47 protein-coding genes and 3 pseudogenes (2 of these 50 cut by a window edge) are annotated in these 57,671 nt (G+C 36.4%); 27 read left to right on the forward strand and 23 right to left on the reverse strand.

Annotation, left to right across the window (positions count from 1 at the left end; genetic code table 11):
• Positions 1-811, forward strand: partial view of a DUF4153 domain-containing protein gene (locus BOQ62_RS00780; protein WP_228413506.1) — the 3' portion only. Its footprint begins 461 nt before the window's first position; only the last 811 of its 1,272 coding nucleotides appear in the window; its start codon lies off the left edge, out of view; it ends in the stop codon at positions 809-811.
• Positions 812-831: 20 nt separating this feature from the next.
• Positions 832-1,323, forward strand: a complete 492-nt coding sequence (locus tag BOQ62_RS22760; protein WP_228413508.1) for a hypothetical protein — start codon at positions 832-834, stop codon at positions 1,321-1,323.
• A 149-nt stretch (positions 1,324-1,472) separates the two neighbouring features.
• Here the strand turns inward: BOQ62_RS22760 and BOQ62_RS00785 are convergent, their stop codons facing one another.
• On the reverse strand, positions 1,473-1,835 hold the full coding sequence (locus tag BOQ62_RS00785) for an RNA recognition motif domain-containing protein (protein WP_040999136.1): 363 nt from the start codon (positions 1,833-1,835) through the stop codon (positions 1,473-1,475).
• Between the two features lie 367 nt (positions 1,836-2,202).
• Here BOQ62_RS00785 and BOQ62_RS00790 point away from each other — a divergent pair, with 367 nt between their 5' ends.
• From BOQ62_RS00790 to BOQ62_RS00830, 9 genes are all read left to right on the forward strand, one after another.
• Entirely contained in the window at positions 2,203-2,616 is a 414-nt protein-coding gene (locus BOQ62_RS00790) for a DUF6157 family protein (RefSeq protein ID WP_129036548.1), read from the forward strand.
• A 97-nt stretch (positions 2,617-2,713) separates the two neighbouring features.
• Entirely contained in the window at positions 2,714-3,109 is a 396-nt protein-coding gene (locus BOQ62_RS00795) for an acyl-CoA thioesterase (RefSeq protein WP_129036549.1), read from the forward strand.
• Entirely contained in the window at positions 3,106-3,666 is a 561-nt protein-coding gene (locus BOQ62_RS00800; protein ID WP_129036550.1) for a helix-turn-helix domain-containing protein, read from the forward strand. Before BOQ62_RS00795 ends, BOQ62_RS00800 begins: the two co-directional genes overlap by 4 nt.
• A 230-nt stretch (positions 3,667-3,896) precedes the next feature.
• On the forward strand, positions 3,897-6,734 hold the full coding sequence (locus tag BOQ62_RS00805; protein ID WP_228413510.1) for a copper-transporting P-type ATPase: 2,838 nt from the start codon (positions 3,897-3,899) through the stop codon (positions 6,732-6,734).
• A 5-nt stretch (positions 6,735-6,739) separates the two neighbouring features.
• On the forward strand, positions 6,740-7,468 hold the full coding sequence (locus BOQ62_RS00810; protein ID WP_129036551.1) for a DUF72 domain-containing protein: 729 nt from the start codon (positions 6,740-6,742) through the stop codon (positions 7,466-7,468).
• A gap of 283 nt (positions 7,469-7,751) precedes the next feature.
• Entirely contained in the window at positions 7,752-8,615 is an 864-nt protein-coding gene (locus BOQ62_RS00815) for a polysaccharide deacetylase family protein (RefSeq protein ID WP_129036552.1), read from the forward strand.
• Between the two features lie 74 nt (positions 8,616-8,689).
• Positions 8,690-9,349 (forward strand): YggS family pyridoxal phosphate-dependent enzyme, encoded by a 660-nt coding sequence (locus BOQ62_RS00820; RefSeq protein WP_129036553.1) that lies wholly within the window; start codon positions 8,690-8,692, stop codon positions 9,347-9,349.
• Between the two features lie 56 nt (positions 9,350-9,405).
• Positions 9,406-10,590 carry a sigma-54-dependent transcriptional regulator gene (locus BOQ62_RS00825; RefSeq protein WP_129036554.1) on the forward strand — a complete coding sequence of 395 codons (1,185 nt, stop codon included), beginning with the start codon at positions 9,406-9,408 and terminating at the stop codon, positions 10,588-10,590.
• A 98-nt stretch (positions 10,591-10,688) separates the two neighbouring features.
• On the forward strand, positions 10,689-12,050 hold the full coding sequence (locus tag BOQ62_RS00830; RefSeq protein WP_129036555.1) for an MATE family efflux transporter: 1,362 nt from the start codon (positions 10,689-10,691) through the stop codon (positions 12,048-12,050).
• A 175-nt stretch (positions 12,051-12,225) separates the two neighbouring features.
• Here the strand turns inward: BOQ62_RS00830 and BOQ62_RS00835 are convergent, their stop codons facing one another.
• Both BOQ62_RS00835 and BOQ62_RS00840 read right to left on the reverse strand, forming a co-directional pair.
• Positions 12,226-12,729 (reverse strand): GNAT family N-acetyltransferase, encoded by a 504-nt coding sequence (locus BOQ62_RS00835; protein ID WP_129036556.1) that lies wholly within the window; start codon positions 12,727-12,729, stop codon positions 12,226-12,228.
• A gap of 365 nt (positions 12,730-13,094) precedes the next feature.
• On the reverse strand, positions 13,095-13,658 hold the full coding sequence (locus tag BOQ62_RS00840) for a Crp/Fnr family transcriptional regulator (protein WP_129036557.1): 564 nt from the start codon (positions 13,656-13,658) through the stop codon (positions 13,095-13,097).
• A 76-nt stretch (positions 13,659-13,734) separates the two neighbouring features.
• On the opposite strand from BOQ62_RS00840, the gene BOQ62_RS00845 reads away from it, so the two are divergent.
• The gene (locus tag BOQ62_RS00845; RefSeq protein WP_129036558.1) at positions 13,735-14,424 is read left to right on the forward strand and encodes an HAD family hydrolase; all 690 of its coding nucleotides are present in this window, start codon (positions 13,735-13,737) and stop codon (positions 14,422-14,424) included.
• 136 nt (positions 14,425-14,560) lie between these two features.
• On the opposite strand, the pseudogene BOQ62_RS00850 reads toward BOQ62_RS00845, so the two are convergent.
• Positions 14,561-16,962, reverse strand: a pseudogene (locus tag BOQ62_RS00850) (prolyl oligopeptidase family serine peptidase).
• Between the two features lie 119 nt (positions 16,963-17,081).
• Here BOQ62_RS00850 and BOQ62_RS22280 point away from each other — a divergent pair.
• Positions 17,082-17,231 (forward strand): bacteriocin-like protein, encoded by a 150-nt coding sequence (locus tag BOQ62_RS22280; protein WP_164976648.1) that lies wholly within the window; start codon positions 17,082-17,084, stop codon positions 17,229-17,231.
• 65 nt (positions 17,232-17,296) lie between these two features.
• Here BOQ62_RS22280 and BOQ62_RS00855 read toward each other — a convergent pair whose 3' ends face one another.
• Together BOQ62_RS00855 and era are read right to left on the reverse strand one after the other, a co-directional pair.
• On the reverse strand, positions 17,297-17,725 hold the full coding sequence (locus tag BOQ62_RS00855) for a DoxX family protein (protein WP_129036559.1): 429 nt from the start codon (positions 17,723-17,725) through the stop codon (positions 17,297-17,299).
• 65 nt (positions 17,726-17,790) lie between these two features.
• Positions 17,791-18,666 (reverse strand): GTPase Era, encoded by an 876-nt coding sequence (era, locus tag BOQ62_RS00860; RefSeq protein ID WP_129036560.1) that lies wholly within the window; start codon positions 18,664-18,666, stop codon positions 17,791-17,793.
• Positions 18,667-18,987: 321 nt separating this feature from the next.
• On the opposite strand from era, the gene BOQ62_RS00865 reads away from it, so the two are divergent.
• The 3 genes from BOQ62_RS00865 (at position 18,988) to BOQ62_RS00875 (ending at position 20,962) form a co-directional block, all read left to right on the forward strand.
• A complete protein-coding gene (locus BOQ62_RS00865; RefSeq protein ID WP_129036561.1) occupies positions 18,988-19,551 on the forward strand; it encodes a Crp/Fnr family transcriptional regulator in 564 nt (187 codons plus the stop codon).
• 226 nt (positions 19,552-19,777) lie between these two features.
• Positions 19,778-20,110, forward strand: coding sequence for a DMT family transporter (locus tag BOQ62_RS00870; RefSeq protein WP_077414420.1), 333 nt, complete (start codon positions 19,778-19,780; stop codon positions 20,108-20,110).
• A 141-nt stretch (positions 20,111-20,251) separates the two neighbouring features.
• Positions 20,252-20,962: a T9SS type A sorting domain-containing protein gene (locus BOQ62_RS00875; RefSeq protein WP_129036562.1), complete on the forward strand. Its 711-nt coding sequence runs from the start codon at positions 20,252-20,254 to the stop codon at positions 20,960-20,962.
• 55 nt (positions 20,963-21,017) lie between these two features.
• Here the strand turns inward: BOQ62_RS00875 and BOQ62_RS00880 are convergent.
• The 5 genes and pseudogenes from BOQ62_RS00880 to gpmI form a co-directional block, all read right to left on the reverse strand.
• A pseudogene (locus tag BOQ62_RS00880) lies at positions 21,018-21,784 on the reverse strand (class I SAM-dependent methyltransferase).
• Positions 21,784-22,593: a type I methionyl aminopeptidase gene (gene map / locus BOQ62_RS00885; protein WP_129036563.1), complete on the reverse strand. Its 810-nt coding sequence runs from the start codon at positions 22,591-22,593 to the stop codon at positions 21,784-21,786. Before map ends, BOQ62_RS00880 begins: the two are co-directional and overlap by 1 nt.
• Before the next feature lie 154 nt (positions 22,594-22,747).
• The gene (locus BOQ62_RS00890) at positions 22,748-23,179 is read right to left on the reverse strand and encodes a BT0820 family HAD-type phosphatase (protein ID WP_129036564.1); all 432 of its coding nucleotides are present in this window, start codon (positions 23,177-23,179) and stop codon (positions 22,748-22,750) included.
• 100 nt (positions 23,180-23,279) lie between these two features.
• Positions 23,280-24,256: pseudogene (locus BOQ62_RS00895) on the reverse strand (acyl-ACP desaturase).
• Between the two features lie 150 nt (positions 24,257-24,406).
• Positions 24,407-25,948: a 2,3-bisphosphoglycerate-independent phosphoglycerate mutase gene (gpmI, locus tag BOQ62_RS00900; RefSeq protein WP_129036565.1), complete on the reverse strand. Its 1,542-nt coding sequence runs from the start codon at positions 25,946-25,948 to the stop codon at positions 24,407-24,409.
• A 206-nt stretch (positions 25,949-26,154) separates the two neighbouring features.
• Between gpmI and BOQ62_RS00905 the strand changes: the two genes are divergently transcribed.
• A complete protein-coding gene (locus tag BOQ62_RS00905; protein WP_129036566.1) occupies positions 26,155-26,478 on the forward strand; it encodes a translation initiation factor in 324 nt (107 codons plus the stop codon).
• Positions 26,479-26,480: 2 nt separating this feature from the next.
• Here the strand turns inward: BOQ62_RS00905 and BOQ62_RS00910 are convergent, their stop codons facing one another.
• From BOQ62_RS00910 to BOQ62_RS00920, 3 genes are all read right to left on the reverse strand, one after another.
• On the reverse strand, positions 26,481-27,380 hold the full coding sequence (locus tag BOQ62_RS00910; RefSeq protein ID WP_129036567.1) for a leucine-rich repeat domain-containing protein: 900 nt from the start codon (positions 27,378-27,380) through the stop codon (positions 26,481-26,483).
• Between the two features lie 57 nt (positions 27,381-27,437).
• Positions 27,438-29,591 (reverse strand): alkaline phosphatase PhoX, encoded by a 2,154-nt coding sequence (locus BOQ62_RS00915; protein ID WP_129036568.1) that lies wholly within the window; start codon positions 29,589-29,591, stop codon positions 27,438-27,440.
• Positions 29,592-30,108: 517 nt separating this feature from the next.
• Positions 30,109-31,938, reverse strand: a complete 1,830-nt coding sequence (locus tag BOQ62_RS00920) for a cytochrome-c peroxidase (RefSeq protein ID WP_129036569.1) — start codon at positions 31,936-31,938, stop codon at positions 30,109-30,111.
• A 229-nt stretch (positions 31,939-32,167) separates the two neighbouring features.
• Here BOQ62_RS00920 and BOQ62_RS00925 point away from each other — a divergent pair, with 229 nt between their 5' ends.
• Positions 32,168-32,653, forward strand: a complete 486-nt coding sequence (locus BOQ62_RS00925) for a hypothetical protein (protein WP_129036570.1) — start codon at positions 32,168-32,170, stop codon at positions 32,651-32,653.
• A 22-nt stretch (positions 32,654-32,675) separates the two neighbouring features.
• A complete protein-coding gene (locus BOQ62_RS00930; protein WP_129036571.1) occupies positions 32,676-33,530 on the forward strand; it encodes a nucleoside phosphorylase in 855 nt (284 codons plus the stop codon).
• A gap of 192 nt (positions 33,531-33,722) precedes the next feature.
• On the opposite strand, the gene BOQ62_RS00935 is transcribed toward BOQ62_RS00930, so the two are convergent.
• The 3 genes from BOQ62_RS00935 to BOQ62_RS00945 all read right to left on the reverse strand — a co-directional run bounded on the left by BOQ62_RS00935 (position 33,723) and on the right by BOQ62_RS00945 (position 36,760).
• On the reverse strand, positions 33,723-34,484 hold the full coding sequence (locus BOQ62_RS00935) for a hypothetical protein (protein WP_129036572.1): 762 nt from the start codon (positions 34,482-34,484) through the stop codon (positions 33,723-33,725).
• Between the two features lie 175 nt (positions 34,485-34,659).
• Positions 34,660-35,937 (reverse strand): hypothetical protein, encoded by a 1,278-nt coding sequence (locus BOQ62_RS00940; RefSeq protein ID WP_129036573.1) that lies wholly within the window; start codon positions 35,935-35,937, stop codon positions 34,660-34,662.
• 265 nt (positions 35,938-36,202) lie between these two features.
• On the reverse strand, positions 36,203-36,760 hold the full coding sequence (locus BOQ62_RS00945) for a DNA-3-methyladenine glycosylase I (RefSeq protein ID WP_129036574.1): 558 nt from the start codon (positions 36,758-36,760) through the stop codon (positions 36,203-36,205).
• Positions 36,761-36,899: 139 nt separating this feature from the next.
• Here BOQ62_RS00945 and BOQ62_RS00950 point away from each other — a divergent pair, with 139 nt between their 5' ends.
• From BOQ62_RS00950 to BOQ62_RS00960, 3 genes are all read left to right on the forward strand, one after another.
• Positions 36,900-37,199: a hypothetical protein gene (locus BOQ62_RS00950; RefSeq protein WP_034697596.1), complete on the forward strand. Its 300-nt coding sequence runs from the start codon at positions 36,900-36,902 to the stop codon at positions 37,197-37,199.
• Positions 37,200-37,320: 121 nt separating this feature from the next.
• Positions 37,321-38,130 (forward strand): enoyl-ACP reductase, encoded by an 810-nt coding sequence (locus BOQ62_RS00955; protein WP_047098383.1) that lies wholly within the window; start codon positions 37,321-37,323, stop codon positions 38,128-38,130.
• Positions 38,131-38,384: 254 nt separating this feature from the next.
• Complete coding sequence (locus BOQ62_RS00960; RefSeq protein WP_129036575.1) at positions 38,385-40,223, forward strand: DUF3472 domain-containing protein; 1,839 nt, start codon at positions 38,385-38,387, stop codon at positions 40,221-40,223.
• A gap of 88 nt (positions 40,224-40,311) precedes the next feature.
• On the opposite strand, the gene BOQ62_RS00965 is transcribed toward BOQ62_RS00960, so the two are convergent.
• The 6 genes from BOQ62_RS00965 to BOQ62_RS00990 form a co-directional block, all read right to left on the reverse strand.
• Entirely contained in the window at positions 40,312-41,751 is a 1,440-nt protein-coding gene (locus tag BOQ62_RS00965; RefSeq protein WP_129036576.1) for a glycoside hydrolase family 30 protein, read from the reverse strand.
• Positions 41,752-41,788: 37 nt separating this feature from the next.
• A complete protein-coding gene (locus BOQ62_RS00970; protein WP_129036577.1) occupies positions 41,789-42,598 on the reverse strand; it encodes a family 16 glycosylhydrolase in 810 nt (269 codons plus the stop codon).
• Positions 42,599-42,707: 109 nt separating this feature from the next.
• Complete coding sequence (bglX, locus tag BOQ62_RS00975; protein ID WP_129036578.1) at positions 42,708-44,930, reverse strand: beta-glucosidase BglX; 2,223 nt, start codon at positions 44,928-44,930, stop codon at positions 42,708-42,710.
• Positions 44,931-44,939: 9 nt separating this feature from the next.
• Positions 44,940-46,364 (reverse strand): glycoside hydrolase family 30 protein, encoded by a 1,425-nt coding sequence (locus BOQ62_RS00980; protein ID WP_129036579.1) that lies wholly within the window; start codon positions 46,362-46,364, stop codon positions 44,940-44,942.
• A 2-nt stretch (positions 46,365-46,366) separates the two neighbouring features.
• On the reverse strand, positions 46,367-47,917 hold the full coding sequence (locus tag BOQ62_RS00985) for a RagB/SusD family nutrient uptake outer membrane protein (RefSeq protein ID WP_129036580.1): 1,551 nt from the start codon (positions 47,915-47,917) through the stop codon (positions 46,367-46,369).
• 11 nt (positions 47,918-47,928) lie between these two features.
• Positions 47,929-50,850, reverse strand: a complete 2,922-nt coding sequence (locus BOQ62_RS00990; RefSeq protein WP_129036581.1) for a SusC/RagA family TonB-linked outer membrane protein — start codon at positions 50,848-50,850, stop codon at positions 47,929-47,931.
• Between the two features lie 174 nt (positions 50,851-51,024).
• Here BOQ62_RS00990 and BOQ62_RS00995 point away from each other — a divergent pair, with 174 nt between their 5' ends.
• The 5 genes from BOQ62_RS00995 to BOQ62_RS22765 form a co-directional block, all read left to right on the forward strand.
• Positions 51,025-52,209, forward strand: a complete 1,185-nt coding sequence (locus BOQ62_RS00995; protein WP_129036582.1) for an MFS transporter — start codon at positions 51,025-51,027, stop codon at positions 52,207-52,209.
• A gap of 16 nt (positions 52,210-52,225) precedes the next feature.
• Positions 52,226-53,014 (forward strand): NUDIX hydrolase, encoded by a 789-nt coding sequence (locus BOQ62_RS01000; protein ID WP_129036583.1) that lies wholly within the window; start codon positions 52,226-52,228, stop codon positions 53,012-53,014.
• 128 nt (positions 53,015-53,142) lie between these two features.
• The gene (locus BOQ62_RS01005) at positions 53,143-54,321 is read left to right on the forward strand and encodes an acyl-CoA dehydrogenase family protein (protein ID WP_129036584.1); all 1,179 of its coding nucleotides are present in this window, start codon (positions 53,143-53,145) and stop codon (positions 54,319-54,321) included.
• A 161-nt stretch (positions 54,322-54,482) separates the two neighbouring features.
• On the forward strand, positions 54,483-56,441 hold the full coding sequence (locus BOQ62_RS01010; RefSeq protein WP_129036585.1) for a T9SS type A sorting domain-containing protein: 1,959 nt from the start codon (positions 54,483-54,485) through the stop codon (positions 56,439-56,441).
• A gap of 442 nt (positions 56,442-56,883) precedes the next feature.
• A protein-coding gene (locus BOQ62_RS22765) for a TonB-dependent receptor plug domain-containing protein (RefSeq protein WP_262708280.1) crosses the window boundary here: on the forward strand, positions 56,884-57,671 show its 5' portion. It continues 154 nt past the right edge of the window; only the first 788 of its 942 coding nucleotides appear in the window; its start codon is at positions 56,884-56,886; its stop codon lies beyond the right edge, outside the window.

Raw genomic sequence — 57,671 nt, forward strand, 5'->3', positions numbered from 1 at the left:
AGGCGGTGTTGAATTAGCCATCTTAGCTATTGATAAACTTTTTGATTTTAACTTCCACGACAGAATTTACAGAGATACATTTTTTGTTCTTGCTATTTTGGGAAGCAGCTTTATTTTCCTTTTATTTAATGATAAGGGATTAAATAACCTTGAAAAAGATGGCACCTATCCTGTTGTTTTAAAATTTTTCACTCAGTTTATTTTAATTCCATTACTGCTTATCTATGTAACCATTCTTTATTTTTATTCTGTTAAAATAGTAATCAATTGGGAGCTTCCTAGAGGCTGGGTTTCTTACCTTGTTTTGGCTTACAGTGTTGTTGGTATTCTGGCATTACTTCTCGTACATCCGTTAAAAGAAGAAAATGCAAAATCCTGGGTTAAGGTATTTTCAAAGGCATTCTATTATACCATTGCTCCTTTGATCATTTTGCTTTTCACAGCTATTTTCACCAGAATTTTAGAATACGGCTATACAGAACCACGATATTTCGTTCTTCTGCTTGCGTTATGGCTTTTGAGCATTGTCATTTATTTTATTTTCAGTAAAAAGGCTACCATAAAGTTTATTCCGATCAGCTTATTTTTATTTGGAACTTTTGCTTTGATTTTTCCTTATTTAAATGCATTTAGTGTAGCTAAGAGAAGTCAGCAAAGGCAATTAGTCAAGATTTTAATGATAATCAGCTTATCAGTGCAGGTACAATTAATTTCAACAAAAAAATTACAGACACTATCCGTAATGAAATTGCTGATAAATTTGAGTTTCTGGCCGAAAGAAAACAGGGAGAGTTTCTATCAACTCTGTTAAATGAAAAAGACAAGGCTGAATTGACCAATCATATTGCCACTGGAGAGTTTTATAGTGTAAGATATGATATCCAGAACAAGTTCTCGGATGTGAATCTGACCATAAAAAACAGAGCATACGAAATGAACAGACTTGTTCTCGTTCCGGAAAAGCAGGTGGTAGAACTTGGAAATTATCAATATTTAATTTCTTTCCACCGTTACAGCAGAGATCCGCAAAAATTGAATGAAGATCAGTTTGAACTTACAGATGAACTGACTGATAATTCATCATTAAAATTAAGCTTAAACTCTACAGAAGAAGTAGATTTCGGACCACAGATCATTAAACTGTTTGAGGAAAATAAAAACAAAACCGGAAATGTAAAAATTCCTGAAATCACTATGGAATCTGATTTAGGCAAATATCATGTTAAACTTATTTTCAGTGAAATTACACGAGAAAAATATTCTGAACAAGATACTGCCAGTATTTATTACGAAAACGTTTATATTCTGATCAGATTAAAATAATTAATAAAAACAGGCTATCCGATGGATAGCCTGTTTTATTTTTATCTATTGTGAAAATCCTGTATTAAAAGGATTTCCATTATTTAGAAAAAATGATTTTCCTAAAATAAATTCCATAAAAAAAGCGGCTTAAAAGCCGCTTCATATTTTTACCAACGGTTTCCTCCGCCGTTACCTCCACGGTTGTTTCCACCACCGTATCCACCACCGTTTCCACGGTTGTTTCCGTAACCACCACCTCTGTTGTTGTCAAAGCTTCTTCTTGGCTTTTCTTCTCTAGGCTTAGCTTCAGATACGTTTAAAGTTTTTCCGTTAAATTCTTTTTGGTTAAGAGCTTCAATAGCTTGCTTTCCTTCTTCATCACCCATCTCTACAAAACCGAAACCTCTGGAACGACCAGTTTCTCTGTCTGTAACGATTTTAGCTGATGATACGTCACCAAATTCTGCGAATAGATCGTGCAACTCATACTCTTTAGTTGCGTAATTGATGTTTGAAACAAAAATGTTCATTTTAAAATAAATTAAAAAATTAATAAAAATTTGGTATATAAAAGAAAAACAACATAAATTAATGAACAAATATTGATTCCAAATATAAACGTATGCAAGATACAATTAAAAATTTCAAATCAAAGCTTTTTTTAAATATTTCTCACATTATGTTGAATCCAAATACCCAAATGGGAAACAAAAACAACAAAACACACTGATTATCAGCAAATTAAATACTAAAATATTTTATCATAAAATTAGTTAAAAATTAACAACAAAACCCAAGTCTAACCATTCACAATCAAGCCAATAAGATTGAAAATGTTATCATTACGATCTTGCTTACGCTCCTATTCTTTACTAAATATTAAATTCCATTCAAAGTATGAAACTGCACACCACAAATTATACCAACACACTCATTGAAATCGCCGAGGACTCTCCTGTTGCTCAGGCACAGATTCCTCCTGAAAAAAAAGAAAAAACACTGGCTAATCTTCAATATGAGAAACTTATAAAAAGTCCTTACACGTATTCTTCAGACGATATTGTTTTTGAGTGTTATGCTATTAAAAATGATATTTCAGAAAATGAAAAGCAGGAAGAAAGAGAAAAATTCTTTTCCAAAGGACAACCTTGCCTTCGCTGCTCTCCCTTAGCTAAGAAATACGGATTCGGAATTCATCATAATTCAGAAGGAAAAGTTGCTTTATTTCCTATGGAGAGCGAAGAATATCAGATGTTAATAAATGACAGTTCCATTACGAAAACCAAAGCAATGCGTTCTAAAAGAAAATGATTGAGAAAATGAATGATTCTTTTCAGATCAATAAATATGATTCTTTTGAAAACATCAGCTTTTAACACTAAATTTGTACTGCAAATTATTAAAAAATATGAACTACCATACCAGAAAATGGGTAAAACCCGAAGACTTAAATCCTAACCACTCACTTTTCGGAGGAAGACTCCTTCAATGGATAGATGAGGAAGCAGCACTCTATGCCATTATTCAGCTGGAAAATACAAAAGTGGTCACCAAATTTATCTCTGAAATTAATTTTGTCAGTTCCGCCAAACAGGGAGATATTATAGAAATAGGAATTGAGGCTTCTCATTTCGGATCCTCCTCTATTACGTTAAGATGTGATGTGAGAAACAAAATGACCCATCAAACTATTATTACGGTAGAAAAAATTGTCATGGTAAACCTTGATGCAGATGGTAATCCCGCTCCTCACGGCAAAACCCAGATTGAATTCGTAAAAGACAGGTTAAGCAACGGCCTATGAAAATCTTTATAAAGAACATGGTCTGCAACAGATGTATTGCTGCGGTAGAGAATATCTTCCGCAATGCAGATGTAGAAATAAGTACAGTCTCATTGGGTGAAATAGAAACTGAAACTGAAATTTCTCCAGAGAAAATGCAGATCATAGAAAAAGAACTGCTAAATACAGGCTTTGAAAGGATCATGGATTCTGCCCATCAGATTGTAGAAAAAATCAAAAACCTGATCATCCTAAAAATAAGCGATCTCGATATTTCAGAAGATTTTTTACTATCAGAATTTTTAAGTTCGAAAATTCATAAGGATTACAGCTCGCTTTCAAAAACATTTTCACAAAACGAAAACATTACATTAGAGCAATTCTTCATTCTTCAGAAAATTGAAAAAGTAAAAGAACTTCTTCTCTATAACGAATTCAACCTTACTGAAATTGCAGGAAAGCTTGGCTATAAAAGTGTACAGCATCTCTCTTCCCAATTCCGAAATGTAACCGGGTTCACTCCTACTGAATTCAAAAAGCTTAAAGAGCACAACCGAAAATCGCTCGATAATCTATAAGTTTGAGGGTTTGAGAGTAAAAGAGTTGAATATTCCTATTTCACTTACAAACGCTCAAACCCTACAACTCTCCCACTCTAACACTCTCCCACTCTCCAACCCTAAAACTCACACTAGCCTAATTTTATAACTATTATCCTTAAATTTATAACAACCTTAGTTTTCCATTTTGGAAATTTGTACTATAAATTTAAAATCATGGAACAACAGTATAAAATACTCGGAATGACGTGTTCCGGCTGCCAGAAAAAATATCCAACCAACTGAACAGTGTTGATGGTGTTAAAGCCGATGTAAATCTGGAAAACAATACCGCAACCATTTCTTCTGATCATGGAGTAAAGCTTTCAGTTTTAAATGATGCTTTGGCAGAAATAGGAACATACAGACTAGAAGATCCCAATGCTCCTGAGACAGCTTTTGTAAAACCTCAGGATCGTGTATCTCCATCTTCGGTATACTATTGTCCAATGGAATGTGAAGGAGATAAAGTATATTTCAAACAGGGAGAAAGATGCCCTGTCTGCAAAATGTACCTGGTTCCTATTGAAGAGAAACTTGCCAAAGACCCCAATCATAAACCTGTCTATTCATCAACCAATCTTCCTGAAAACTTTAAAGATAGTATCGGAAAACACTATTGTCCTATGTTTTGTGAGGGTGATAAAGTGTACGATCAAAAAGGGGAATGTCCGGTCTGCCATATGGATTTGGAACCGATCACTGAGGAACTTGCACAAAAAGCAGCTTCACACCAACATAATTCCCATTCTCACTCTCACCATCATCATGATCATGACCATCATAGCCACAATCATGAAGCTCCTAAAGTAACTGATGAAATGGCAGGCAGATATTATTGCCCCATGTATTGTGAAGGTGACAAAACCTACGATTCTAATGTAGGATGCCCTGTCTGTGGGATGGATCTTGTAAAATATCCGGAAAAGAAAACCGCAAAATACACCTGTCCGATGCACCCGGAAATCATTCGTGATGAACCTGGAGACTGCCCGATTTGTGGAATGGATCTCGTAAGAATGCCAGACAATAATGATGATGAAGAGGATGAAACCTACAACCTATTAAAAAGAAAATTCATTACTTCATTAGCATTTACGATTCCGGTTTTTATTCTTTCAATGGGTGGAATGTTTATCAATTTCCCTTTCTCACATCAGGTTCAGGGGTTTATTGAACTTGCTTTAACACTTCCGGTTCTATTTTATTCAGGCTGGTTTCTGTTAAAAAGAGGTTGGGTTTCCTTCAAAACATGGAATCTCAACATGTTCAGCCTTATTGCCTTGGGTGTAGCAGCAGCATTTATTTTCAGTATTGTGGCTTTAATTTTCCCAGACATTATTCCCCATGAAATTCGGGGTCATAATCATGAAATTCCGTTGTATTTTGAAGCGGTCTGTGTGATTTTAACCCTTGTTATTTTAGGCCAGCTGATGGAAGCTGCAGCTCATAAAAAAACAGGGAACGCCATCAAAGAGCTCATGAATCTTTCTCCGGATGAAGCCAATCTTATGGTAAACGGTGAAGAAAAGAAAGTTCTGCTTTCTCAGGTGAAAATAGGTGATTTATTGAAAGTAAAACCCGGCGAAAAAATTCCGGTAGACGGAAAAATCATTGAAGGTAATTCTATCGTTGATGAAAGTATGATCACGGGAGAACCCGTTCCTGTAGAAAAAAATATTGACGATAAGGTATCTTCCGGAACCATAAACGGCAACCAGGTATTCATCATGAAAGCTGAAAAAGTAGGTGATGAAACCCTGCTTTCACAGATTATCAAGATGGTGAATGAAGCCAGCCGCAGCAAAGCCCCTATCCAGAAGCTTACAGATAAAGTTTCAAAAGTTTTTGTTCCCGTGGTTATTCTTATCGCAGTACTTACTTTTATTCTGTGGCAGTTTTTCGGGCCGGAAGGAAAAAGAAGTTTATTTGCTTTCGTGAATGCTGTAGCAGTTTTAATTGTAGCTTGCCCATGTGCGCTTGGTCTTGCCACTCCTATGTCTTTAATGGTAGGAATAGGAAAAGGAGCTAAAAACGGTATCCTGATCAAAAACGCTGAAGCTCTTGAGCAAATGAATAAAGTAAATGTTCTGATCACTGATAAAACAGGAACTTTAACGGAAGGAAAACCTTCTGTTGAATATATTGAAACAGTAAATGGAGATCAGAATCAGATTTTAAAACTGGCTTTTTCTTTGAATCAAAACTCTGAACATCCGCTTTCCAATGCCGTTATAAAAAGAGCAAAGGAAGCGAATATAACGGCTGAAAAAGTAGATCAGTTTGAAAACATTTCAGGTAAAGGTGTGAAAGGAAATATCAACGGTAAGACAGCATACCTGGGAAATGAAAATCTTCTGACCTCACATCAGATTTCCATTCCGGAAAACCTGAAACAAAAAGCGGTAGAAGTACAATCAAAGGCGCACACCATTTCTTACATCGCACAGGATCAGCAAGTGCTTGGATTTATAAGCTTTACAGATAAAATCAAGGAAAGTTCTAAAAAAGCAGTGAAGCAGCTCATGAGCGAAGGAATTGATGTCATCATGATGACGGGAGACAATGAACATACCGCAAAAGCTGTCGCTGATGAATTAGGTATCAAACATTTCAAAGCCAACTGTCTTCCTGAAGATAAACTGAATGAAGTAAAAAAACTCCAACAACAGGGTAAAATCGTAGCAATGACCGGAGACGGCATCAATGACTCTCCTGCTCTTGCCCAGTCTGATGTGGGAATTGCCATGGGAACAGGAACCGATGTCGCCATTGAAAGCGCAGAGATCACTTTATTAAAAGGAGATATTCTAGGTGTTGCAAAAGCAAAACTTTTAAGTGAAAAACTTCTTAAAAACATTAAAGAAAACCTGTTCTTCGCATTCATTTATAATGTTTTAGGTGTTCCGGTAGCGGCAGGATTATTGTATCCATTCTTTGGAATTCTGTTATCTCCTATGATTGCAGCAGCAGCTATGAGCTTTAGCTCTCTTTCTGTGATTCTGAATTCATTGAGATTAAATTCCGTAGATCTGGATATAAAATAACTATCATGAAAAAAGAAAATCTTTACATAGGATGTTCAGGATTTTATAATAACGACTGGAAAGGGTCTTTATATCCCGAAGATGCTAAGAGTAAAGATTTTCTTTCTTTATATTCAAAAACATTCAACGCTGTAGAAATTAATTCTACTTTTTACAGGAAACCGACATCAAAGACATTATTAAAATGGTATGATGAAACTCCTGAATCATTCAGGTTTTTTATTAAAATCCCAAAATCCATTACCCATCAAAACAGACTTGAAAATTCCAAAGAAGAAATTTCAGTTTTTTGCAGCCATATTCAAAATAACTTGAAGGATAAGCTTTCCGGTTTTCTCTATCAGTTTCCTCCTTCTTTTAACAATACTCCGGAAAATACAGAGCGTATTGTTAATACTATAGATCGCAATTTTCTGAATGTCATCGAATTCCGTCACAACTCATGGTGGCAAAAAGAAATCTTTGACCTTTTAAAAGATCTTAATATGATCTTTTCAGGTGTAAGCTTTCCCGCTGATCTTCCTGAAGAGATAATTATCAACCATCCGAATATTCTTTATTACAGACTTCATGGCAAGCCCATTCTTTACAAATCTGAGTATAGCAAGGATTTTTTGGATGAACTTGCAGAAAAAATTAAAAACAGCGGGAAAACGACTTATATATTCTTCAATAATACCTGGGGAGCAGCTGCCATTAAAAATTCACTGTATTTAAAATGTCTTTTAACATAAAATCAGCTGATGTTGTTAAAATAAAATAATTCTCCATAATATGAAGAATATCGAAACTTTAACAAATATAGAAAAAGACTATCGTTTTACTATTTATAAATGTTAAAATAAAAATAAAACTAAATCATAAATTTACAATTCAATTGTTAATGGAAAAAACCCCTAAAATAAAGTTCTTAAAATAACCTTAAAAAGAAAAAACACTGCACAGCATGGCATGTAATTTGTTAATTTTCACATGTTATTTTTAACGATTTTTAACAATTTAAAATCCATTATCTTTATGAGAAAAATTTTTGCGGGAAAGTCAAAAAATAAGACTTTTCTCGGGATGTTTGCATTGGTGAGTGCATCTTCGGCTTTATTAAACAGCTGTAATTTCAAGAATGAAGTGAATGACCCCGTCGTCAGTTCACAACAACATCCTTCCGCAGAAATAGTCCCAAAAATGGACGATGAAAACGTAGACCCGGATAAAAGAGTGATCTACCTTACCTTCGATGACGGTCCCAACCAAGGAACCGAAAACCTTTTAAAAATTCTGGACAAAAGAAACGTTTGTGCAACCGCCTTTCTGGTAGGTAAACATGCTTATGGAAGCAAGAGACAAAAAGACGATCTTCTTCTTTTGAAGCAGAACCCTCTTGTGGAACTTGCTAATCACAGTTTCACCCATGCCCATAATAAATACACAGATTTTTATAGAAATGCTGAAGGCGTAGTCCACGATTTTGATATCGCCAAAGACAGCCTGAAGCTTTCTGATAAAATTGCCAGAACTCCGGGAAGAAATATCTGGAGACTCAATAATATTAATGTAACGGATATCAAAAGCTCAACTGCTGCTGCAGACGGTCTTAAAAAGGCTGGCTACAAAGTAATCGGTTGGGACCTTGAATGGAGACCTTCCCAAAAAATGACTTTAAAAGGAAGCCATGAAGCGATGATCAAGAAAGTGGACAGTATTTTCTTTAATGATCTTGAAAAAACATCAAGACACCTTGTTTTCCTGACTCATGATCAATATCTGAGAGATGCGGATTCTATCAACGAACTGGATCTTTTTATTGAAAAACTACAGAAGAGCAATAAGTTTGTGTTCAGAAAGATTTCTCAGTATCCTAAGATAAATGAAGTACTGAATTAATTTATTGTAAAAAGCACAATCTAAAATGTATTGACGGCTAGTAACTGTCAGAGAATTTTCGGAAATTTGCATCTATGAGTATTAAAGAAAATTATAACGCTATAAAAGACCAGCTGCCATCCCATGTTCAGCTGGTTGCTGTTTCCAAAACACATCCGGCTTCCGCAGTTCAGGAAGTGTATGATCTCGGACAAAAAGTTTTTGGCGAAAATAAGGTACAGGAACTGATGGAAAAAGCACCTCTTCTTCCTCAGGATATCCACTGGCACCTTATCGGTCACCTGCAAACCAATAAAGTAAAATATATTGCTCCTTTCATCGATACAATACAAAGTGTGGATTCTGAAAAATTATTAACAGAAATAAGCAAAGAAGCAGGAAAAAATAACAGAACGATTAAAGTTCTTCTTCAGGTAAAAATTGCTGCTGAAGAGACTAAATTCGGTCTTGAAATTTCGGAAGCCCAGGATCTGTTTCAGAAATATATTGAGGGTAAATTTCCTCATGTAGAAATCACCGGATTAATGGGGATGGCAACATTTACGGATGATGAGCAACAGGTTAGAAATGAGTTTTTAATCCTAAAGGGGCTTTTTGATGAATTAAATCAATTAAAAACAATAATTACCTTATCAATGGGGATGAGCGATGATTTTCCTATAGCCATTGAGTGCGGGGCTAATTCTGTGAGGGTTGGATCTGCCATTTTCGGCAGAAGAGACTATTCAAAATAGAATATTTAGGTATGGTTTTTGCTAATAATTGAAACAAAAAATTTAAATTTGCAACTATGCAAAAAATCCTTATCGTAGAAGACGAAAAAGCAATCTCGGGAGTACTTCACAGTATTCTTTCGGATGAACTCACCGATTATGAATTTGTTATCGCCGAAGACGGCCTTGAAGGTTACAAACAGGTAGAAAAAGAAGATTTCGCATTGGTGATTTCTGATATTAAGATGCCTAAGGTTTCAGGAACCGAACTTTTGAAGCAAAGTCTTGCACTAAAACCAGAAACTACTTTTATTATGATTTCAGGCCACGCAGACATTGATTCTGCTGTTTCCTGCCTGAAAGAAGGTGCATATGATTTTATCTCTAAGCCTATTGATATCAACAGATTGATCACAAGTGTTAAAAACGCTTTGGCAAAAGAGACATTGAAGAAAGAAAACAAAAATCTTCAGACTGAAAACAAAACTTTAAAGAGAAAAGTAAGCAAAAAATATCAGATGATTGGTGATTCTCCTGCTTTGCAGAAGATCCAGGATATGATAGAAAAAGTAGCAGCTTCTGATGCCAGAGTTCTTATTACAGGGCCTAACGGTGCCGGAAAAGAACTGGTAGCTCATGCTATTCACAACCAAAGTGACCGTGCAAGAGGTCCAATGATTGAAGTAAACTGTGCTGCCATTCCATCTGAACTTATTGAATCTGAACTTTTCGGACACGTAAAAGGATCTTTTACAGGTGCTATTAAAGATAAACAAGGGAAATTTGAGCAGGCTAACGGAGGTACAATCTTCCTTGATGAGATTGGAGATATGAGTCTTATTGCTCAGGCTAAAGTATTGAGAGCTCTTCAGGAAAGCAAAGTTTCTCCTGTGGGAAGTGATAAAGAAATTAAAGTAGACGTAAGAGTAATTGCGGCTACGAATAAAAATATGCAGAAAGAAATTGAAGAAGGGAAATTCAGAGAAGACCTTTACCACAGACTTTCTGTAATTGAAATCTATGTTCCGCCATTGGATGAAAGAAAAGGAGACATCAAATTGCTTGTTGAACATTTTTCTGGTATGATTGCTGATGAGCATGGTACAGCTGCGAAAAAGTTTGACGATAAAGCTATTGATGCTTTAAAAGCGCTTTCATGGACTGGAAATATCAGAGAATTAAGAAACGTTGTTGAGAGGTTAATCATTCTTGGTGGAAACACTGTTTCTGAAGGTGACGTTGCAAGTTTTGTAAGGAAATAATAAGCTATTATTTACCATATTATAAAAATTTGCAGTGTTACCGCTGCAAATTTTTTTTTGCCCTATTCAATTATAAACTATATGAATCTTAAAATATTATGAACTTTTTAAACAAAAACTATACAAAAGAATGCCTGACTTTGGCTCTGCCTGTGATGCTAACCCAGGTAGGGCAGGTTTCGGTAAACTTATTCGATAATATTATTGTCGGAAAACTATTGGGTGCTGATGCATTGGCATCTGTATCATTGGGAAATGCTGTGTTTTTCTCCATATTTGTATTAGCTTTGGGCTTTTCATTTGCCATTCCGCCTTTGGTTTCGGAAGCGCATTCCAGAGAGGACCATGCTACAATCAATTCGGTATTCAGTCATGGTTTTATTATCAATATGTCTGTTGGGATTATCCTGATGGTCATATTACTGATGGGAATGCCACTACTCTATCACTCCGGACAGCCTGCCAAGATTATTCCGGATACGGTAAGCTTCCTAAGTATAATGGTGGTCAGTATGATTCCGTTTATGGCGTTTCAGACACTTCGTGAAGTATCTGAAGGACTTTCCTATACAATCGGAGTTACCAAAGCTACTATTATTGCCAACGTTATCAATATTGTTTTAAACTATGTCTTTATCAAAGGACTTTGGGGAATTCCTCCAATGGGTGTAAAAGGATCTGCTTTAGCAACCTTGATTTCCAGAGTTTTCATGGTGGTTTTCCTTTATTTTGTTTTGCTTAAAGAAAAAAGAACAAGACGTTATATCAAGGATTTTTCTTTAAAAATTCAGGTTTTCTCAAAAAAAATGTTTGATAAAATGGTAAAATTGGGGTTACCTACCGCTTTACAGATGTTTTTTGAAGTAACAGCTTTCGCCGGAGCTGCATTTATCTGCGGATTGATCTCTGCTCATGATATTGCTTCTCACCAGATCGCTTTAAGTATGGCTTCTTTCACCTTCAACCTTTGTGTTGGGTTTAGTGTTGCTTCTACTGTAATGATCGGAAGAAAACTTGGAGAACAAAATTTTATTGAGTTGAGAAAAGTAGGTATAAACAATCTAAAGATCGCCTTTATTTTTATGTGCATCTGCGGATTGGTATTTATTTTAGGCAGAAACATCCTACCTACATTCTTCACGAAAAAAGAAGAAGTGGAAGTTATTACACTGGCTGCAAAACTGATGATTATTGCTGCGTTATTCCAGCTTTCTGATGGAATTCAGGTAACGGCTTTAGGAATGCTGAGAGGACTACAGGATGTAAAAATCCCGTCCATTTATACTTTTATCGCTTACTGGGTCATTACTATTCCTTTGGGCTATTTCTTCTGTGTCACATTAGAAATGGGAGCATTCGGAATGTGGATCGCACTCGGACTGGGATTAACGGTTTCTGCCGTTTTTCTGGTGAAACGATTCTTAAATATGTCTGCAAAAAGAATTAAGCAGAATTCATAAAAACAAATAGCTGTTTCAAATTTGAGACAGCTATTTTTTATATTCTTTCGTTTTGCAGCTTAATCGCAGATTTCACGGATGAACGCAGATAATTGTATATAATTATTTTTTTATAGATTAAATGCTTATAAATTCGTTTTACACGTTTATCTTTTCTCTTTCTTCACAATTATAATTACTCTATCCTTTTTCCTAAGATTTTCAGACTTCTTTCCACCCCATCCAGAATGGCTACATTAGGAAGGCTTCCCCAATCTTCAAACCCAAAATGTCTGAACAGCTTTAAACTTGGTTCATTATGAAGGAAAATAAGGGCTACCAGGTTTTTTACTCCAAATTTTCCGGCATTATCAATACAATACTGAAGAATGGTTTTTCCATATCCTTTTCCTCTGCTCGTTTCATCCAGATAAATACTTACTTCTACAGTACCACTGTATGCAGCCCTTTCATGGAATGAACTGAAGCTTACCCAGCCCACAGCCTGCTTCTGATGATCTTCAACCACCCAAAGAGGTCTTGTTTTGGGATTATGTTCTTCAAACCATTTTAGTTTGCTTTCTACAGAGACTTCTTCCATGTCTGCAGTTACCATTCTTGAGGCAATTGTTGAGTTGTAGATGGCTACGATTTTATTTAAATCTGCCAACTCAGCATTTCTGAACTTTAATGTTTCCATGAATATTGTAATTCAACTTATTCTCATGCAAAAATACTAAATTTTAAAATCACCCCTATGAATTTCAAATACTTTATCTAAATTTTAATATTAAAATAGAACAACCCCTTGAAATAGCATCAACATTTATATCAGTTTTAATATTTTATTTTTTTGAAAATCGCAAAGACGCAATGGAATTTAAGTTTTTTATGTTTTTAAGGCGCAAGGATTTTATCTCCGATAAAATTGAATGCTGATTATTTTGTTGAGTGATGATAATTATTTGCTGAAAATCTCATAATGGGCGAAGTCGAAATGTTTTACAACTTAAAAATTAAAAAAATAGCTTGAAAAAACTTTGCGCCTTTACGTTTACAACAAAATCATTTCAAATTTTTTAAAATTCTGTTCAAGCTTCTCACCGCAATTCCCAGATAAGCTGCCATATCTTCTTTGGAAATCTGAATATTCTGCTTCGACTGCATTTGCAGCAGCTGTTTTAAGGTATGCTCTACCGTATATAACTGTTGATAGGATGCTCTGCTGGAAGTATTGATAATACGTTCCGCAAAAGATTCTAAAAGAAGATTGTTCAGGGTAAGATCATTTTTAATCAAAGCTTTAAAAGCAGGAATCTTTATTGCATACACCGTAACTTCCGTGAGCGCTTCAATACTGCACAGACAGTTTATATTCTTGATCAATTCCACTTCTCCTATTACTTCCCCGCTCCCCAGAAATTCTACGATATATTCTTTTCCGTTCTCTTCAACAAAATAACACTTGACAATTCCTTTTTTAATCAGCATGACATGGGTGGGCTGATGATCCTGTATCAATATTTTATCTCCTGCTGAAAAAGATTTTACTGTAATATCATTACTACCGTTCTGCTTTCCATACAGCTCGTCAAGATAGTTCAAAAATGTCTGATTCGTCCTTAACATATTCACCTGGGACAAATGTCCTTTGCTTATTGAAATTTTATATTGAATTTTGAAGTCAGAAAATTACAAAACAAAAATGAATAATCATATTACAACCATTGCTTTTGACGCGGATGATACGCTTTGGGTCAACGAACCTTACTTTCAGGAAGCAGAGAAAGAATTCTGCAGACTGCTTGAAGATTATCTTCCGCAACATTCGGTATCACAGGAATTGTTTAAAACAGAAATGCAGAATCTTCATTTGTATGGTTACGGAGTGAAAGGATTCATGCTTTGTATGATTGAAACCATCGGTAGAGTTTCCAATAACACAGCATCATTAGAATTGGTCAACAAAGCGATTCAACTAGGCCAGGAACTTCTCCAGAAGCCTATTGAACTTTTGGATGGCGTTACAGAAACTCTTGAAAGTTTAAAGGGAAAATACAGGCTGGTTGTGGCTACAAAAGGAGATCTTCTGGATCAGGAGCGTAAACTGAAAAATTCGGGATTACAGGATTATTTCCATCATATTGAAATCATGAGTGATAAAAAAGATAATGATTATAAAAAACTGTTGAAACATCTGGACTGTCAGCCCGAAAACTTTCTGATGCTCGGAAATTCTATCAAATCGGATATTTTACCGGTACTGGAAATTGGAGGTTCTGCTGCTCATATTCCTTATCATGTGACATGGAGCCATGAACAGCATGATGTTAATCTGGAACATCCTAATTTTATGGAGCTTAAGAGCGTTGATAAGATTTTGAAGCATCTTTAATTTTTTTAACCATTAAGTTTTATGAAGAGGATAAGATGATTAAGATGAGCTTCGCTTTAAGTTTTAATACAACTTCCTTATTATATTTTTTAATCAAAAAAAGAGACTGTTTATAGTAAACAGTCTCTTTTATCATTTATTTCTTCAGGCACTTTTCAAGGAACTGATCCTGTTCCCATAAAAGGTGGAAGATATTTTCTTTGGCCTGATATCCGTGGGCTTCTTTTGGAAGAAGAACCATTTTCACCGGAGCACCCAGATTTTTCAATGCCTGGAAATATCTTTCCGTCTGCAAAGTAAATGTTCCAGGGTTGTTATCTGCATCACCATGAATCAGAAGAAGCGGAGTTTTCATTTTATCTGCATTCATGAATGGAGACATCTTGTTATAAATATCCGGAATATCCCAATAGTTTCTCTGCTCGCTCTGGAACCCAAATGGTGTCAAAGTTCTGTTATACGCTCCACTTCTTGCAATTCCACATGCAAAAAGATCAGAATGTGTAAGAAGGTTTGCGGTCATAAATGCACCATAAGAATGTCCTCCTACAGCGACTTTCTTTCTATCGATATACCCAAGATGATCTACAGCATCAATTGCTGCAGCAGCATTGGCTACCAATTGAGGAATAAATGTATCATTAGGCTCTGTTTTTCCTTCACCGATAATAGGGAAAGCGGCATCATCAAGGACAGCATACCCTTTCGTTGTCCAGTATACAAAAGATCCGTAGTATGGGAATGTAAAATCATTCGGGTTTTGGGTGTTCTGTCCTGCAGTATTTTTATCTTTATATTCTGTAGGATAAGCCCAGATCAACAATGGAAGCTTCTCTTTTTTTGCTTTTCTGTCATAATTGGCAGGAAGATAAAGGGTTCCAGTTAAGGTAACTCCATCATTTCTCTTGTAAGTAATTACTTCTTTGTAAACGTCTTTGATGCTTTCAAAAGGGTTTGCAAAGTTGGTTACCGCTTCTGCTTTGTTAGATTTGATATTCTTTTTGAAGTAATTAGGATAAAGGCTTGGTGACTGTTGAGTCGTAAGAATTTCCCCCTTTGAAGCGTTAAGAATATCAATTATTTCTTCTTTACCGTTCTTTACATTAGAAGTGTAAAGTCTTTTCTTTTTCAACGATTTCACATCCATTTCATCAATAAAAGGATGCTGCCCGTCTTTGGTAAACCCGTCTCCGATAAGATAGGCTTTACCACCTTTCATATCGATTACATATCTTCCGTACTGGTTTTTCGTGGTGTTGAAATTTCCAGGATCACTGTAAACATCCTGATAATTTCTGTCATCAAAAACTTTAGATTCTCCGTTATTGGTATCTATAAGGTAAGATTTTGTATTTCTTGTATCATACCAGCCTTCAGAAACAATAGCATAATGATCATTAGTCCAAACCACATCATCATATCTCTGTTTTGTTTTGAAGAAAGATTTCGGAGCTGCTGTAAATGGAGCTTCCCATGTAAAAACCTCGTCTCTGTAATCTGCTGCTTTAGACTGATCTCCTCCATCCAAAGCTTCAGCATAGGTAATCGTTGCAGGAGCATCACTTCTCCAGGCCATATCTCTTTTTCCTGTTCTTACGGATGAGAAACCTTTCGGCATAATTTCATTCAAAGGAACATCATTTACTGTTTTTACAGCATTTCCTTTCATATCATACACCACTGTTGTTGATGGGAACCTGTTCAACGGAACGATATAAGAAAATGGTTTTTTGATGGTTGTAGCCATCAGATAATTACCGTCTGGGGAAAAACTTAGGCCGGCATACATATCCTGATCTTTCAGTTTCTTAAGATTTCCTGTAAGATCTACACTGTAGATTTCCGAAGCAGTAAGCGTTTCAAAGTTTTTCTCATCTTGAGGATTTTTCAAAAGATCCTGATATGTTCTGTTTTGAGAAACTTTACCGTCTGCTGTTGAAACAATCGGGCCTGTCGGAAGGTCTTTGCTTGCATCAATAAGAGCAGGTCTGTTTTGCGGAATTGCTCTGATCAGGAAGCTTTGAGAGTCATTATACCATACATAAGGCATTCCTAAATTGGCATTCAGATTATCTGCAGTAATTTTTTTGGCAGCAGCGGTTTCCATATCCACTACCCAAAGCTCTACTCCTTTAGCTGTTGTATTGGTAAATGCCAGCTTTTTTCATCCGGAGAAAATGAAACATAGGTAATTTTCGGATTGGAAGGCAGATTTTTTACCTGAATCTCATTTTTATCATTGATCTTTCTGATCTTCAGATTATTCGAGTAGGTAGTACTGCTTGAAATATTGGTAACCGGATTAATTCTTAGTCCTCCAAGTTTCATTTCCTGCTGACTAAGATCTTCCAGTGTTTTATATGTTGGACGATACGTAAAAACCACCCAATCTTTTTTGCTGTTCATCAGAACGCTTGGCGGTCTTTGATAGTCTGCCAGTTTTAAAATCTCTGCAGAGGGTTTCTGGTAAGTGATATTCTCCTGTGCATCATAAAAATTGAGAAATGCCAGAAGGCAGATGGTCAGTTTTATCTTCATATAAATTCATTTTCTACGAATGTAGTGAATTTTGAAAGATTTATAAAATCAAATAAATAAGACACTTTTTAGTGTTGTATTTATTTTTTTATTACATTTATCTTACAAATTAAAATAATATGAAAAATTTAAAAAAATTATCAAAAGTACATTTAAAAACAATCAACGGCGGAAGTGCCCCATTATGTGATCCAGGATTCATGGCTTGCAGAAGAAGAGATGAAAACGGAAAACTGATCTGGGATTGCTTACCTAACTGCAATTATTAAGAACAGACAAGGCGCTTCAATTTCTGAAGCGCCTTGTTTTATTTTGTATTGTTCTTATTCTAAAATTACCATTCTGAGGCTCTTTTTCTTCTCTCAATCATATGATCTACTGAGATCTTTCCTGCTCCGATTACCATCAATAAAAGATAAACGGAAAGGTAAACGAGAGCCATTTCTCTTTTTTCAAAAGGATCTGCACCATGCACCACAAACCCAGCAATGGCCATCGTAAAGATCAAAAACCCTAAAGAAACTCTTGTAAAAAGCCCTAATATAAGGAGTATTGAACATGCAAATTCAGCAAAAACCGTAAGGATCAGTGATATCTGAGGGCCCAGTCCCATAAAATCGAAAAACTCGATTTTACCGCCTGCCAATAGCATCTGAAGTTTTGGAAAGCCATGAGAAAGCATCGCAAAACCTACAAACACTCTCACCACTAATAAAACAATATCTTTAGGTATTGAGCTTGAATTTGAATTATTATAGTTCATGTACTAAAAATTTATACTAAGGTAATGAAAATCTTTTAATACAACGGGATTCCGGCGGTTTTAGTTTAACGGTAACCGAAATTTTTAAGATCTCTGTCGTTCTTTCTCCAATCTTTTTTCACTTTTACAAATAGATTTAAGTGAATTTTTTTGGTGAAGAATTTCTCAAGGTCCATTCTTGCTTCTGTTCCCACTTTTTTGATAGCCTCCCCTTTGTGCCCGATAATAATTCCTTTCTGAGTATCTCTTTCTACATAAATAATAGAATCTATGAAGATAATTCCTTCTTTCTCCTTGAACTGTTCCGTTACTACTTCTACAGAATATGGAATTTCTTTATCATAATTCAGAAGAATTTTCTCACGAATTGCCTCGTTTACAAAAAATCTTTCAGGCTTATCCGTATACTGATCTTTATCGTAATAAGGAGGATTCTCGGGAAGTAATGATTTTATTTTAGGTAAAATAACTTCTGTATTAAAGGCGTTCAATGCAGAAATAGGTAAAATTTCAGCTTTAGGAATTCTGGCATGCCAGTCTTCAACCAGTTTTTCAAGACCTGCCTGATCCGTCTGGTCTACTTTATTTAACAGAAGAAGTACGGGTACCGGGATTTTATTCAGTTTATCAATTAAAAATTCTGAAGGTTCTGCTTTATCAGTAACATCTACAATAAACAGGAAAACATCGGCATCCTGTAGAGAGTCCTTTACAAAATCCATCATTTTCTCCTGTAATCCGTATTTGGGATCCAATACTCCGGGAGTATCGGAAAATACGATCTGAAGATCATCTTCATTATAAATTCCAAAAATTCTGTGACGGGTTGTCTGAGCTTTCTGCGTTACAATCGCCAACTTCTCTCCCATTAATTGGTTAAGTAAGGTAGATTTTCCCGCATTGGGCTTTCCAACTATATTTACAAATCCTGCTTTGTGCATAAAAATAATATTACGAACTGCAAAGTTAGTAAAACAAAATTGGTCTTTACGGTTAATCTTAATTTTTAAAGAAAAAAGAGAGTTATATTGTGAAATACAGGATTGTAAAAGCTCAAACCACCCCGTCAAAAATTCTCTGAATTTTCGACACCCCTCCAATGGAGGGGAATCTTGCTCTTTCCGTTGTAATATTGACAATAAATAAATTGAATTCGGAAGAGTTTTGATTATATGCACTGCAATATTTCTTATAAAAATTACCCCATAATTTTGTATTGCATTAGTTAAAACTGATATTTTTGACTATTAGAATTCATCTTTATGAATATAGACCAGATTCTTGACAAGGTTTACCTTCTTCCTGAAGCATCGAAAAACAGTTTAAAAGAGCACATCACAGAGGTTTCGCATCCTAAAGGCTTTTGTCTGATGGAAGCTGATAAAGTGATTCCTTATCTGTATTTTATCCGAAAAGGAATTGCGCGAGCGTACTCTTCAACGGCTGACAATGATATCACTTTTTGGTTCGGGAGTGAGGGGCAATGCATTCTTTCTATGAAAAGCTATGTAGAAGATAAACCCGGCTATGAAAGCATCGAATTACTGGAAGACTGCGATCTGTATAGGATGGAAACAGAGAATCTTCGAAAACTCTTCAATGAAGACATTCATATTGCCAACTGGGGAAGAAAACTGGCAGAAGCAGAGATGATAAAGTCTGAAGAACTGATTATTTCACGACAATTCAAAACTTCACTGGAACGTTATAAAGATATTATGGCTTATCAGCCTGACTTATTGAAAAGGGTTCAGCTTGGTTATATCGCTTCTTATCTTGGGATTACGCAGGTGAGTTTGAGTAGAATTCGGGCGGAGATAAAATAATCTCGATTTTGAGGATGGAAGATAGATGCTATGATAGCCGATTAAGAAATCTCGCTCAATTTTATTAATTAAATGAGAATGCTAAGTAGTTATCATATGAGAAAATAACTTCCAGCCTCCAGCTCCCATCTTCCCTCCTCTAAAAATATTCTCAATTTCATTTTTAACAATTGTAAAATTTTTTCTCCATTCAAATCCAGAAATTTGCAGGAGTAAAAATTTAAAAATGAATTGGTTAATATTAGTTATCGCGGGATTATTTGAAGTGGCCTTCGCCTCATGTCTGGGAAAGGCAAAAGAAACATCAGGAACGGAGATGTACCTGTGGTATACCGGCTTTTTGATAACAATGACAATCAGTATGCTTTTGCTGATCAAAGCGACTCAAACGCTGCCTATCGGTACTGCTTATGCGGTATGGACAGGAATCGGGGCTGTGGGAACTGCTTTAATGGGAATTATTTTCTTTAAGGATCCTGTAAGCTTTTGGAGAGTTTTCTTCATTGTAACGCTTATTGGTTCTGTTGTAGGATTAAAAGCTGTATCTTCATCACACTAGAGAGTGCATAAACTTCTATCTATATTTAAAAATGGAAACCGTCTTCTTAGTGAAGGCGGTTTTTTTAATCATTTTTTATCATGATTAAATTGAATCAGGAAAAAGAAATTCTTTTATATCTTTACCACAAACTTTTAACTTATGAAAAAAATTCTATTCCTTTTAGTAGGCGGTTTACTGACTGCCCAGCAAACCTCCGAATTACTTTCCAATACCTGGTATATTTCCAAAATGGCAACAAGCAGCGGACAGACCACGAATACTCCATTAATTGATAACGGAGTTCCCCCTACTACCTTCAATTCAGCTGGAGGGACAAGTTATGTTATTAATTCCAAATATTACAATACTTCTATGATGGGTTTCGGGGTTATGCCGGGAAGCAACAATCTTATCAAAACATCGAGTTCATGCACTCTTTTGTTTTATAACGGAGGTAATGCAGCCCCTGTACGTGCTTATGATCAGAAAAACTGTGATATTTATGGTTTAGGAGCTTACGCATCAATATACAGCTACCAAATTATAACCAACGGCAACGTAAAGACTTTAATAATGACAGACCCTTCAGGAAATAAGATCTACTATAACAATACTGACCAATTGAGTACTAAGGAAGTTGCTGCAGCAACGAAAACGTTTAAAACATATCCTAACCCCGTAAAAGAGGTTTTAAACATTGAAAATATTGAGAAAAATCTTCCGCTTAAGATATACGATCTGTCAGGGAAACTGATATTTGAAACAACCACTAACAGCAGTAAAATATCCATTGATACGAACAGCTTATCAAAGGGACAGTATGTTGTAATGGTGGAGAATTATAAGTCTTATTCTTTTATCAAAGAGTAAAAAAAGCATTTCATTCATATAAAACCCCGTTTCAATAGTTGAAACGGGGTTTATCTTATTTTTTGTAAACTACAGGTAAGATTTCGTTATGTCTTAATCCGTATTTTTTTATTTCTTCTTCAGAGAATTTCTGTGAATAGAAGTTCTTTTCTATTTCGAAGCCTGCTTTTTTTAGGCGGTCAAAATAATCCATTCCATACCAGCGAACATGATCGTACTGTCCGAAATGTTTCTGACGTTCTTTTGGATCTTTAATAGTAAAATCTTCATAAGTTTTCTCTAATGAATTTTTCATCGGAACCTGAAGGATTCCCCATCCACCGGGTTTCATTACCCTGTACAATTCGCTCATTGCTTTTGCATCATCTTCGATATGTTCCAGAACGTGGTTACAAAAGACAATGTCAAAGCTGTCATTTTCAAAGGTAGATCCAGAATATCAGCCTTCACATCTACAATAGGAGAATAAAGGTCTGCCGAAATATAATTCAGGTTGCTCATTCTCTTGAATTTCCTTAGAAATTCCTGTTCAGGAGCAATGTGCAGGACTTTATAATTTTTGATAAAAAAATCAGTTTCGTTTTGAAGATACAGCCACATCTGACGGTGTCTTTCCAAACTTAAAGTTCCCGGAGACAATGCATTTTCTCTTTGTTTTCCATATCCGTAAGGAAGGAATTTCCTGTAAGATCTTCCATCAATAGGATCATAGAACTGGTCTCCTTTGAAAAACTGATAAATAAGCGGTCTTGCCCAGATGCTCATTTTAATAAGCATAGGACGTGGAATTTTATTCAGTAAAAGCTTCGTTACCTTTTTCATTAAAAATCCAGTTGGAACTGCTTTTCTTCATCACTTACAATCCCTAAAGCTTCATATACATAATCAAATGTTGAAAGCAATACCGGCTTACCATTGATCACGGCTACATCATGTTCGAAGTGAGCAGATGGCATATTATCTAAAGTCGTTACTGTCCAGCCGTCGTTATGGAACTTCACTTTTTCAGTTCCCATGTTAACCATTGGTTCAATAGCAATTGCTAAACCATCTTTAATTACTTTTCCGCTTCCTTGTCTTCCGTAGTTTGGAACTTGTGGATCTTCGTGCATTTTTCTTCCCAATCCGTGCCCTACAAGTTCTCTTACCACTCCATATCCTTCTTTTTCACAATGTGTCTGGATAGCATGGGAGATATCTCCTATTCTTTTTCCTCTGACAACCTGCTCAATTCCTTTGTATAAAGATTCCTTGGTAACCTGCAGCAATTTTTTAACCTCAGGCTTCACTTCCCCGATTTCAAATGTATAGGCATGATCTCCTACAAAACCGTTCAGAATAACTCCGCAGTCTACAGAAAGAACATCTCCTTCTTTCACTACATCATTGTTTGGGAAACCATGAACTACCTGCTCATTCGGCGAGATACAAAGAGAGTTTGGAAATCCTCCGTATCCTAAAAATGCAGGTTCAGCACCATGATCTTTGATAAAATCATGTGCCAGTTTATCTAAGTATAAGGTCGTAATCCCTGGTTTGATTTCTTTAGCCAACATTCCCAATGTTTTAGAAACCAGTCGGGCACTCTCCTTCATCAGACGTAATTCGTCTATCGTTTTTAATTGAATCATTGTATATAGATGTTAGATATTAGATGTTAGAAGCTAGATTACAGCATTATGTGTATTTCTATATTGTAACAATCTATAAACTTTTTCTGATAAAAGCAGAAGCTTTGATTTGCTATTAAAACTAATTTCTAATATCTAGCTTCTAATTTCTCTTTTACCAGAAAAGTCCTTTTTTCTTTTCTTTTTTAAGTTTTGAATAGGCAAGAACTTCTTTTCCTTCTACACGGAATTCTATTCTCTCCTGAATAATGTTGTAGATCTCACCCCATCCCGGGAATCCTCCTAAGTTTCTGTCATCAATAAACCAATCTGCATCTAATTTTCTGGATTGGGTTTCAGGATCAAAAACTTCTCCTTCAAAGCTTGAGTTCACTGCATAAAACTCTACTCCATTTTTCTGGCAGAATTCTACCGCTTCATCTAAAGCTCTTCCGTGTCTGTAGGTCCAGAGAATAAGTCTGAAACCTTCTGCCTGAAGTCTTTTTAATGTTTCGAAAGCAAAAGTTTTTGGTTTCCCAATTGCCGGATAAGCGTCATCAACAATAGTTCCGTCAAAGTCAACAGCAATCTTTTTATTATTTAACATTTTGTTCTTTTTTTAGCCTTGCAAAGATAAGAAATAAAAAGAGTGCCCAAAAGAAAGGCACTCAATACTTTTATATTTTAAATAATAAATATAGATCTCATTATTTTTTTACCCAGCTAAACTGGAACTGAAGATCCGGAGTAGAAACTCTGTCTGTGATCTTCTGAAGCCTTGCAGGAAGCTTCATCAGGTATTCCTGAGCTTTTTCTGCTTTTTCTGTAAGTCCCTTTACGTGCTCAATTTTCCATTCATCTAAAAGGTCTTTCATAATATTGATATAGTCCTGACCTGTGTACACCATACATCTTTGTGCAGCATCTGAGAAATGTCCCCAAAGCTCTCCGGCTTTTTGTCCGGACTGTCTCATTAGGTGAGCAGGCATTACAATTTTCTTACGCATCATATCTTCAAATGCAAGAATCATTTCCGAAGCGTCTACTTCAAGAATTTTTGCTACGAAATGTTTGTATGCTTTAGCGTGTCTTGCTTCGTCTGCAGCAATTACACCACACATTTTAGCCAATTTCCCGTTTCCTGATTGTTTTGCCAGTGTACCTACTCTTCTGTGAGAAATATTGGTCGCTGTTTCCTGAAAGCTTGTATAAATAAAGTTTCTGTACGGATCCATACTTGTACCCAAATCGAATCCGTCATTGATAAGGTACTGAGTAGTGATTTCCACTTCTCTCATGTTTACTCTTCCACACAGATAAAGATATTTGTTTAGTAAATCTCCGTGTCTGTTTTCTTCAGCAGTCCATGCTCTTACCCAGTTGGCCCAGCCTACTTTTTCTTCCTGATTGATACCATCAACACCCATTAACCAAGATTCATAAGAAGGAAGTGCTTCTTCTGTGATACAGTCACCGATCAGGGTTACAAAAAGATCGTAAGGCATTTCACGGGCAAAAGTCTGAATTTCTTCTAAGTCATGTTTGAATTCATCACTTGAAGGATCTGGTAAATAATCGGAAGGCTGCCAGATTTTTCAATTGGCGTTAAAAATTTATCAAGAAAAGAACCTACTTCCTTTTCCAATAATCCCATTACTTCTTTCCTTACAAGCTTTTGATACATTTTACTATTCAGTTTTAATTTACAAAGATAAGATTTATTTATTATTTGGCGCATAATAAAGTATGCAAGTCATATATTATCTGACATAAGTCATAAAAAAAATGCCGCTATAAAGGTATAACGGCATTTTTAAGACAATATTATTGAATTTTAATTAACCAAAACGTCTCCAGTCATTGCATCTGGTATTTCAACCCCCATTACTTTAAGGATTGTAGGGGCTACATCGCCCAGTTTTCCTGGTTTTAAATTCCATGTATGATCTTTATCCATTACAATAAATGGAACAAGATTCGTTGAGTGCTGAGTATTAGGTGTGCCGTCCGGATTCATCATTACATCAGAATTTCCGTGGTCAGCAAGAATAAAGACAGCATATCCGTTTTCATAAGCGGCTGTAGCTACTTTTTCGATACACATATCTACTACCTCAGCGGCTTTTACAGCAGCTTCAAAAACTCCTGTGTGCCCTACCATGTCTGTATTGGCAAAATTTAAACACACAAAATCAGCAGTTCCGTTTTCCAGTTCCGGTACGATGGCGTTTGTAATATCATAGGCTGACATTTCCGGCTTCAGATCGTAGGTAGGAACGTCTTTCGGGCTTGGGCATAATAGCCTTCTTTCACCATTAAATTCCTCCTCTCTTCCTCCTGAGAAGAAGAAAGTAACGTGCGGATATTTTTCTGTTTCTGCAATTCTAATCTGGGTTTTTCCATTTTTTTCAAGAATTTCACCCATGGTTTCTGTTAATACATTTTCATCAAAAACGACCTGTACATTCTGGAATGTTTTATCATAGTTCGTTAATGTGATATAATAAAGGTTCAACTTTTTCATATCATATTCCGGGAAATCTTTCTGAGAAAGAACTTCTGTAATCTCTCTACCTCTGTCTGTACGGAAGTTGAAGCAGATCACCACGTCATTATCAATGATTTTAGCCACCGGCACCACATTTCCTGTAGCGGTAGTATTCATTAAAATGATTGGTTTCAGAAATTCATCGGTAACATTGTTATCATAAGAGGCTTTAATAGAAGCCAAAGCGTCTGTTGATGGCTCTCCTACTCCTTCTACAAGGGCATCATAAGCCAGTTTTACGCGTTCCCACCTTTTATCTCTGTCCATGGCATAGTATCTACCTACTACTGTTGCCAATTTTCCTGTAGTAGCTTCCATATGCTTCTGAAGCTCATCAATAAATCCTAATCCGGAGTGCGGATCACAATCTCTACCATCGGTAAATGCGTGAACAAAAACGTTCTCATTCAATCCGAATTCTTTTGCAGCGGTCAGTAATCCTTTTAAATGATTAATATGGGAATGTACTCCTCCATTGGAAACCAATCCAATAAAGTGTACTTTTTTATTTTCTTTTTTGGCGTATTCAAAAGCATCCTGAATCACTTTTTCCTGTCCCAATGTTCCATTTTCAACGGCCATGTTTAGTTTTACCAGGTTTTGGTATACTACTCTCCCGGCTCCCAGATTCATGTGTCCTACTTCAGAATTCCCCATTTGTCCGGCTGGTAAACCTACCGCTAATCCACTTGCTTCAAGCGTAGTATGTGGAAATTTTTGATAGCAGCTGTCTATGAATGGTGTATTTGCTTTATCTATTGCGGAAACGTCCGGGTTTGTTCCCAATCCCCATCCGTCAAGAATGGCCAGTATTGCTTTTTTTGACATTTTGTAAAACTTTTGTTAGACAAATTTACCTAATTTCCTAGGAATAGAAGAATTTGTAGCCTCGAATTTTATGGATTGCTGATGATCCATTAATTACTTTTGAAATTTGCCTGTGTCAGGGTTTAAAACCTTGACACGGTTTGAAAAATTGAAATTTCGTTGATTATTTCCGTTCATTAATCCATAAATCTTTTTAATTTTGCGGTATGGATTTACGAGATCAATTGAAGAATCTTTTTCCTGATCATGACGAGCAGGATTTTGAGATGCCTGAAGAAGCATTCAAGCAGAAAGAGCCTTTGGTATGCAAATTTGAGAAAAAAGGGAGAAATGGTAAGCCTGTAACGATTGTTGAAGGCTGGGAAGGCAGTGAAGATGACCTGAAAAAAATCTCAAAGAAAATAAAAACCACCCTGGGTATAGGCGGTTCTGAGAAGGATGGAACGATTATCATTCAAGGAGATAACCGTGATAAAATCATGAATATCCTTAAAGAAATGGGATATAAAACCAAACGTGTTGGCGGATAGATCTAGAAATAGATCTGGGTCTCCGGAAGTAAGGTTTTTAAGTTTTCAATGGTAGATTTTTCTATAGGATTTCCTGTAAGAATCAATGTTTTCAGATTTTTAAGCTGTTTGATTTCTACAGGAAGGTCTTTCAAATTATTATTGGCCAGATTCATACTGACGATATTTTTCAGTCCTTTTACTTTGGGCGATATTTCTGTAATATTATTTCCGCTTACATTTAAAAATTCAAGATTTTTTGATTTGAAAAGGTTTTCGGGAAGTTTATTAATGGCATTCTGCTGTAATTCCAGATATTTTAAATTTTCAGGAAAAGACAAGTTTCCAAGGTCATTGATCTGATTATCTGAAAGGTTCAGAAATTTCAGGTTTTTGATTTGATCCAGCTTGTCTGCAATAAAGCTGATCTGGTTTCCCTGAAGATTAATTTCTTCCAATGCCGGAATTTCCATGAGGGCTTCAGGAAAAATATTCAGGTTGTTGGCATCAAAATGGACTACTTTTAAGTTTTGAAGCTTTGCAAGATTAGGGTTAATCCTTGTCAGGCTATTCAGATTCATTGAAAAAGTAGTCAGTTTTTTAAGCTTACTTACCTCATCCGGAATATATTTAATACTGTTTTCGTTGACATTTAATATTTCCAGTTCTTTCAGAGCAAACAGTTCCTGATCCATTTTCTCCAGCTTATTTGCCATAATATTCAAAAAGAACAATGAATCCAGTTTTACAATCTGAGGAGGAATATTAAATAATCCTTTCTCTCTGAAACTCATACTGTACACAGTCTTTTTACTGTTTAAAGCATCTTCAATATTAGTAAAAGTGGGATATTTCACCGGATCAATCTGAGCCTTGATCTGAGAAAGTGATAATATGGAAATAAATAGGAAAAGCTTTTTCATAAAGATAAAAGGTCTGCCAGCAGCCAAAGCCACTGACAGACAAGAATTATAAATAATTTATTTCTTTAAAAGTTTAACTGTTTTCTGGAAACCTCCTTCAGCTTCAATATTTAAAACTAAAACTCGTGATCCTTCTAACTGTTGTGTAAAATCAAGGTCCAATGCTTTGTTGATACCGTTAAATTTCTTCGTGTAAACGATTTTCCCATCCATGCTGTAAGCTGTTACAGAAATATCTTTCAATCCTTTTGGTGAATTGATTTTTACGATTCCGGAAGTTGGGTTTGGAGCTACTGTTACTGTATTTTCTGCAGTTTTGTTTTCGATAGTTCCTAAAGTTCCTTCAATTCCTAAGTTATTTTTAAGTGCAATGACGATCGTTGCTGATTTCCCTTTATAATCGATAGTATTTCCTGTTGCATCAACATCTGTAGAAATTGTTGAATCCGGATGTTGGATAGAGAAGAAACCAAATTTATGATCAGGGGTAAATGTCAATCCTGTAGGTTCTGAACCAGACGGCATAGAAGCAAATAATCTTACTTTAGGATTGGCCTGTGTATGGTCAGGAGCAATTACCCAGATATAATTTTTACCTCCATCCTGAAGCACCCAAAGGTTTCCAAGTTCATCGAAAGTAAGGTTGTCATTTCCGTCTCCCCAAGCTTCAGATTTCATTCCCTGAGCCGTGTTGAAAGAATATACGGAAGAACCTCCACCTACAAATGTTTCCACCTGAGAAGCTGTAGTTCCGTTGTCCTGCAGACGGTATACTCTGTCTAATCCTTTAGCTGTAAAATAGATTTTCCCATCCAACGGGCTGATGTCAACATCTTCCACTCCATTAAATTTTGTACCTCCTACTGATAAAGCATTGTTATTAGTATTGTTCTGGTCTGCTTTGGTTTTATTCGGAACCTGAACCCATGTTGCCGTAGTTCCTACCGGATCTCCAGCAGCAGTTAGCCCCTGATCTAATTTCAGAACATAAAGGTTTCCTGAAGAAAGATCATTTGGAGTATCCAATACATATTTGTACACCATGTGCGTTCCGCCATCCTCTCCATAATAAGCTGTAGTTCCTGCATTATTAACGACTACATTTTCATGGTTCATGATTCCCATCTGCCATAGCTTACCTTTGGAGCCGTCGGTATTTTTAGAAATCACCTGTGCTGTTGCAGGATCAATCTCTACCAACCAACCATAATCTTTGTATCCGTCAGCATTCACATCGTTAGAGGTAACCGATTCTTCTGCTGTTACTATAGTTCCCCAAGGGGTAACTCCTCCTGAACAGTTTCTGATAGTTTGTACCAGACTAGGATCCGAGAAACTTACTGCTCTTGATTTTGTCAGCTGCCAAAGCTTTGAAGCAGCATTATAGTTAATTTCTGCCATAGTAACTCCTCCGGGGTTTGTTTCATGGTTTACAGAAAGATATCCATTGGTGCTGCTACCTGCTTTTGCAACATAACCTGTAAAGTCGTTCTGACCTCCAACAAATCCTCCCCCTTCAGTATAGCTGTCTCCTTCTTTTAGGATAAGCTGGTATTTGTGTTCAGCAGGAATAATTAACTTATTGGTCTGTGCTGTAGGAACAATTGAAGTAAAACAGCTGATATGAGTTCCGTTACAAGTTACAGGTGTAGTTGTATTGGTGGTTGTTTTAAGGTAAGCATCAATTCTTAAATCTGAACTGGTAGTACTTCTGTTATGCAATTCAACAGAAATTCTATTGACACCGTTTACAAATTTTGATTTTGGAATTGAGAAAATATTATAAACATTCTCTGCCGCCCCATCAATAGTGGCGGTTGAAAAAGTATTGAACGTCACAGCTCCCGCAGGCATATTGTCTCTTACTACTTCTTCTCCGTTAAGGTACACAATGATACCGTCATCTCTCATTACACCAAGCTCCATATTATCAGAAAGTGTGGAAAGATCTACTGTAAAATCTTTAGCAAAATAAGCTGTAGTAAGCCCTGAATTGATTGTTGTGGTTACAGGATCTCCATATCCTAACGGACCATTTCCAGCTGCCCATGTTGAAATGTCATAGGTCTGAGCATTCCATCCTGTCGGCTGAGCCTGATTGTTATCTTTGTAGCTCCATGACGCATTTTTATTGAATATAAATGTCTGCGCATGAATCCCAGAACTTGCCAAGATAGCCAAAGCTCCCACTGTTAGTAGTTTTTTCTTCATTTTTATTTGATTTATTAGACCTTGCAAAACTATTTTATTACAGCTTTTTCTCTGTTAATAGGATTTTAAATCTAAATCACCCAATATTAACTTATCTAAAACCTAATGTTAATGGGGTTAATTTTTTGTTAAGTGATACGAGGTGTGGGGCTGTAGGGTTTGAGTGTGGGAGGGTTTTAGAGTTGGTGTGTTGAAGTTGCAGGGTGCGAGGTGAAATATGGGAGATAATTATGTGATTGAAGGATTCAAGATACGAGAATGCGGGATGCGGGGTTCGGAATAGGAGTTTCGCACGGAAGTTAGGAGATAAAAAATTGTTTCGCATTAGATATATGGAATAAAGGTTATTCATCCCTTCCAAAAACTATTCCTCATATAACTTAAACCCGAATCTCTAACCTCTCACTCTCAAACACTAAAACCCAGCAACTCGAAACTCTCGCAACCCGAATCTTTATTCTCTCACTCTAAAACCCTAAAACTCTCCCACACTCAAACCCCACTCCCCGCAACCCGCCTACTTCGCTTTACTCACATCCGTAAGAGCATTCAGAAAGGCTATAATCTGTTTGATTTCCGTTTCGGTAAGGTTTAATTTATCCGGTGCTAAGGTTTGATTTTTCATTTTCAGTCCTAATCCTTCTCCTCCTCCTTCATTATAAAAATCAAGTACTTCTTCTAATGTATTGAAAGCTCCGTTATGGAAATAAGGTTTCGTAAGGGCGATATTTCTAACAGTAACCGTTTTGAAAGAGTAATCATAAATCCATGATTTTTCCTTTTTTACCGGGCTGTTTCCTCTTCCCAAATCCTGGTCAAGCTCTACAGGAAGCTGATTGATCGGTCTCGTTGGTATTCCTAAGACTTCAGATTCATTTTCATTAAAAAATGGCGGTACCAATCCTGAAAAGTGAGGAGCAAAATGACAGGTTGCACAATTGGCTTTTCCCATAAACAGATTGAATCCTTTTTTAACATCATCGGAAACATTCTTTTCATTCCTCATAAAACGGTCAAAATCGCTGTCAAATGAGTATAGTGAAGCCACATAAGAACTTAATGCTTTTGAAAAATTTTCTTTGCTGATTTTCCCATCCTTGAAGGCATTTCGAAAAGCCTTTTTATATTCAGGTTTTGTTTTTAATTTCTGAATGATACTTTCATAACTGGTGTTGAATTCCTGTTCATTATAAATAACGTGCTCTGCCTGCTGCTCAAGATAGAATGCACGAAGATCATAGAAGAATCTCTTGGCAAAAACAGCATTATATAAAGAGGGAGAATTTCTTAAAACAGTTTTCCCTTCCACGTTGCTTTGTGATTTTGCTTTCAGATCTGTAAAAGCATTTTCCTGAAGGTGGCAGGTTGCACAGCTCATTTTTCCGTTACCACTTAAGTTCTGATCGTAGAAAATAGATTTTCCAAGGTTACGAAGTTCCGGGTTATCTTCTGAGGATTTCAATAAGGTATAAAAATATGGATCCAGGAAATCGCTGCTGAAAAAGTTTTTATTCCCTACATTCCATCCTGAAAATTCTTTAAGATCATCAGGTCTGCCGTCCCATTTCCCAAACTCTTCATATAAAGGCTGTACATATTTTTTATAAAACTCAATCCTGTCAAAGGTTTCAAAATCTGTATTTTTTGAAAGGTAGCCGATTGCATCTCTTAAAATCTGATCAGCTTTCTGAATATTATAGTTTTTAAAATAAGGATCATCATTGATGTATTTCTGTATTCCCGTAAGTGCATGGCCTGTTTCTTCTGAAATATTCAGAGAGCCTGGGGTATCAAAACCTGACACTCCAAGTGAATAGATCCTGATTAGTTCTATACGTAAAGGCAATGTTTTGTTGTTTCCCTTACTTAGTCCATTTTTTAAAGCACTTAAATAAAACCCAGAATAACTGTTGTATAAAAAGGTAGTAATGGTCTTAATTTTTTCTTTCTCATTTTCTGCTTCATCTGAGAATATAAGCTCATCCAGCACCTGCAATCCTTCGGGAGGAAGTGTATATGAAGAGGTACCTGCAGCTTCTATATGAAACAGAGGTGCCGCATTAAGATGGGTTTTGGTAAATTCAGGGTAATGGTAAGCAACATAAAATTCTATTTCTTTGAATGAATTTCTTGTACTGCTCAGAGATTTTTGTAATTCTGCCAGGGAAATACGGTCTTCTGAGAACTTATCAACATCTGATTTCAGCTGTTCAAGCTTGATTTTAAAGTCGGATAGTCCTTTATTGACAAATGTATTTTCGCTTTCTTTTCCTTTATAAACAGGATTAAAAGACATTACTGCAAATCCTATCAGAAGGACGATTACAAGCAGTGGATAAGATCTCATGAATTTTTAGCGGCAAAAGTATTCATCTGATGTTATCTCAGTTTTAATAGCAGATTAAATAATGTTTATATTTCTGATATAATATTTTTCACTAATTTTAAGCCCCGAAATCAAATTCATTATTCTAAAGAAAACGGTTCTTCGAAATACCGGAAAAATAATGGCGGGAGATTATTGGGAGAGGATTTTTTAATTAGATTCAACACATCAAAAAAACTAAAATAGTATTATGAAAACAAAACTATGGTTTGCTGTTGCAGCAAGTTTCCTTTCTATGACGGCATTTTCACAGAAAAAGAAGCAACCGGAGAAATCATCCGGAAAGCAGCAGGAAATGGCTGTATATGCGGAGAAAAGAGGTTCTGATTATTACTTGGTCCGCCTGGAAAAAGATAAAAATATCCCGAATGTGTATGTATATTCCAACGGTGTAACCAAACCCTATAAAAACTATACAGATCTGAAGGATATTGTTGTAGAATTCCCGGGAATGATGACCTCCAACAATTCAACAAAGGAAGAACTGATTTCTATTCTTAAAAAAGAGGATCACTTCTACGAAATCACTTCACAGAGGAAAGATCCTAAAAACATTGAAAAAACGGTGGTTACGGTATATGAAGTAATGAATGGTCAGAAGAGGATTGTAGAAGAATACAATGACATCTACGAGGTTATGGCATCTCCTTATAAAGAAGCTATTATGATTAATTAAAAAAACAAAAAATATACATATTATGCTAAACAAACTTGCTGCTTCAGAACTTGTTCTGAATGAAGACGGAAGTGTATACCACCTGAATCTTCTCCCTGAAGATATTGCTGATAAAATCATCCTTGTAGGTGATCCAGACAGAGTAGCTAAAGTTTCAAAATATTTTGATACCGTAGAAATCAAAAAAAATAAAAGAGAATTCTATACGCATACAGGAACGCTTCGCGGAGAAAGAATCACTGTAATGTCTACGGGTATCGGAACTGAAAACATCGATATCGTAATGAACGAATTAGATGCTTTGGTAAACATTGATCTTCAAAACAAAGAATTCAAGACTGAGCACAAAGCTCTTGAATTATTCCGTATGGGAACTTGCGGAAGTGTAAACCCGGATGTACAGGTAGATAATATGCTGGTTACTCAGAATGTAGTAGGTTTAGACGGATTAATGCACTTCTATCAGGATTACAACTTCGAAAATGAATTTTCTAAAACCTTCTTAGAAAAATTCCCTTACGAAAAAATCAAGCCAATGCTTTATTTCTCAGACTGGGCAGAAGAAATGGGAGATTATTATAAAGATGCCAAATACCATGGAAATACAGCTACATTCCCTGGATTTTATGCTCCACAGGGAAGACAGCTTCGTTTGAAAGCAGTAGATGACAAATTCTTAGAAACCTTGAATGATCTTGGAATCACCAATTTCGAAATGGAAACCTCTGCCATCTATGCTCTTTCAAAATTATTAGGACACAAAGCGATTACCGTAAATAATGTTATTGCCAACAGAAGACGTGGAGAGTTCTCTGCAGATCATCATGCTTCTGAGAAAAACCTTATTGAATGGGTATTGGAAAGAATTATTAAGTAATTATTTTATTTATATACATAAAAAGACCTCCGGAAATTATTCCGGAGGTTTTTATTTTTTATCCATCCAGCTTGTCATTCCGGAGGAATCTAAATACTGATTTTTTAAAATCTACATAGAGATTCCTGCGGAATGACAAAAGTTATCATAAGAAATTATGTAAATAACCATCTTATTAAGCACTAAAAATAATTACAAATGAAACGTTCTCGGATCCGGATACTGAAACACATAATCCAGCTCAGACACCAACTTTGAAGACATCACCTTCTTCCCTTTCACTTCAAACTCTTCATCATCCGTTATATTTTTCTGCGCATTAATAACCTGGCTTTTTGCCGGATGTATCGGAGCAGTTACATTATATAATTTTGATTCCGTTCCTCTTTCAATCATCTCTGAGATAATAGCACTGATATCAGCATAATGAATATGATTGACTGCATGATCAAGGTTGCCCACATTGTAATTTTTCAAAAGTCTGTTATTACCCATCAAACCGCCAAGTCTTAAAATATTAAGCTGTGGATATTTATTTCTAAGGATTCTTTCACCCGATACTTTTTCCAAAGGAAGATCTTCTTCTGTAAATTCCTGATGAAGATCGGGATAGCCCCCTGTAGAGCTCATCAGAAACATCTGTCCTTTAAAGTCTCCTATAAAAGCTGATAAATTCTGGATTCTATTGTATAAAGAACTTACACAACAGCTCTTTTCTGAAACCGGAATGGTAATAAGTAAAACATCAAGATCTTTAATCTCAGACCATGGTGAATAAGGCTCTGTCAGCTGATAGTCAGGAAAAGAAGCTATTACAGCATTAATACCTTTATTATTGAGCTGATCTGCTTTGCTTTCCGTGGTTGTGGTTACTGTTATAATGTATTTTCCGGAGAATGAAGATGCTATTCTCTCCCCTAACCAACCATAGCCTATAATTCCTATTTTCTTCATATTTCAGAGAAGATTTTCCGTTTTTTAATCTTACAAAAATAATATATTTACCTCTGTACACTATTGTATTTAATAGAAATTCAATTAAAATCCTGATCTATGATCTGAAAATAAAAAAGGACTCCCAGTCCGGAAGTCCTTCACACCATATCAACTATAATAAAAAATCTATCATTTAAAATTCATTGATCATCACATAAAAATGTCCGGAGTACAAACTATTCGCACTTTCTGAAATATTTGTAAGATTAACTGTAATGCTTGATGTAGAAGTAAGCCTTGGATTCGAGATAGAAAATGAAGAATTCCCTACAAAATCTCCTGCTGGAGAAACCACAACGACCGCTCTTACAGAACCAGGCTGATAACCATTCGGAACCGGAATATCAATGGTTGTTGATTTTCCCGGAGGTAAATTGTTGATCGATATTCCCGGCCATGTTTCAAAACTGATTTGATTTTTCTGTACACTGCCCTTTTCGCCCAACTTAAACTGTCCGCTTACATCTAGTTTTGCAGAGACATTCGGAGCATTAGTACCTATTCCTACATTAGCATTATTATCACCCAGAACAACGGCATTGGCCTGTGAAGTAGTTGCTCCATATCCTACCGCTGTTGAATATTGCCCCAATGCATTGGCGCCAGAGCCTAAAGCTGTTGAGTTTTGACTATTGGTTACCGCATTATATCCTAAAGCAGTTTCGCTGTTGGTATTTGTTTTCGCATTGTATCCTAATGCGATGGATTGAAAACCATCTGCGGAAGAATTATTTCCCACTGCTACTGATTCATTACTGCTGGCCTGTGCATGAAATCCTATTGCTGTTGATCTGAATCCGCCTGCGGTAGTTTTATTTCCCAGAGCTAAGGCTTCATTTCCGGATACCGTTGTGGCGCTTCCGATGGCTATTCCCATAAATGCTGAGTTAGCACTTCCAATGGCGACACCGTTCTGCCCTGCATTGGAGCTTGTTCCAAAGCTTACTGAATTATCAACGCCCAATCTTCCGGCTGTTAATGCATTTACTTTAAAGATGAGATCATCATATGTTTTTGTTCCTAAAGCAAGGGTTGTATTGGCTCCTCCATAATTTCCAACATTCGTACCTGTAAGATTCCAGTTTGTTCCATTATCTATTTTTGTGGGATCACCTCCATTTGCTAAAATTTTATTCCATTTCGATTCAAACCAATAATAAAATCCAATGTCTTTCAAAGTTGAATTTCCATTATTCCATACGATAAGTCCATCCGCTGGTGAAGGTACTGTTGTATTATCCGTTGTTGATGCTAATGCAACACTTGGAAGGAGTACCCCTTTATTGCTGGCATTGATATGAAGCATTGCTGAAGGTGCAGGGTTTGGAGTTCCTATCCCAACCTGGGCATTCACAAAACAAGTAAAGAATAATAAAAGAAGAGTGTAGTGTAGTTTATAGTTTTTTTGCATTCCTGTAATTTTAGGAGGTGCAAATATACAAATTTTCAATAATTTATTAATAAAACATTAATATTATTGAAAAAACAATAATTAAAAACACATTATGGTGAGTAAAATAAAACTTAATCACAAAACAATGAAAAATGTTTAAATATCAAGCATTTATTAAATAGAGCATTCATTGGACTTTGCAGATATCTCTAATTTTCTGCTTAACTTTTTAAATTGTATAATTATCAATAAACTTCACCAAATTTTGAATAAAAAACAACTATTATTTTCTGGTAAAACAGTCTTTTAAATGGTCATTTACCATTCCGGTTGCCTGCATATGGGCATAAATTACCGTAGAACCTACGAATTTGAAGCCTCTTTTTTTAAGTTCTTTGGAAATAAGATCTGAAATTTCTGTAGTAGCAGGAACAGCAGACAATGATTCCGGACTGTTATCAATCGGTTTGCCACCTATAAAGTTCCATATGTATTGGGAAAAGCTTCCAAATTCCCTTTGGACCTCCATAAATTGCTGTGCATTGGTAATGGATGCCAGGATCTTGAGTCTGTTTCGGATAATCCCAGAATTGTTCATCAATTCTTCGATCTTTTTATCAGAATAGGCCGCCACTTTTTTATAATCGAAATGATCAAAAGCTTTTCTGAAATTGTCTCTCTTAGACAAAATAGTATACCAGCTCAGTCCGGCTTGAAAACTTTCAAGAATAAGGAATTCAAATATCGTTTTATCATCATACACAGGTCTGCCCCATTCTTCATCATGGTACGTTCTGTAGAGATCATCTTTTTCACACCATCCACAGCGAATTTTTTCCATAATTATCAAATTTTATATATTAAAGATACTACCGATTTGGAAAAAGACAACAAAATATTATGAAAAGTTTAACAACCTATCCTGATTTTAGGAATAGTTATTGTTTAATTACAACTACCAAACTAAAATTTATAGTATTATGAACAATTCAGAGTATAACAAAGCGGAAAATGCAGTAAACAATGTAGAAAATTCTTTACAGAATGCAACGGACAAAGCCAAATGGAAAATCAATGAATTGGCAGACAAGGCCAAAGATTATATCAATGAGAAAAGGAATAATGATCAGGAGGCCAGCCAGGAAGACTGGCTAGACAGGGTAAAAGCTAATGTATCCGATGCATGGGAGGATATCAAAGATAAAGCAGATGAGGCATGGGAAAAAACCAAAGATGCAGCAGAGGATGTAAAGGCAGAATGGAATAAGAAAACCAATTAGTATTTCAGTCATATAAATATTTTCAATAAAATGGAGTCTTAAAATTAATAAGGCTCCATTTTTTATTATGTCATAACCACAATTATTGTTACATTTGTAGTATAATAAACATTAAAAAATTATGTCATACGGTTTACTTAAAGGCAAAAAGGGAATTATTTTTGGAGCCCTTAATGAACAATCTATCGCATGGAAAGTTGCTGAAAGATGCCATGAGGAAGGTGCTGAATTCATTTTATCTAATGCTCCTATTGCTTTGAGAATGGGAGAACTTAATGGTTTAGCAGAAAAAACAGGTTCTGAAGTAATAGGTGCTGATGCTACTTCTGTAGAAGATCTTGAAAAACTTTTTGATGCCGCTGTTGCAAAATTTGGAAAAATCGACTTTATCCTTCACTCTATCGGGATGTCTATCAACGTAAGAAAAGGAAAACATTATACAGAAATGAACTACGACTGGTTGGAAAAAGGCTGGGATATTTCCGCTGTTTCTTTCCACAAAGTAATGCGTGTGGCTTGGGAAAAAGACTGTATGAATGAGTGGGGAAGTATTTTGGCACTTACTTATATTGCGGCTCAGAGAACATTCCCGGATTATAATGATATGTCTGACAACAAAGCTTATCTGGAAAGTATCGCAAGAACTTTCGGAAACTATTGGGGAGAAAGAAAAGTACGTGTAAATACGGTTTCTCAGTCTCCTACCATGACGACTGCAGGCAGCGGTGTGAAAGGTTTCGGAGGATTCCTCGGATATGCAGAAGATATGTCTCCACTAGGAAATGCGACTGCTCTTGAATGTGCAGACTACTGTGTAACGCTATTCTCTGATCTTACTAAAAAAGTAACGATGCAGAATCTTTTCCATGATGGAGGTTTCAGCAGCTCAGGAGTTACTCAGAGAGTAATCAGTAAATATGATGCTGAATAATTAGCAGAAAACTTATTTTTAAATACAATAAAGGAGCAATCCTATTCAATACAAGCAATGCATTCAAGATGCATTGCTTTTTTATATAATCAATACCATAAATAAATATTATTCAACCATTGACTGTAATTCAATTATTTACTCTAAAATATCAGCAATATTAATTTATAATTTTTATTAAATATTCAAAATATCCATAAATTAGTACTACCAAATAACTTATTTATGGAAAAAAATTAAAGTCTTGCGCTGTAATGCTACTTATTGCTGCGTCCTCGTTCTTCAATACTACCCATGCTCAAACCTGCCCAAGCTGGGGACCGTATCTTGAAGGTTTTGATATGACGAACGCCGGTGAACTCTGGTATTCTGAAGTAATGGCAGATAATACTTGTAAAAAGGTTAATACCTACTACTCTACCCTGAATTTTTCTTTGGGTCCCCGGGGTGGATATGCGGGAATCCAGTACAAACAGAATGAAATCTACAACAACATTTTTTCCATGTGGGATCTTCAGGATACCAATGTACCGCAGTGTACTACAGAGTATACTGCTCCCAATACTTTTGTAGATGGTTTCGGAGGAGAAGGAACAGGTCTTCACACGGATAATCCTATGCCATGGACACCAGGAATCTGGTATGCCACAGTTGTAAGAAGATGGTCTACAGGTGATGGAAAAACCAGAATCGGATTCTTTATGTTTGATTATGGTTCCGGAAAATGGAAACATTATGTCACGATTGTCACTCCGGAAAATGATGCCAAATTCACAGGAACCAAGTTGGGAGGCTTTGTAGAAAACTGGAATTCAGCAGCAAGTAAGGCTACCCGCTGTGGATACTTTAGAAACTTCTGGAGTATGAATGCGCAAGGAAACTGGTCTAAACCTTCACAATATACCGCTTCGGCGGGAACCGGATCATGGGGAGCGGAAACAGCTTTCAACAATACCGCCATTAAGGTAACTTCATGTGGAACGGCTCCGGCACCTGCTGGCGGTTCAGTAACATTTAACGGAATTATTCAGGATGGTACAAAACCTACAACCACTACTCCTGTTACTGTAACAACCGTTACTCCGTCTTATAATACTTCTAATAATTCAGTGAATGTAAATTGGGCTAACTCAGAAACCACGAGCCCGCAGCTTTCTTACAAAGTTTCATTGTATACGGAAGCCAGTTGGGCAAATTCTTATACTCCTGTGGCAGTGGTTACGGGTATTCGCCCAGATCAGAGAAGTGCTCAGGTACCGCTTCCTGCGAATTCTCAACCGGGAAAATATTATGTGAGTGTTGTTTTGGAGGATATTTTTAAGCAAACTTCTAATTTCGGATATAATAATTTAACGATCAACAATATTGTAACGGCACCTACTATTGACCCAAATGCTTATTACCGCATAAAATGTGTGGGAAGCAGCCAATACATCAGCCCTGCCAATTACAGTACTGCATCCAATACCAAAATGGTTCAATATCCTTTTAACAGCAACCTTGCCCAACAATGGAAACTGGAAAAAACCGGAAATAATTATATCATCATCAACCGTGCTTCAGGTTTAGCCATTGATGTCCCGGGATCCAATACAAACAATGGTACTACATTGATACAGTATTCAAAACATGGTGGTAATAATCAGCAATGGGTATTAAGACCTTATACCTCAAATACGCTTGTCATAGGAACCGCATTATCCAATATGAAAGCCATGGATAATCCCGCTAATTCGCAAACCTCAGGTACCTATATCAACATCTGGGATCAGGATATAAACGGAACGGCCGGAGTAAATCATCAATGGGTACTTGAGCAGATAACAGCATCCACGATGTCAGCGAAACAGGAAATAACTTCTACGGCTTATCCCAATCCTGTAAAACAGGGTGAAAATCTTACCATCAGTCTTCCAGAAAATGGAAATACTTATAAATTGACGATCACTAACGCTGAAGGATTAACATTAAAATCCCAACAGGCGAAAGCTGGTACAACAATCATCTCGACTTCGGGAATGAGAACCGGAATTTATTTCTATAATGCTCAAAACAGCAACGGAACGATTTCCGGAAAGTTTTCGGTACAATAGTTTTTACCTACTTCTAAAGATATTTTAAATGCGAATCGGCGGCCTCTTCGAGGCCGCCGATTCTGTCAAAAATAATATTAATATGATATTATAAAATTACGGTCTGTATAGAGTGTGCCGGAGCGTTCAGCTTAGCTGCCATCCCTTCAATCCACAGATTGGTTTCAATATCATTATCAGAATCGTTCATAATAACGGTTACCAATTGCCCGTTTTCATTCATAAATGCAGAAGAAGTCAGAGCTGCTCTGTTGGAAGAACTTCCAATTCTCTGTGCATTTGGTTTGATATATTTTGAAACATGTCCTATATAATAGTATTCATAAGTGTAGAATACTTCTCCGGTTTTGGTGTCTGCAATAATTGGGGCAAAGCAGAAATTTCCTTTGTGATTAGGCCCTCCGGTTTCATCCAATAAAATATTCCAGTCAGTCCATAAAGCATTTCCTTTGTTGAAGTCGTTCAGCATGTTTTTGCTGTATAGCTCTCCCAGGCTTACATCATAAATCTTATCCATATTGAACTGTTCTTTACATCCTTCGGTGAATGCAAGAAATTTATCCGGAAAAGCTCTGTGAGTTTCTGCTAAATTGTCAAAAAGCTGGGTTTTGTTATTCCATGTTTCATACCAGTGATATCCGATACCGCTGGCATATTTTGCTGTTTCAGGATCGCTTAAAGTGGTCGTGGCTCTCTGATAGATAAGATCTCTGTTGTGATCCCAGATCATTACTTTTTTATCTTTATATCCGTTTTTCCAAAGGGTTGGGCCAAGATTCTTTTTCAGGAATTCTCCTTCTTCTTCGGCTGTGTAAATGCATGATTCCCAGCTTTGGGTAGCCATTGGCTCATTCTGAACGGTTAATCCCCAGATATTGATACCCCTTTTTTCGTATTCTTTGATGAATTTGATATAATAATCTGCCCATGTCTGGTAATACTGATTTTCCAATCTTCCGCCTTTATATAAGCTTTGGTTTGATTTCATCCAGGCTGGTGGACTCCACGGGGAGAAATAAAAGGTAAAATTATTTCCAATCGCTTTCTGAGCTTCTTTAATCATAGGAATTTTATATTTCTCATCATGAGCAACATTGAAGGTCTTTAAAGACGTATCATTATCCTGTACATACGTATAAGAATCACTCGAAAAGTCACAGGAGTTCATATTAGTACGAACCACAGTATATCCCAATCCGTTTTTCCCAAAATAAGCGTCAAGAATTTCTTTCTGCTTGTTCTTTGGCATTTTATAAAAAGTCTCTGCTGATGCATCTGTGATAGCACCTCCTATTCCTATCAGTTTCTGATATTTAAAATTTGGAGCCACAAAAATGCAGGCATCCGTTTCTTTAGGCTGCCCGAACTGTGCAAATGTAACGGCTCCTTTATCCACCATCTTCTCATTCACTTTCGAGTTGGTAAGGACTACTTTAGCTGTTTTTCCTGCATTTTTTTTCCAATAATTCTGAGCATTGACATTTATGACAACGCCTACTACAAAACAACTTACAATTAGTTTTCTCATGATTTTTTTGTTTTTGGACCTATCGTCCCCATTTTCATTATTTTTTCTGATAGACTCTTACGTAATCTATGTAATACTTCTGTGGAAAGACGGTATCATCAATACCTTCTTTTCCACCCCAAAATCCCCCTACAGCAAGATTTAAAATAATAAAGTAAGGCTGATCAAAAGGCCATGCTTCATTGGTTTTTTCTTTATTCTCATAGGTGAAGAACTTTTGGTTATCTATATAAACATCTATTTTTTCTGGTGTCCAGTCTGCTTTATAGACATGGAATTTTTCGCTGGCATCCTTTACAAACAAAGTGTCGGTCTTCTGTGTTCCCTGAATATGATTGTATTTTTTGGTATGAACAGAAGCATGGATATATCCCTGATTAAACCCCACATGTTCCATGATATCCAGCTCACCGTCATCCGGCCATTTCTTCATATTTTCGCTCATCATCCAGATGGCAGGCCATGTTCCGCGACCTTTGGGAAGCTTTGCTCTTACTTCTATTGATCCATACTGAAAAGAGAATTTTCCTTTGGTTAAAAGTCTTGCAGAAGTGTATTTATTCTTATCCCAATTTTCTTTTCTGGCTTCAATGATGAGATTTCCATTTTCCATTCTGGCATTTTCAAGCCTGTTTTTGGTATAAAACTGAGCTTCTTCATTTCCAAAACCATCTCCTCCGGTATCATAATTCCATTTTAATGAATCCGGAAGTCCTTTGCCATTAAACTCATCACTCCAAATCAATGTTCTACCAATATCCGACTTATGTGAAGCACAATTGAGGGCAGTAAGGAGGAAAGCTCCTGCTGCACATGTCCTTATTATATTTCTGAATTTGATTTTCATGTGTATTAAGTTTTGGCTAAAGCCGTTCTTTTTATATTTTTATATGATGAGTGGGCTTCCTTCGACTATGCTCTGGATTTGAGCCCGCTCCTATTGAATTTTCTTCAATCTATTTCGTCCAGTTAATTCTTTTGGTCTGAACATTTTGAGAATTGGTTCCGATCATAATATCGAATTCTCCCCCTTCCCAATCAAAATTTAATTCGTCATCAAAGAATTTCAGATCTTCCGGAGTAAGTTTAAAATCGATCTTTTTACTTTCTCCTTTTTTGATGAATATTTTCTGGAAACCTTTCAGCTCTTTTACAGGTCTCACCACTTTTCCGAAAAGATCTCGGATATAAAGCTGTACAACTTCTTCTCCATCGTATTTCCCGGTATTGGTAACAGTAACGCTGATGTTCAATATTTGATTTCCTGTAAGCTTTGTGGAACTTAAAGCCATATCGGAATATTTAAAATCTGTATAGCTTAAGCCGTATCCAAATGGGTATTTCGGATCATTATCCAAATCTATATAAGCGGAAACATAGTTTCTGTCTGTATTATTTTTTGCAGGTCTTCCGGTATTATAATGATTGTAATACACTGGAATCTGACCTTCTGTTCTTGGAAAGCTCATTGGAAGTTTTCCGCCAGGATTTACCGAACCGAATACAACATCTGCAATGGAATTTCCGGCTTCTGTTCCCAACCACCATGTGTACACAATTGCAGGAATATTGTCTGAAGCCCAATTGAAAATTAAAGGTCTTCCGGCGTTGATCATCAGAATGATTGGTTTTCCAGTCTTGGCAATTTCTTTCAATAAATCTTCCTGAACACCAGTAAATCCGATATTACTTCTACTTTTTGCTTCTCCGCTCATCGCATGACCTTCTCCCAAAGTCATGATGACAACATCAGCTTTTTTCGCAGTTTCTATGGCTTCTGCAAACTGACTTTTGTCCTGATCATCAACGTTACAGCCTTTGGCATATAATAAAGTGGAGTTTTTATCCAGTTGATTTTTAATTCCGTCAAATTGTGAAACGATTCTCTGATTATCATCTTTGAAAGCAATAGACCAGAAACCATGATTAGCCACCGTTTCTTTCCCGAAAGGACCAATCAGAGCGACTGTTTTTACCGTTTTTGAAAGTGGAAGAATATTTCCCTGATTTTTAAGAAGAACGATACTCTTTGAGCCGAATTCTCTTCCGAATTTTCTGTTTTCCTGATTATCGGTCTGTTCTTTTTGTCTTTTCTCATTACTGAACCTGTAAGGATCATCGAAAAGTCCCATTTCAAATTTCTTGGTTAAAATTCTTCCTGTTGCATCATCTATCAGTTTTGGATCTACTTTTCCTTCTTTAACCAGTTTTGGAAGTTCTGCCATATAAACACGGCTTTCCATATCCATATCGCTTCCTCCTTGTATGGCTCTTTCTGCAGCTTCATTAGCGTCTTTGGCATAACCGTGAGGAACCATTTCTCCAATACTTCCCCAGTCTGAAACTACAAAGCCTTTATACTTCCATTTTCCTTTTAAAAGGGTTCTCTGAATATATTTATTAGCTGTAGCCGGAACGCCGTTAATATCGTTGAAAGAATTCATAAAAGTAGCCACTCCTGCTTCTGCAGCAGCTTTGAATGGCGGAAGATAAGTTTCATTCAGCTGTCTGAGACTCATATCAACCGAATTGTAATCTCTTCCTCCTACGGCCGCTCCATATGCTGCAAAGTGTTTTGCACATGCCATCACCGCATCAAGACTTCCTAAACCTCTGCCCTGAAATCCTTTAATTCTTGCCAAACCTATTTTTGTTCCCAAATAAGTATCTTCACCGGAACCTTCCATTACTCTTCCCCATCTTGGGTCTCTGGCAATATCCACCATTGGAGCAAATGTCCAGTGAATACCATAGGCAGCAGCTTCCGTAGCTGCAATTCTTTCTGATTTTTCAATCATTCCCATATCCCAGCTTGCTGCCTGCCCCAAATTCACAGGAAATGTGGTACGATATCCATGGATAACATCCTGCCCGAACAGCAAAGGGATTTTCAGTCTTGACTGCATGGCCAGTTTCTGAAAAGCTCGGGTTTCTTCAGATCCTGCCACATTCAGCATAGAGCCTACTTTTCCTTTTTTAATTTCATCCAAGACAGCAGCAGAATTGGAATGCTGTGGCCCTGTGGCATATTCAAACCCACTGTACTGAACCATTTGTCCTACTTTCTCTTCCAAAGTCATTTTAGACAGCAGTTCTGCTACTTTCTGATCAATTGTTTTTTGTCCGTAAGCATTCAGTCCAAATGCAGAAAATGCAAGTAAAAAATAAACTCTTTTCATAAAATCCAATTAAAAAATATAAGTTGCTGTAAAACGTCCTGAAATTCTTACAGCAGCGGTTTTCCCGGCAAATTTAATATTAAAATTTTCATCTTCTTTATTATCGTTCTGAACAATTAACACTATTTTCCCAAATTGAGTCTTAAAAGCAGCAGTAGCAAGTTTATCCGTTTGTGATGAAGCGATACGCTGAGATCCTGCCGGAATAAATTTTGAAGCGTGTGCAATAATATAATAGGAGACATTTCTGGTAAAATTCTCGCTGTCGGAAACGGTAATAGCTCCTTTACATTCTGTACATCCACCATCTGTATGCGGTGCAAATTTCGGATCGTTGGCAAGGTTCCATTCCAAAGCAATTTTGCTCCAGTTTCTCATAGAACCGATGATTACGTTTTTCGTATGCCAGTTCAGGTCTTCTGTAAAAGTTCCTTTGGAACCTGTCCACTGTTCAGTAAAGTATAAGTTTTTATCAGGAAAAGCATCATGTACGGTACTTAATGCGGAAATATCTCCCTCATACAAATGAAAAGCGGATCCGTCTATGTATTGATTGGCTTCAGAATCTTTTAGAATATCAATAGCATATTCAGGCTTATTGCAATTGTGGTCATAAACAACAATTTTGGTAGAAATTCCATTGGTTTTAAAAACAGGACCAAGATGATTTTTGATAAAATTGCCCTGTTGTTCAGACGGCATATACAAACTTGGGTTATTTCCCGGATGTAAAGGCTCATTCTGAGGAGTTACAGCATCAATGGTAATTCCTTCTTTTTTCATTCCCTGAATGTATTTTACAAAATATTGCGCGTACGTTCCGTAGAATTCCGGCTTTAAGCTTCCTCCTTTTGATTTTCCGTTGTCTTTCATCCAAACCGGGGCAGACCACGGAGCAGCAATGATTTTAATCTTGGGGTTGATCGCTAAGATCTCTTTAAGCATGGAAATCAACGCTTTGTCCTTTGCCAGACTGAATTTTGAAAGTGAAGTATCGGTTTGTCCTTCCGGCAGGTCATCGTAGGAGAACACTTCACCATCAAGATCAGAAGCACCTATGCTCAATCTCAAATAGCTTATGGAGATTGAATTTTTATCATTTCCGAAAAGTTCAGCAAGCAGTGCTTTTCTTTTTAAAGGGGAAAGTCTGTTAATTACCTCAACACTTCCACCTGTTAATGTATATCCAAAGCCATCAACATATTGAAACTTTTGAGCATCATCAATTTCAATATTCTGAAAGCTGTTGGTATTATTTACAAATTTAACCGGAGTCTGCTGCTGTAATTTTACACTTTCATCACCTTTTGTAAGCCAGTACTGCACTTCATTTCCTTTATTGGACATTACTGATATACATGATAAAGGAAAAAGGGCCACACCACTAAGTAGTGCGGCACCTCTAAAGAAACTATATAAGTTGTAAAACTTCATGTTTAGTATCCAGGATTTTGTTTTAAAACGGTATTCGGCAATTCATTGAACGGGATTGGCAGAATTTCATTTTTGTTGGCTTTAAATCCTTTGAAGGCAAGCTTGGAAGGAGCATCCCCCCATCTTACAAGATCAAACCATCTGTGTCCTTCTCCTGCTAGTTCTCTTCTTCTCTCATCTTTAATGGCCTGCAAAGAAACCGGAACCGATGCTAATCCAACTCTTGCTCTTACTGCATCTAATAAAGCCTGGGCTCTTGCTCCAGCTCCTCCTAACGCTTCAGCTTCCATCAGATAAGTATCTGCTAATCTTATTGCGATATAATTTTGACGGAAATTAAGTTCTGCGGGCCCTGGAAGTGAGCTTTTTAAAGCATTCGTAGGTAAGTATTTATTTAAGAAATATCCTGTATCAGCAAATGCCGGGCTGTAAGTAATTTTACCATCTGTTACCAATTTTTTTGCATTGAAAACGGTTACATTAAGCCTTGGATCTCCCTGCATGAAAGTAACAAAATTCTCTGTTACGGTATTAAATGCCCACCCGGAATAAATATCCGGTGCATCATTATTCGGGATGCTTTTTAGTGAATAAGAACGAGGTCCTACCATCACATTAATAGAGTTTCCTTCATCTTTGCCTTGCCCCCAGAATCCCCAATCAGAGTTTCCTTTATTGGTATGCATTACTTCAAGGATAGATTCTGTTGAAAATTTATAAGGATCTGATAATTCAGGACCTACTTTAAATAAGTCTGCATAATTGGCTACCAGTTTATATCCATATTGACTGGTTCCTCCAGGAGTACCATTTACTTCAGCAAACTGTGCAGCTGCCTGAGGCATTTTTTTATCATAAAGATAAATTTTACCTAAAATAGCTCTTGCAGTTCCCTGTGTGATTCTTCCTTTATCATTACCGCTTGATACCATCATCAGATCCGGAATGGCAGCATTGATATCACCTTCTATCTGAGTATATACATCACTTGGATTAGCCTGTGGAATATTCCAATAATCATCATCAAATTTTACGGATTTTAGGATCAAAGGAATATTTCCAAACATTCTTAGCAGTTCGAAATAATATAAGGACCGAAGAACTTTTGCTTCTGCGATATATCTTTTCTTAATATCATCACTCATATTAGCTCCGGGAACTCTTTCTATTAAAAGGTTAGCACGTGCAATTCCCTGATAATAGTCTCTCCAGTAACTGGCTGGCATTGTATTCGGGTTGATCATATAGTTATTCAGTCCCTGAATTCCTGCTCCATCATTAGAGTTTCCTCCTCCGGAATAAAAATCATCAGATCCTGCATTAAAAAAGGTAACCGTATTTTCGAAACCTCCGGAATATTTTCTTAAAAGATCATATACTGAAACCAGTGCACTGAAAGACTGCTGTTCATTCTGAAAATACAAATCAGTATTAAAAGATCCTGAATTCTGTACATCATCCAGATAGGAATCACTACAGCCCATATTGGTAAAACTCAGACCTGTCAGAAAAGCTACGGCAAGTCCTTTATATATAAAATTCTTATTTTTCATTTTGTTAGTCATTAAAATTGAATATTAGCCCCTATCAGGAATGTTCTCGCCTGTGGGTAGTAAGCTCTGTCTACACCAATAATATCCTGCTCAGAATTGTTTCTTCCTGCAATTTCAGGATCATATCCTGTATATTTTGTAAAAGTAACAAGGTTTTCTCCAGTGATATACAACCTTACTTTGCTCATTCCGAAACGTTTGGTAACATCCTGAGGAATTGTATAGCCTAGCTGAACGATTTTCAAACGTACATAATCCCCTTTTTGAAGATAATAATTAGACATCCATGAATAGTTATGATTAGGGTCATTACGTGTAACTCTAGGATTATCATTGGTAGAACCTTCACCTGTCCATCTGTCTAAGACTCTTGTCTGATAGTTAGCATCAAGCATATCTAATCTTCTTAAACCTTGGAAAATTTTGTTACCAGCCTGCCCTTGAGCAAACATCATTAAATCAAAATTCTTGTAATTAAGATTCACCGTAAGTCCGAAAGTATATTTCGGGATGGAACTTCCCAGGTTTACTTTATCTTCATCATCAATTTTACCATCTCCATTGTTGTCCTGCCAGATAAAGTCTCCCGGTTTTGCATCAGGTAGTAATTTTACTCCATTCGCGTTTACATAGTTATCAATTTGTGCCTGATTTTGGAAAACGCCACTATAAGTTTGCCCATAGAAAGATCCGTAAGGCTGTCCTACTGCTACTCTAGATACTGCTCCCATTGTTTGGAAAGAAGCCAGGTTGAAGTATTTAATATCATCTTCCAATCTCAAAACTTCATTCTTTATGGTAGCGAAGTTACCATTCACTGAAATTCCGAAATCTTCCCAGTTCTTTTTATATCCTAATTCAAGCTCCAGACCGGAATTCTGCATGTCTCCAACGTTTGACCAAGGTAAATTCGGAACTCCTACATAACCAGGAATATTGATTTGTCTAAGAATATCTGTTGTTTTCTTTTTGTACCAGTCTGCTGTAAGGGTAAAGTTGTTGAATAATTTTAAATCTGCAGCAATATTCAGCTGGCTGGTCTGTTCCCATTTCAGATTTGGATTTTCCAATGTACTTGGCGCATATCCAATGATGATATTATTTCCAGAATTGGTATAGTTACTTCCTGAAACCATGAAACTTGCAAATCTGAAATTATCCATCTCATCATTTCCTAAAACACCGTAACCTCCTCTAAGTTTTAAGTTATTGATGACTTTATTTTCAGGCCAGAAGTTTTCTTTATGAACATTCCATCCTAATGACATAGATGGGAAAGTTCCCCAATGCTGATTGGTAGCAAACTTTGAAGATCCATCTCTACGAATTGTTCCTGTGAACAAATATTTGTCTGCATAATCGTAAATAATTCTACCAAAATAAGATGCTTTACGGGTTTGAATCCCATCCCATCCTGTGGCAGTAATATTATCCTGCGGAATATTAAAGTTGAAAGAAGCATCCTGCCAGTTATCAATAGGCAGGTTACTATAGGTAAGGCTAGCACCGCCAGCAATGTTGTATCGGTAAACACCCTGCCCAATCATAATGTTGATATTATGATTTCCGAACTTATTCTGGTAGGTCAAGGTATTTTCCATACTCCATTCGAATTTATTTTCGTCCACCTTATTCAGACTGTTAAAGCTGGTATTGTTATAATTTGGACTTAAATAATATTTCGGAGTAAAAGAACGGCTTCCCCAATAGGATTTCTTACCATTCAAACTGGACTTAAATGTAAAATGATCAAGAAACTTAAGTTCGGCAAAAACATTCCCGACAAAATCATCTGACCAGCTATAATTCCCTTGCTGTATATGACGGAAAGCCTGTGGATTGGTCATTTCCTGATTTACATATCTTGAAATTCCATAAGGGTTACCATTCGGATCACGAATAATGTAAGGGTTTGTATAACCACTCGGATCTACCATTGACCAATCTGTTACGACAACCGGAGTGGTAGGATCCAGGTTAACTGCTGAAGCTAGCGGTCCTCCAAATTCTTCATTTGCACTTACTCCCTGAGACTTCACGTGGGTATAAGCAAAGGTTTGACCTAACGTCAGGTAATCCGTAACCTTATGTGTTGAGTTAAATCTGGCATTAATTCTTTTGTAGTAAGAAATATCACTCAATACAATACCACTCTGATCAAAATATCCGAAAGAGGTGTAGTATGTTGATTTTTCGTTACCTCCGGTAATGCTTACTTCGTGAGAAGATTTTTCTCCAGTCCCAAAAATAGCATCCTGCCAGTCTGTTCCTTTTCCAAATGATTCCGGATTGGTAAACCTAGGAGTTCCTCCATCATTAACGAAACCTTCATTGATAATTTTTGCGTATTGTGTGGCATCTAGAAGATCCAGCTTTTTTGAAGCATTTGAAAAACCATAAAATCCATTGTAAGAAAGAGTAAGTTTTCCTTTTTTCCCTTTTTTAGTGGTTACCAGAATTACCCCTTTTGCAGCAGAAACTCCATAGATTGCTGATGAAGCTCCATCTTTTAAAACTTCAATACTTTCTATATCAGACTGATTCAGCCAGCCAATATTATCCACTACAATTCCATCTACTACCCATAAAGGACTGTTACTTCCTGCTCCAAAACTGGTAATCCCTCTTACGCGCACAGTAGCAGCAGCTCCGGGCTGTCCTGAATTGGTTACGACGGAAACCCCGGCTGCCCTTCCCTGTAATACCTGCTCCGGTTTACCAGATGGAATATTTTCAATATCACTGGCTTTAATACTTGCTATAGCTCCTGTTACATTACTCTTTTTCTGAGTACCGTAACCAATGACTACAACTTCGTCTATTTTGTTTTCTTTAGCAAGTGTGTCCTTTGCCTTGGTGGTCTGGGCACTGAAGTTGGCCGTAAAATAGAGGACGGCAACCACTCCTACGCTTCTTGATATTCTTACATTCATATACAGTTATTGTTTAATTCTCAAATTGAGACAATAAAAATATATTTTTTTAATTAATTAACATTCTATTCATAAATATTTTAATTTTTCTTTTATTTTTCAGGGTTAGAAGCCCTATCTTCGCATCAATATTTCATAAAATATCATAAAAAATTAATAAAGATATCTCCCAAAATGATCGTCAAGCCTTCAAAAATTTCTCTTCCCTTAAAACTTACCTTTCTTATTTTTTCAATGGTTTTAAACTGTATGGGACTTGTGATTCTGCAGTTGTCTCAGGAGAAAATCACTTATGGAGAGCTGGGGCTGCTGGAGTCTTTTAAAGATTTACCTATTGCTTTTATTTCGCTTTTTGCGGTGAGCTTTATTAACAAAACCGGACCTAAAAAAGCATTGATTTTAGCTTTATCCATCGTTGGATTCTGCTGCTGTCTTCTTCCATTTGTAGAAGTTTTCTGGTTTTATAAATTGTGGTTTGCTATCATAGGAGCCTGTTTTGCCATCGGTAAGATCTGTGTTTTTGGAATCATCAGGAATAATATTTCAGACGAAAAATCTCTGGCCAAAACCATGAATAATGTGGAAGCTTCTTTTATGATCGGAATTTTTGTGGTGAATACCGGCTTTGGGTGGGTTATTTCCAGTCAATATTCAGAATTCTGGAAATTTGGCTTCTTACTGATTGCTTTATTATCTGTATTTACTATTTATCTGCTTTCCAGGGTAGAAATAGTAGAATCTAAGCCTATGGAAGACAAAAGTATTCTCTCGGAACTATCAGGATTTACCACTCCGGCAGTGGCTTTATTTTTAGGAGTAGTCTTCTTTATTGTCTTTGTAGAGCAGGGATTCAATTCATGGCTTCCTTCTTTTTACAAAAACCATCTGAAAGTCAATTCTTTTTTTGCTCTTCAGGCCACTTCTTTCTTATCTCTTTTTTCTTATGCCGGAAGAACAGCTACTGCCAATATTATCAAAAGATTTGCACTGCCAAAATACTACATTACATGCATGATTCTGATCATCACATTACTAGTCACTATCGTTAGCATACAATATTTTGAATCGGAAGATTCCAGAATGCTTCTTTTTTTATTTCCGGTTATTGGATTGTTCCTTTCCCCTCTCTACCCTGTTATCAACTCAAGAATGATTGCGCAGGTGGATAAAGATAAAATTAACCTGTTCACATCCCTAATTGTGATTTTTTCTTCTCTGGGCAGCTCTGTCAGTTCAATTATTATGGCAGTTTTATTTGAAAAACAGTTATTAAATTACTATCCATTATACATCTTATCCTCTGTAATTCTGCTTTTTGTGATTAGTTTAATATATTTTACTGTCACAAATAGAAAATAGTTTTATTTTTACTACCATGAAAATCAAAGACACAAAAAGTAAAGAAACGCTTCGGGAACTTATCGATACTAAAGATTTCGTAGCGCATATTTCTGTTGACTGCACCATATTCGGCTTTCATAATAACATTCTGAAAGTTCTGCTTTTAAAATATCATGATTTGGACCTGTGGTCGCTTCCAGGTGGTTTTGTTTTCAATGACGAAGATCTTAGAGAAGCTGCTGAAAGGGTTTTGTATGAAAGGACTCATCTTAAAGGTTTATTTTTGAAGCAGTTTCACACGTTTGGAAGAATAGACCGTACAGAAAATAATGTTCATCAGATTCTTCTTCAAAATAAAGGAATAACCGTTCCTGCAGACCACTGGATTTTCCAGCGTTTTGTGACGGTAGGTTATTGCAGCCTTATTGATTTTTCATTAACGGATACTTTTCCTGATGCTTTCAATGAAAGCTGTGAATGGTTTGAAGTGAATAATTTGCCCAAGATGGCTTTCGATCATGACAGAATCATAGAAACCGGTCTGGAATACCTGAGAATGAACATCAACACAGAAGTAGCGGCAAGTAACCTGCTTCCGGAAAAATTTACCATGAAAGACCTTCAGGCTCTTTATGAGACTATTTTGGGACAAAAATTCAGAAGAAATAATTTTCAGCGAAAAATTTTAAGTTTAAATATCCTTGACAGAATGGAAAAGCTGTATGACGGTTCTGCTAATAAAGCGCCGTATCTGTATAAATTTAAAACTGAAGTTCATAATTCTACCAATCAGTATCCCATCTCAAATGATGAGGAGTCATAAAAATATAAATTTAACCCAAATCACTCATAAAGTAGCATTATATCTCTGAAAACCAACATCAAAATAAGTTTCTAAAAAAACTTTTCAGACACCACGAAAAATGTTACTTTTAACCAAATCAAAAAATCATGTCATATTATCCTCTTACAAGCATCCCTGATTATTATGGAATTGATGCTTTACTTACCGAAGAACACAAACTAATCCGCCAATCTGTAAGAGACTGGGTTGAAAGTTTTGTAATGCCGCAGATAGATCAGGCCGCTCAAAATCATACAGATATTCCTAATCTGATGAGAGAATTGGGGAAAATCGGAGCTTTGGGACCTTACATCCCGGTTGAGTATGGCGGTTCAGGATTAGACCAGATTTCTTATGGTCTGATTATGCAGGAATTGGAAAGAGGAGATTCTGCAGTACGTTCTGCTGCTTCGGTACAGAGCTCTTTGGTGATGTTCCCTATTAACGAATTCGGTTCTGAGGAACAGAAAAAGAAATATCTTCCTAAGCTTGCTGCCGGAGAAATGATCGGATCTTTTGGATTAACAGAGCCTAACCATGGTTCAGACCCAGGTTCTATGGAAACTTATTTTAAAGATATGGGAGATCATTATCTTTTAAATGGAGCTAAAATGTGGATCACCAATTCTCCTTTATGCGATATCGCTGTGGTATGGGCAAAAAATGAGGAAGGAAAAGTACAGGGATTAATCGTTGAAAGAGGAATGGAAGGTTTCACCACTCCTGAAACTCACAATAAATGGAGCTTAAGAGCTTCTAAAACCGGAGAACTGGTATTTAATGATGTAAAAGTTCCGAAAGAAAACCTTCTTCCGGGAGTAACAGGACTAAAAGGACCTCTATCTTGTCTGAACTCTGCAAGATACGGAATTTCATGGGGAGTAATTGGTGCAGCTATTGACTGCCACTGTACTGCTGTTCAGTATTCTAAGGAAAGAAAACAGTTTGGAAAGCCAATCGCTTCTTATCAGCTACAGCAGAAAAAATTAGCTGAATTCTTAACAGAGATCACAAAAGCTCAGTTATTATGTCTTCAGTTAGGAAACCTTAAAAATGCCCACAAAGCAACTCCGGCTCAAATTTCAATGGCAAAACGTAACAACGTAAATATGGCTATTGAAATTGCCAGAGAATCAAGACAGATCCTTGGTGGTATGGGAATCATGGGTGAGTTCCCAATGATGAGACACGCTGCGAACCTTGAATCTGTAATTACTTACGAAGGAACTCATGACGTTCATTTGTTAATCACTGGTTTAGATATTACAGGAATTAACGCTTTCTAAAGAAAGACAAACCTATAAAGAAAGAGTCTGGCCAATGGTCAGACTCTTTTATTTTACTCACTTTCCAGAGAATTGATATTCAATGAATAATTATTGATGCTATAATATTTTTGTCAATTTATTAAAGTTATTACCTTAATGAACACAAAAAAATCATCAATATGAAAAAAATTACGACTTTTTTACTGGGCCTTACGGCCCCATTTTATTTTGCACAACAAGCTGGTGATGTTATAAGCGCCGAACAGAAACTGGATCTTACCCCACAGGGAGTTATCAATTTCATTGCTAGTAATCTTGGCGATCAGAATGCACCAGAATTTGCCAGCTATCTGAACAGCTTTAATATTGGCCTGAAAGGATACAAGATTACTTATTACACCAAAAATGAAAATAATGTTCTTGTAAAAGCTACCGGATTGCTTATGTATCCTAATGTACCCTTCAAGCTTTCAACCGTGGTGTCAGATCATGGAACAACAGACAGCAGAAATAATGTTCCGTCTAATTTTAAAGGAGCTTTAACTGCAGGATTTGTTGTGGAACTATCCTATGTACTTAACGGTTATATTTTGATGGCTCCCGACTATGTAGGGATGGGAACGGGAGAAGGAGTTCATCCTTATGTAGATTATGCCACAGAAGCAGGTGCAACCATTGATTTCATTACTGCTGCTAACAAAGTATTGGCACAGTTGAACATTAAACGTTATGACGAATATTTCTTAGCAGGATACTCTCAGGGCGCTCATGCAGCCATGTCTACGTTAAAAAGGTTAAGCATTTCGAATCCTAATAATATAAAATTCAAATATGCCTATATGGGAGACGGACCTTATGATTTTTCTGGAGTCACCTTAAATAAAGGAGTTCTTGAAAAAGATATTTATCCGTTCACTTCATTTCTGGCGAATGTTCTTCATACCTGCAACAATACAGGATATAAAACCTATACTAACAACATTTCAGAAGTTATTTCTGCGGAATATCTCGATAAATACAATTATCATGTTGTTCAGGATAATGGCGGACTGTTATGGGGACCTGTTATTTGGAGAAAACTCTTTACAACCAGCTTCGTGAATGATGTTACCAATAATCCCAATAACAAGCTCAGACTATGCATGAAACCTAAGGATGTTTATGACTGGTACAATAAAACTCCAATGACATTGGGGCATTCTACTGTAGATTTGGCCATTCCGCCTGAGAATACGTCTAAAACGATTGATGTTCAACGTGGATATTACCCATGGTGGGATCTTAATAAATACAAACTGGATTCTTTTTACTGGGGCCCATTAGGACATGTGGGAGGAATTCTACCTTTCACTTTAGCTTCTAATGCAAAGTTCAATACGTTGAGAAGCGGTGGACTTCTTAACGAATGGGCTATTGCCGGATCAATTTTCGGTAAGCAGTCTGCAGAGAAAACTTCTGACAAGCCTACCCTTTTATCTTCACAGATAAAACCGGATTTAGGAAATATGCAGCTGGTTGAAGTTACTGATTTCAATAAAGAAAAAATACAAAGCAGAGCAGCCAATGACCGCAATTTATCGACTTTAAAAGATGGAGTTTATTTATTGAAAGTAACAGAAAACAATGAAAACAAAACAATTCCATACATCAAAAATACCCCTCAGGAAGTTGCTGAAAACGAAATCGTACAATCTGCAAATGCATCAGTTCTCCAATTAAAAGTAGATCAGGAAGAACTTACTGCCGTGAATATTTTTGATGAAAATAAAACTCTCATCAAAAGCATTTCTCAAAAACAATATCGTGAAGCCGGAGGAATCAATATTCAGGAGCTGGAAAATAAAAACTATACCTTTGAGGTAGTTACGCCTTATTATAATCTTCAGTTCAGTAAAGCGGTTGGCGGAACAATATCGTCAGAAAGTAACACTGATATTTACACTCAGAGACAACAAATTGTAGCTAAATCCGTCAATGATATTAAAAACATTAGTATTTACAGCATTTCTGGTGCTCTGATCGTTCAACAGGAAGTTAATAAACCAATGTTTGAATCCAGAAACTTAGAATCAGGAGTATATCTTGTACAGGTCACACTTTCTAATGGAAAAACCATCAACAAAAAAATAAAACTGTAAAAACAATCACTCTTCATATCTCATTTCAAGTTAATTTTGGCACTTCAGCAATGAAGTGCTTTTTTATGGATGAGCAATTACAATAACTCCACTAAAAATAATTGGAGATAAATCTCATTTCAAAATACTTAAAATTACATAATCCATTATTAATTATCATTTTACGATACTCATTTTAAACTTTTAGCAAAAATCATATTAAAATAACATAAATGATTCTTGTCATTTATTTTGAATTATTCTAAATAAAATTAGCAAACTTACATTGAGGACGCTACTTTTGCCGAAAGAATAATGCCAGATGGTCCATAATGACTCCCGATTCCCTTTGAGGCTTCGATTTCTCAGTTTTTTTATTTTTATCATTACAATTACAGCAGTCAAGTCACAAAATCAAAAATTTATAATCACTTTTGAACTAAAAAGTAAGGATCAATCTTCGTTGAAAGGTTCTGAAATTAAAATTTCGAATGAAGAAAATTCCTATTCAATAACTACCGATGAAAAAGGAGTCGCAACCATTTCTATTATTCCCGGAAAATATAAAATAGAAGCATGGAAAAATGGAATTCCGGGGTATTCCGATAAAATATTTGTGACAAAAACAGAAACCATCACTTTACCATTTCAGGAAAAGCTCAATACGATTGAAGAAGTAGTGATTACTGCCAAAGAAGGAAAAGGACTTACTTCCTCTTCCATCATTAACAAGAGAGCCATGCAACATTTGCAGCCGTCAAGTTTTTCTGATCTTCTGGAACTTCTTCCCGGTGGAAGATCAAATGATCCGGTTCTTAATCAGGTTAACAAAATCAGCCTTCGTGAAACCGGAAGACCCGGCTCAGATTACAATACATCCTCTATGGGAACAACGTTTTTGGTAGATGGTGCACCTTTGAACTCCAATGCTAACCTCCAGTATTCTTATGATTTTTTAGACAAAACCAATAACGGACTGAAACGCAGACTTAATATAACCAGTGGTGTAGACATGCGAACTATTTCTACAGATCAGATTGAAAGTGTGGAAGTTCTCCGCGGAATTCCTTCCGTCATCTATGGAAATCTTACTTCAGGTATTGTAAAAATCACCAACAAATCCGGATATACAAGATGGAAGGCAAGATTTAAGGCAGATGGCTACAGTAAGCTTTTTGCAGTGAGCAAAGGTTTTGAAAATAAAGAAAAAGATCTGAAAATCAATACAGGCCTGGATTATCTGAATGCAAA

The organism is Chryseobacterium sp. CH21 (assembly GCF_004119445.1).
GTDB lineage: Bacteria > Bacteroidota > Bacteroidia > Flavobacteriales > Weeksellaceae > Chryseobacterium.

Coding starts and splice junctions, on each gene's coding strand:
- BOQ62_RS00785 (WP_040999136.1), bottom strand. CDS start 1,835: ATGAACATTTTTGTTTCAAACATCAATTACGCAACTAAAGAGTATGAG.
- BOQ62_RS00790 (WP_129036548.1), top strand. CDS start 2,203: ATGAAACTGCACACCACAAATTATACCAACACACTCATTGAAATCGCC.
- BOQ62_RS00795 (WP_129036549.1), top strand. CDS start 2,714: ATGAACTACCATACCAGAAAATGGGTAAAACCCGAAGACTTAAATCCT.
- BOQ62_RS00800 (WP_129036550.1), top strand. CDS start 3,106: ATGAAAATCTTTATAAAGAACATGGTCTGCAACAGATGTATTGCTGCG.
- BOQ62_RS00810 (WP_129036551.1), top strand. CDS start 6,740: ATGAAAAAAGAAAATCTTTACATAGGATGTTCAGGATTTTATAATAAC.
- BOQ62_RS00815 (WP_129036552.1), top strand. CDS start 7,752: ATGAGAAAAATTTTTGCGGGAAAGTCAAAAAATAAGACTTTTCTCGGG.
- BOQ62_RS00820 (WP_129036553.1), top strand. CDS start 8,690: ATGAGTATTAAAGAAAATTATAACGCTATAAAAGACCAGCTGCCATCC.
- BOQ62_RS00825 (WP_129036554.1), top strand. CDS start 9,406: ATGCAAAAAATCCTTATCGTAGAAGACGAAAAAGCAATCTCGGGAGTA.
- BOQ62_RS00830 (WP_129036555.1), top strand. CDS start 10,689: ATGAACTTTTTAAACAAAAACTATACAAAAGAATGCCTGACTTTGGCT.
- BOQ62_RS00835 (WP_129036556.1), bottom strand. CDS start 12,729: ATGGAAACATTAAAGTTCAGAAATGCTGAGTTGGCAGATTTAAATAAA.
- BOQ62_RS00840 (WP_129036557.1), bottom strand. CDS start 13,658: ATGTTAAGGACGAATCAGACATTTTTGAACTATCTTGACGAGCTGTAT.
- BOQ62_RS00845 (WP_129036558.1), top strand. CDS start 13,735: ATGAATAATCATATTACAACCATTGCTTTTGACGCGGATGATACGCTT.
- BOQ62_RS22280 (WP_164976648.1), top strand. CDS start 17,082: ATGAAAAATTTAAAAAAATTATCAAAAGTACATTTAAAAACAATCAAC.
- BOQ62_RS00855 (WP_129036559.1), bottom strand. CDS start 17,725: ATGAACTATAATAATTCAAATTCAAGCTCAATACCTAAAGATATTGTT.
- era (WP_129036560.1), bottom strand. CDS start 18,666: ATGCACAAAGCAGGATTTGTAAATATAGTTGGAAAGCCCAATGCGGGA.
- BOQ62_RS00865 (WP_129036561.1), top strand. CDS start 18,988: ATGAATATAGACCAGATTCTTGACAAGGTTTACCTTCTTCCTGAAGCA.
- BOQ62_RS00870 (WP_077414420.1), top strand. CDS start 19,778: ATGAATTGGTTAATATTAGTTATCGCGGGATTATTTGAAGTGGCCTTC.
- BOQ62_RS00875 (WP_129036562.1), top strand. CDS start 20,252: ATGAAAAAAATTCTATTCCTTTTAGTAGGCGGTTTACTGACTGCCCAG.
- map (WP_129036563.1), bottom strand. CDS start 22,593: ATGATTCAATTAAAAACGATAGACGAATTACGTCTGATGAAGGAGAGT.
- BOQ62_RS00890 (WP_129036564.1), bottom strand. CDS start 23,179: ATGTTAAATAATAAAAAGATTGCTGTTGACTTTGACGGAACTATTGTT.
- gpmI (WP_129036565.1), bottom strand. CDS start 25,948: ATGTCAAAAAAAGCAATACTGGCCATTCTTGACGGATGGGGATTGGGA.
- BOQ62_RS00905 (WP_129036566.1), top strand. CDS start 26,155: ATGGATTTACGAGATCAATTGAAGAATCTTTTTCCTGATCATGACGAG.
- BOQ62_RS00910 (WP_129036567.1), bottom strand. CDS start 27,380: ATGAAAAAGCTTTTCCTATTTATTTCCATATTATCACTTTCTCAGATC.
- BOQ62_RS00915 (WP_129036568.1), bottom strand. CDS start 29,591: ATGAAGAAAAAACTACTAACAGTGGGAGCTTTGGCTATCTTGGCAAGT.
- BOQ62_RS00920 (WP_129036569.1), bottom strand. CDS start 31,938: ATGAGATCTTATCCACTGCTTGTAATCGTCCTTCTGATAGGATTTGCA.
- BOQ62_RS00925 (WP_129036570.1), top strand. CDS start 32,168: ATGAAAACAAAACTATGGTTTGCTGTTGCAGCAAGTTTCCTTTCTATG.
- BOQ62_RS00930 (WP_129036571.1), top strand. CDS start 32,676: ATGCTAAACAAACTTGCTGCTTCAGAACTTGTTCTGAATGAAGACGGA.
- BOQ62_RS00935 (WP_129036572.1), bottom strand. CDS start 34,484: ATGAAGAAAATAGGAATTATAGGCTATGGTTGGTTAGGGGAGAGAATA.
- BOQ62_RS00940 (WP_129036573.1), bottom strand. CDS start 35,937: ATGCAAAAAAACTATAAACTACACTACACTCTTCTTTTATTATTCTTT.
- BOQ62_RS00945 (WP_129036574.1), bottom strand. CDS start 36,760: ATGGAAAAAATTCGCTGTGGATGGTGTGAAAAAGATGATCTCTACAGA.
- BOQ62_RS00950 (WP_034697596.1), top strand. CDS start 36,900: ATGAACAATTCAGAGTATAACAAAGCGGAAAATGCAGTAAACAATGTA.
- BOQ62_RS00955 (WP_047098383.1), top strand. CDS start 37,321: ATGTCATACGGTTTACTTAAAGGCAAAAAGGGAATTATTTTTGGAGCC.
- BOQ62_RS00960 (WP_129036575.1), top strand. CDS start 38,385: ATGCTACTTATTGCTGCGTCCTCGTTCTTCAATACTACCCATGCTCAA.
- BOQ62_RS00965 (WP_129036576.1), bottom strand. CDS start 41,751: ATGAGAAAACTAATTGTAAGTTGTTTTGTAGTAGGCGTTGTCATAAAT.
- BOQ62_RS00970 (WP_129036577.1), bottom strand. CDS start 42,598: ATGAAAATCAAATTCAGAAATATAATAAGGACATGTGCAGCAGGAGCT.
- bglX (WP_129036578.1), bottom strand. CDS start 44,930: ATGAAAAGAGTTTATTTTTTACTTGCATTTTCTGCATTTGGACTGAAT.
- BOQ62_RS00980 (WP_129036579.1), bottom strand. CDS start 46,364: ATGAAGTTTTACAACTTATATAGTTTCTTTAGAGGTGCCGCACTACTT.
- BOQ62_RS00985 (WP_129036580.1), bottom strand. CDS start 47,917: ATGAAAAATAAGAATTTTATATATAAAGGACTTGCCGTAGCTTTTCTG.
- BOQ62_RS00990 (WP_129036581.1), bottom strand. CDS start 50,850: ATGAATGTAAGAATATCAAGAAGCGTAGGAGTGGTTGCCGTCCTCTAT.
- BOQ62_RS00995 (WP_129036582.1), top strand. CDS start 51,025: ATGATCGTCAAGCCTTCAAAAATTTCTCTTCCCTTAAAACTTACCTTT.
- BOQ62_RS01000 (WP_129036583.1), top strand. CDS start 52,226: ATGAAAATCAAAGACACAAAAAGTAAAGAAACGCTTCGGGAACTTATC.
- BOQ62_RS01005 (WP_129036584.1), top strand. CDS start 53,143: ATGTCATATTATCCTCTTACAAGCATCCCTGATTATTATGGAATTGAT.
- BOQ62_RS01010 (WP_129036585.1), top strand. CDS start 54,483: ATGAAAAAAATTACGACTTTTTTACTGGGCCTTACGGCCCCATTTTAT.